Source organism: Hydrogenophaga sp. FG152, assembly GCF_057809615.1.
The window spans coordinates 164232-221209 of the sequence record NZ_JBMDKH010000003.1 but is presented as its reverse complement, the minus strand read 5'-3'; the positions used below and the strand labels follow the sequence as shown (position 1 = coordinate 221209).

Here is a 56978-nt window from a genome sequence, read left to right as displayed (position 1 = left end):
GGTGCTGTCTGCCGGCGGCGCACTCTGCTCATCCGCGCCATAGTCACCGCTGCCGCCATAACCGCCTTCGGATTCCGTGCCGAGGTTCTCCATCATCTGTTCGCCGACTTCCTTGAGGTCGTACTCACCCACCTTGTCCAGGCTGCCGGTCACCAGGCCGGGGAACGCGATCAGCACGCCCACCATGAACAGCTGGATGATCAGGAAGGGAATCGCCCCTTTGTAGATCTGCATGGTCGTGACCGGGGCCATGACCTTGTTCGTCACGCGGTCCACATAGGGCTTGTCGGGCGCCACCGAGCGCAGGAAGAACAGTGCGAAGCCGAATGGCGGGTGCATGAACGAGGTCTGCATGTTCACCGCCAGGAGCACACCGAACCAGATCAGGTCGATGCCCAGCTTGTCCGCCACCGGCGCCAACAGCGGCACCACGATGAACGAAAGCTCGAAGTAGTCGAGGAAGAACGCCAGGAAGAAGATCAGGATGTTGACCACGATCAGGAAGCCTACCGGGCCGCCCGGCAGGTCGGCGAGCAGGTGCTCCACCCAGATCGGTCCGTCGGCTGCCTGGAACACCAAGCCGAAGATCGTGGCGCCGATCAGGATGAACATCACGAAGCTGCCGAGCTTGGTGGTCGTGGCCAGGGCCTGTTTGAGCAGCTTCATGTCCAGCCGCTTGCGCATGAGGGCCATGATGATGGCGCCCATCGCCCCCATGGCGCCGCCCTCGGTCGGGGTGGCGATGCCCAGGAAGATGGTGCCGAGCACCAGGAAGATCAGCAGCAGCGGCGGGATCAGCACGAAAGTCACCCGCTCGGCCAGGCGCGAGAGCAGGCCCAGCTTCGCGTACTTGTTGGCCAGCGCGATCACCAGCGCCACGAAGGCGCCACCGGCCATGGCCACCACGATCTTCTCGTCGGTGGGCACGGAGCTCACCTCGTGTCCCAGCCACCAGGTGTGCACCTCGGGCATGTAGCGCGCGAGCACGATGGACACCATGAAGGAGATCACCATCAGCACCAGCAGCGACTGGTAACCCCCGCTGCCATTGGGCTCGCGGTAGATGCGCGCTTCGATGGGCAATGCGGGCACGCTGGCCGGCTTGAAGATGGCCAGACCGGCAATGTAGATCACGTAGCAGCCGACCAGCATGAAGGCAGGGATGAAGGCACCCTTGTACATGTCGCCCACGCTGCGGCCGAGCTGGTCGGCCATGATGATCAGCACCAGCGAGGGCGGAATGATCTGCGCCAGCGTGCCCGAAGCCGCGATCACGCCACTGGAAAACTGGCGGTCGTAGCCATAGCGCAGCATGATGGGCAGTGAGATGAGCCCCATCGAGATGACCGACGCCGCCACAACGCCTGTGGTGGCCGCCAGCATCGCGCCGACAAAGACCACCGCCAGAGCCAGGCCACCGCGCATCGGCCCGAAGACCTGCCCGACGGTGTCGAGCAGGTCCTCTGCCATGCCGCTGCGCTCCAGGATCAGCCCCATGAGCGTGAAGAAAGGCACCGCCAGCAAGGTGTCGTTGGCCATGATGCCGATGAGGCGCTGCGGCAGCCAGGCCAGCACCGAAGACGGGAACACGCCCATCTCGATGCCGACGATGCCGAAGGCCAGGCCACAGGCACCCAGGCTGAAGGCCACTGGAAAGCCCAGCAGCAGAAAGATGATGAGCCCCGCAAACATGATCGGGGCAAAGTTCGCCGCAATGAATTCCATCGTGATCCCCTGACCGGTTATTGAGAAACGCGCTTGTCCTTGGCGGACTCGCGCTGACTCAGAATCTCAGCCAGCTCTTCCTCGGCGGACTTCTCGCCGGCCTTGATGGTCGGGTCGGGGCCGTGGCCAGTGAGGAAGGCCACGCGCTTGATGAGTTCGGACCAACCCTGAATCATCAGCAGGATGAAGCCCACCGGTATCGCCAGCCAAACCGGCCAGCGGATCAGGCCGCCGGGGTTGCCCGACATCTCACCGGATGCGTACTTTTCCATGAACATCGGAACGCCGTAGTACAGCACCAGCAGGCACACCGGCGTGAGGAAGAACGCAAAGCCCAGGATGTCGATCCACATCTGCACCTTCTTGGGCAGACGGCTGTTGATGACATCGATGCGCACATGCTCGCGGTTGAGCAGCGTGAAGCCAGCCGCGATCAGGAACGACCACGCAAAGAGATACCACTGGATCTCGAGAAATGCGTTGGAGCTGTTGTTGAACGTGTAGCGCACGAGCGCGTTGGCGGCGCTGATGACCGTGGAACCCATGATGAGCCAGATCGCATAACGACCGACCCATGCATTGAGCCGGTCAACGCCTCGAGAAAAACTGAGCAATGCACCCATCCTGGTTACCTCTTCTTGTGAAAGTTGGTCCGATACCGTGTCTCCGCCGGATAAAGAAACACGCAGCGTGCGGTGCGCAGCTGCGTGTGGGTGGTATGGACCAAAACATTGTATGTGATGCCTTGCCGCATCAACAGTCACGCGTCGCAGGCCCCGATCGAAAACCCTGCGGGCGTCGGTGTTGCAGAACTCAACCGACCGCCTTGACCACGGGGGCCAGCAGCGCGCCGAAGCGCGCGCGGATGGCGCGCTCAATGCCAGGCTCATCCAGACCCAGGTCAGCGAGCAACCGGGCCGGATCGCCATGGTCGGTGTAGACATCCGGAAGGCCCAGATGCAAGACAGGCAATGTGAAACCCTCCGCCTGGAGGGCCTCCACCACGGCGCTGCCGGCGCCCCCCATCAAGCAACCTTCCTCGACCGTGACCAGGGCATCGTGCGACGAGGCCAGCTCGCGCAGCAGCTCGACATCGAGGGGCTTGGCCCAACGCATGTTCGCCACGCTGGCGCCCAGTTTCTCGCCGGCCGCCAGCGCGGGCTGCAGCAAGGTCCCGAACGCCAGGATGGCCACGCGCCGGCCCTTGCGGCGCAGCTCGCCACGGCCAAAGGGCAGGCCTTCGAGCCCGGCGGGCTGCGCCACGCCGGCACCGGCACCGCGCGGGTAGCGCACCGCCACGGGCTGGTTCTGTGCGAACGCGGTGCTCAGCAACTGGCGGCACTCGGCCTCGTCGGCCGGGCAGGCCACGGCCATGTTGGGGATGCAGCGCAGGTAGGCGATGTCGTAGGCGCCCGCGTGCGTGGCGCCGTCGGCACCGACCAGGCCGGCGCGGTCCAGCGCGAACACCACGGGCAGGTTCTGCAGCGCCACGTCGTGGATGAGCTGGTCGTAGGCGCGCTGCAGGAAGGTGGAGTAGATCGCCACCACCGGCTTGAGCCCTTCGCAGGCCAGGCCGGCGGCGAAGGTCACGGCGTGCTGCTCGGCGATGCCGACGTCGAAGTAACGCGCGGGGAAGCGGCGCTCGAACTCGACCATGCCCGAGCCTTCGCGCATGGCCGGCGTGATGCCGACCAGGCGCGGATCGGCCTCGGCCATGTCGCACAGCCACTGGCCGAAGACCTGCGTGAAGGTGGTCTTGGACGGCGTGGCGGGCTTGGTGATGCCCACCGCGGGATCGAACTTGCCCGGGCCGTGGTAGGCCACGGGGTCTGCTTCGGCGAGCTTGTAGCCCTGGCCCTTCTTGGTGACCACGTGCAGGAACTGCGGGCCGCTGTCGGTGTCGAGCAGGTGGCGGATGTTCTCCAGCGTGGGGATCAGCGATTCGAGGTCGTGGCCATCGATCGGCCCGATGTAGTTGAAGCCGAATTTCTCGAACAGCGTGGCCGGCACCACCATGCCCTTGGCGTGCTCCTCGAAGCGCTTGGCCAGTTCGAACAGAGGCGGCGCCCCCTTGAGCACCTGCTTGCCCACGTTCTTCGCGGCGGCGTAGAACTGCCCGCTCATGAGCTGGGCCAGGTAGCGGTTGAGCGCGCCCACGGGCGGGGAGATCGACATGTCGTTGTCGTTGAGCACCACCAGCAGGCGGCCCTCGGCCACGCCGGCGTTGTTCAGCGCCTCGAAGGCCATGCCGGCGGTCATGGCGCCATCACCAATGATGGCGATGGACTTGCGCGGCTCGCCCTTGATCCTGGAGGCCAGCGCCATGCCCAGCGCGGCCGAGATGCTGGTGGACGAGTGCGCGGTGCCGAAGGTGTCGTACTCGCTCTCGTCGCGGCGCGGAAAGCCGCTGATGCCGCCGAACTGGCGCAGCGTGCCCATGCGGTCGCGTCGGCCGGTCAGGATCTTGTGCGGGTAGGTCTGGTGGCCCACGTCCCAGACGAGGCGGTCGTCGGGCGTGTTGAAGACGTGGTGCAGCGCCACCGTGAGCTCCACCGTGCCCAGGTTGGAACTGAGGTGGCCGCCCGTGCGCGCCACGCTCTCCAGCAGGAAGGTGCGCAGTTCATCGGCCAGTTGCGGGAGTTGCGCGCGCGAGAGGCGGCGCAGGTCGGCCGGTGAATCGATGGTCGACAACAGGGTGCTCATGGGCGGGGGCGCTTGGGTCATGGTGGATCGGCCTTGTTTCGGGCCTCAGGACGCACGCCGCCCCACCCAGTCGGCCAGGGCGTGCAAGGTGGCGGTGTGGTCGAGGCCGGAGCGGCGCAAGGTGTCGTGGGCCTGGGCCAGCACGCGGTCGGCATAGGCCTGTGCCTGGTCCAGCCCCATCAGGGAGACGAACGTGGGTTTGTCGGCCGCGGCGTCCTTGCCGGCGGTCTTGCCCAGCGTGGCCGAGTCGGCGGTGACGTCGAGGATGTCGTCCACCACCTGGAAGGCCAGGCCCACGCAGGCGCCGTACTCGGCGAGCAGGGCCAGGGCCTGGGGCGAGGGCGTGCCAGTGGCCGCGCCCATGGTCACGCTGGCCTGCAGCAGGGCGCCGGTCTTGCGGCGGTGCATGGCTTCGAGCGCGGGTTGGTCGAGCGCCACGCCCACGCTGGCGAGGTCCACGGCCTGCCCGCCGGCCATGCCGTCGGCACCGGCCGCGAGCGCCAGCAGGCGGCACAGGCGGGCGCTCATGCCATCGCTCAGGCTGCCGTCGCCCGGCACCAGCAGTTCGAAGGCCAGGGCCTGCAGCGCGTCACCCGCCAGCAGGGCCTGGGCCTCGCCGAACTGCACGTGCACCGTGGGTTTGCCTCGCCGCAGCACGTCGTTGTCCATGCAAGGCATGTCGTCGTGCACCAGCGAGTAGGCGTGGATGAGTTCGACCGCGCAGGCCGCGCGCATCGCCGCCGCCGCGTGGCCGCCCACCGCTTCGCAAGTGGCCAGCACGAGCAGCGGGCGCAGGCGCTTGCCGCCATCGAGCACGGCGTAGCGCATGGCGTCGCCCAGCCCGGCGGGCGCGTCGGCGGACACCCAGCGCTCCAGCGCGCGTTCCACTGCGTCCTGCTGCATCTGGCGCCAGGCCACGAAATCGTGGGCATCGCAGAGCACGGCGTTCACGGCGCGTCCCAGGGCTTGAGCGTGCCGCTTTCGAGCACCTTGATCTGGTTTTCCACGTCATCCAGCCGCGAGCGACAGAACGCGAGCAGCTCGGCGCCCCGCTGGTAACGGGTCAGCAGCTGATCCAGCGGCAGTTGTCCGGCATCGAGCTGGGCCACCAGTTGCTCCAGTTCTTCCAGCGCCGCCTCGTAGCTGGCGGGCGCATTGGGAGAAGGGGCCGCACGGGGGGCGCGGGAGGGAGAGGGTGTGGGCATGAATTCTGTGGGCTGAGGCCCTTCGCAAACCGCGGTACTTGCTTCGCCGCGCGGTGGGGCGGGCTGCATGGGCCCGGCCTTGAGGTGCTGAAGATGGCCTGGTGAAACCGGCATTTTATGCCCGGCAGGGATATTCCCCCCCGGGGTACAATCCGCTCTCTTTTTTTCTCCACATATCTTCACTACGGACAGCCCCTGTCCGGAGGGACGCACCACCCCACCCATCCCGCGCGAATTCGTCTGACGAGCACAGCGCTTACCCTGCCCCTTCATAGGGGGAGTCTCTAGGTCAGGACCACCATGTCTGATTTAAGTCTTCAACTGCAGCAGGCCGCAAGCCAACTTCCGGTTTCCAGCTACTTCAGCGAGGCGCTGTTCCAGCGCGAAAAGGAAACGCTCTTCCAGCGCGGGCCCCGGTATGTGGGGCACCAACTCGCGGTTCCCAACGTGGGGGACTATCACACCCTGCCGCAAGAGGCCGGTGGCCGCGCCCTGGTGCGCACCGAAAATGGGGTGGAGCTGGTCTCCAACGTGTGCCGCCACCGCCAGGCCGTCATGCTCAAGGGCCGGGGCAACCTGGGCGAGAACCGCAGCGGCAGCGCTGGCGGCAACATCGTCTGCCCTCTGCACCGCTGGACCTACAGCGGCACGCACGGTGAACAGGCCGGGCGCCTGCTCGGCGCGCCGCACTTCGAGCACGACCCCTGCCTGAACCTCAACAACTACCCGCTGCGCGAGTGGAACGGCCTGCTGTTCGAGGACAACGGCCGCGACGTGCAGGCCGACCTGGCAAAGATGGGGCCGCGCGCCGCCCTCGACTTCGAGGGCATGGTGCTCGACCACGTGGAGCTGCACGAGTGCAACTACAACTGGAAGACCTTCATCGAGGTCTATCTGGAGGACTACCACGTCGCCCCCTTCCACCCGGGCCTGGGTGGTTTCGTCACCTGCGAAGACCTGCGCTGGGAGTTCAAGCCGGACTACTCGGTTCAGACCGTGGGCCCGGCCAATCTGCTGGGCAAGGCGGGCAGCCCGGTCTACCAGCGCTGGCACGAGCAGCTGATGCAGTACCGCCAGGGGAAGATGCCCGAACACGGCGCGATCTGGCTCACCTACTACCCGCACATCATGGTGGAGTGGTACCCGCACGTGCTCACGGTCTCGACCCTGCATCCGGTCAGCGTGGACAAGACCATCAACATGGTCGAGTTCTACTACCCCGAGGAAATCGCGGCCTTCGAGCGCGAGTTCGTCGAGGCGCAGCGCGCGGCGTACATGGAGACCTGCATCGAGGACGACGAGATCGCCGAGCGCATGGACGCGGGGCGCAAGGCCCTGCTTGCGCGTGGCGACAACGAGGTCGGCCCCTATCAGAGCCCGATGGAAGACGGCATGCAGCATTTCCACGAGTGGTATAGAGCCCGGATGAGCCCCCCCGCGCCGCCTTCGGCGTCACCCCCCCAGGGGGGCGTCACCAGCGGTCCGGCAAAGCCGGTCCCGCGGTGACTCTGAAACGAGACACGTCTCACGTGCCACACCGTCTGAATTTCAAGCCCTCGGAGGGTGGAGCGCCTTCATCCAAGGCCACCGCGGAACCGGCTTTGCCGGGCCGCCAGTGGCGCCCCCCTGGGGGGGTGACGCCGCAGGCGGCGCGGGGGGGGTGAATGCAGGCCCTGTGGATGCTGCTCGCCTCGGTGTTCTTCGCCTCCATGGGCGTGTGCATCAAGTTCGCGTCCGCCCACTTCAACAGCTTCGAGATCGTGTTCTACCGCGGCGTGGTGGGTGCGATCTTCCTGATCGCGATGACGCGCGTGAACGGCGTGTCGCTGCGCACCAGCATGCCCATGATGCATGTCTGGCGCAGCATCGTCGGCACGATCTCGCTCACCGCCTGGTTCTTCGCCATCGCCGCCCTGCCCCTGGCCACGGCCATGACGCTGAACTACATGAGCAGCGTGTGGATCGCCACCTTCCTGCTCGGCGGCGCCCTGCTCATGCAGGGGCGCAACGCCCCCATCCGCGAGCAGGGCCCCTTGTTCCTCACCGTGCTCATGGGCTTTGGCGGCGTGGCCATGATGCTGCGCCCCACGCTGGCCGACCACCAGGTCGTGGGCGCGCTGGTGGGCCTGCTCTCGGGCATCTTCGCGGCATTCGCCTACCTGCAGGTGGCCGCGCTCGCGCGCGCGGGGGAGCCCGAGAGCCGCACCGTCTTCTACTTCTCGATCGGTGCCGTGCTCGCTGGCGGGGTCGGCATGCTGTTCTCGGGCGTGAGCCCCTGGCATTGGCCCGGCGCCCTGTGGCTGCTGCCCATCGGCCTGCTGGCGCTGTTCGGCCAGCTCTGCATGACGCGCGCCTACTCGCGCGGCGCGACCATGGTGGTGGCCAACCTGCAGTACTCGGGCATCGTGATCGCTGGCATCTACGGCATCGTCTTCTTCGGCGACCAGCTGCCGCTGATGGGCTGGCTGGGCATGGCACTGATCATCGTCAGCGGCATCACCGCCACCGTGCTGCGCACCCGCACCGTGCCGAATGCACCCGCGGAAGAACACTGAGGGGCATCTGCCCCACAATGCGCGCATGCACACGACCCTGATCTCCGCACCCGAACTCCAGCAACTCATCGCCCGTGGCGCCCCGCTGCGCATCTTTGACTGCAGTTACGAGCTGATGAAGCCCGAGGCAGGCTTGGCCCAGTTCGAGGCCGAGCACCTCCCGGGCTCGGTGCACGTGCACCTGGAGCACCACCTGAGCGACAAGTCCGGCCCCGACCGCGCCAGCGGCGGACGCCACCCACTGCCCTCGCGCGCCACCTTCGCCGCCCGCCTGGGCCAGCTGGGCCTGGACAACAGCCAGCAGGTGGTGGTGCTGGACCGCCAGGCCATCACCACCAGCGGCCGCCTGTGGTGGATGCTCAAGTGGTGCGGCCACGAGGCCGTGGCCGTGCTGGACGGCGGGCTGGCGGCCTGGAAGGCGGCCGGTGGTGCGGTGGAAAGCGGTCCCGTGAATCCTCCGAAGCCAGCGGTCTTCGAACTGCGCGAGCCGCTGGTGCAGACCGTGAGCACGGCGGACGTCGCCGGCGCGCTCGGGCGCCCCGCCATGACCCTGGTTGACGCCCGCGCCGGTGCGCGCTTCCGCGGCGAGACCGAGCCGCTGGATCCGGTGGCCGGCCACATCCCCGGCGCACTCAACCGCCCTTTCGGTGACAACGCAACACCGGACGGACGCTTCAAGCCCGCGGCCCAACTGCGCGCCGAGTTCGACCGCCTGCTCGCGGGCCGCGACCCCGCCACCGTGGTGCACCACTGCGGCAGCGGCGTGAGCGCCGTGCCCAACCTGCTGGCCATGGAAATCGCCGGCCTGGGCCGCGCGAAACTCTACCCGGGCAGCTGGAGCGAGTGGTGCAACACGCCGGGCCTGCCCACGGCGCAAGGCTGACAGCGGGCACCTGTCGACCGACCACCCATGCCTCCGACCTCCTCCCGCCTTCTGGAACCGACGGACCAGGCCCCCGCGCCGGACGGTCAGCGCAAGCGGGTGCTGGAGCTGCTGGCGCTGCTGACCGGCATCGCCGCGCTGCTCGTGCTGGTGATCGACCTGATCTTCGCCAGCCCGGGGCAGCGCGAAGCCTGGATCGCGGCCTGCCTGGTCCTGGTGTCGGGTGTGGCCTATGCCCTGGTGCGCTGGGACCGCATTCACTACGTGGCCCCCCTGATCGTGATGGGCACACTGGCCACGGCCGTGCTCTCGGTGGTCACCTACGGCTCTGTGCGCACCGCGGTGGGCTTCCTGTTCGTCGCGGCGGTGGCCGGCGCGGGCACCTTCCTCGGACGCACCGCGCTCATTGCCACGGTCGCGGCGAGCGTGGGCGCGCTCGGTGTGCTGACGCTGGCCGAGGTCAATGGCTGGTTCAACGCGACGCCCTATTTCGAAGTCGGCCTGCGCGTGTGGATCACGCACTCGGCCACCGTGATCGTGGTGGGCGTGATGGTCTATCACAGCGGGCGCCAGTTGCGTGAGGCGTTCGACCGGCAGAAGGCCGAGCTGGAGCTGCGCAAGAAAACCGAGCACCAGCGCGACCTCAACCTGGAGCGTTTCGCCCGCATCTTCCGCACCAGTCCCAGCCCCATGATCGCGCAGTCGGCCCGTTCCGGGATGATCCTGGACGTCAACCCCGCTTTCGAGCGCTGCTACGGCTACACCCGCGACCAGGCCCTGGGCCGACCCGACAGCTTCCTGTGGGCAGACCCCGAACAGCGGGAGACGTACCTGGCCGCGCTGTTCGCCGCGCGGCGCGCCGAACAGTACCCCGCACGCGGCCAGCGCGCGGATGGCAGCACCTTCGAAGGCCTGGTCTCCAGCGAGATGGGCGACGACCGCGAAGACAAGCTGGTCATCACCACCATCAGCGATGTGAGCGCCCAGAACGAGGTCATGGAGCGGCTGCGCCGTTCCGAGGAACGCTTCGCCAAGGCCTTCCATTTCAGCCCGCTGAACATGACGATCTCGCGCCTCTCGGACGGCGCCATCATCGAGGTCAACCGCGCGCAGGACCGCGCGCAGGGCCTGCTGCCGGAAGAAATCAAGGGCAAGACCTCGGTGGAGATCGGCGCCTGGCTGACCCCCAGGGACCGGGAAGCCTTCGTGGAACAGCTGCTGTGCGAAGGCCACATCGACGGCTACGAAACCCGCATGCGCCACAAGGACGGCTCGCTGGTGGACACCCGGATCTGGGCCGAGCTGCTGGACATCGACGGCGAGCCCTGCATCCTGGCCTGCACCGTCAGCATCACCGCCGAGAAGGAGCGCGAGGCGCTGCTGCTCAACGTGGCGCGCGGCGTGGCCGCCGAGACCGGCGAAGCCTTCTTCAGCGCGCTCACGCGCCACCTCTGCGAGGCCATCGGCTCGGACATGGTGGTGGTGGGCGAATGCCGCGACGACGGCCGCGTGCGCAGCCTGGCGATCCGCCAGGACGGGCAGGCACGGCCCAACTTCACCTTCTCCATCGAAGGCACGCCCTGCGCGCGCTCCCTGCTCCAGCAGGACATGCTCATCTGCACCAGCGGCCTGGCCGCGCAATTTCCGCAAGCCACCAGTCTGATCGAGTCCGGTTGCCAGGCCTACCTGGGCAAAGCCTTGCGCGACGCCGACGGCACCGCGATCGGCGTGCTCTTCGCGCTCTGGCGCCAACCGGTGGAGTTGCGCCCGGACACGCAGGCTCTGATCGCCATCTTCGCCGGCCGGGCCAACTCGGAGTTGGTGCGCCTGCGCCGCGACCGCGAGATCCAGCGCCTCAACGAGACGCTGGAGCACCGCGTGCGCGAGCGCACCGCCGACCTGCAGCAGCTCAACGCCGAGCTCGATTCGTTCGCGTACTCCGTGTCGCACGACCTCAAGTCACCGCTGCGCGCGATCGACGGTTTCACCCGCCTGCTGGAGGAGGAGGTGGGGCCGCGCCTGAGCGCCGACGAGCGCCAGCTGCTCGACCGGGTGCTCAGTTCCACCCAGCGCATGGGCTCGTTGATCGACGACCTGCTGGCCCTGGCGCGCGTGAGCCAGGGCGTGCTGGCGCAGCAGACCGTGGACCTCAGCGCCATGGTGCAAGGCATCCTGGCTCAGGAGCAACTCAAGCAACCCGGGCGTGTGATCGAGCAGCGCATCACGCCCGATCTGCGCGCGCATTGCGACCCGCGCCTGGCGCGCATCGTGCTGGAAAACCTGCTGGCCAACGCGCTCAAGTACAGCCGCACGAAAGACCGCTCGGTGATCGAGTGGGGCCTGCTGCCGCCGGTGGGCGGCGAACCCCGGATGTTCTATGTGCGGGACAACGGCGTGGGCTTCGACATGGCCTATGCCGACAAGCTGTTCAAGCCTTTCCAGCGCCTGCACATGCCCAGCGAGTTCGAGGGCACGGGCATTGGCCTGGCCACCGTGCGCCGCATCATCGAGCGCCATGGCGGCCACATCACCGGCGAAGGGCAACCGGGGGTGGGCGCGCGTTTCTGCTTCTCTTTCGGCGAGCCCCAGACAAGCTGACCCCGCGCCGCGACGATCCGGCGCCGGGCCGCCCCAAGCCGGATCAGCCCCCTCGGGGGGCAGCGACCCGCGCAGCGGCGGAGCGTGGGGGCAATCAGTGCGCCAGGCCGCTCACCACGGTCACCAGCGCGATGCCCACCAGCAGCCAGGCGATCTGCGCCACCGTGGCCGGCAGGCTCAGCCGCTTCTGCAGTTGCGGAATCAGGTCGGCCAGGGCCACGTAGACGAAGCTGCTGGACGCGGCGACCAGGAAGTACGGCAGGTAGTCCTGCAGCTGCGTGAGCAGGAAATAACCCAGCAGGCCACCCAGCGCGGTGACCGTGCCCGCCAGCGAGACCTTGACCAGCGCGGCGCGCGAGTTGCGCGAAGTGTGGCGCAGCACCACCAGATCGCCCATGTGGTGAGGCACCTCGTGGGCCAGCACCGCCAGCGCGGCCACCACGCCCAGGCGCATGTCGGCCATGAAGGCCGAGGCGATCAGGATGCCGTCGCCGAAGGCGTGCACGCTGTCGCCGGCCAGCACCGTCCACCCGCCCGAGCGGGGCCCGTGGTCGTGACCGTGGTGGTGATGGCTGTGGCCAGGGTGGTGCGCGTGGTGGTCCTGAGGTTCGTGGTCGAGCAGCGCTTCCTCTTCCTGGCTGTGCTCGTGCCCGTGGTGCCACAGCTCGGCCTTGTCGAGCAGGAAGAAGAACACCAGACCGCCCAGCAGCATCGCGAACAGCTCGTGCGCGCCGGCCTCGCTCTCGAAGGCCTCGGGCAGCAGGTGCATGAAGGCTGTGGCCATCAGCGCCCCCGCGGCCAGGCTGAGCATGTGCTGGGTGTAGCGCGCCAGCATGGCCATGCTCAGCAGGGCCGCCAGCCAGACGCTGCCCACGCCCGCTGCCACGGTGCCGATGAGGATTGCCAACAGGGTCATTTGCTTGTCACCACGAAAAAAGGCCGCCCCAGGGCGGCCTTCGTTGAACGGAGGGTGGCCCGATCAGGCCACGCCGTGCTGCTTGAACCAGGCCAGCGCCCGCTTCCACCCGTCTTCCGCCGCTTCCTTGCGGAAACTCGGCCGGTAGTCGGCGTGAAAGGCGTGCGGTGCGTCCGGATACACCACGAAGGTCGATGCCTTGGCCGCCGCGTTGCCGGCCGCCAGGGCGGTTTTCATCTTATCAACCGTGTCAAGGGGGATGCCGGTGTCCGCGCCGCCGTACAGGCCCAGCACAGGGCCATTGAGCTTGGCCGCCACGTCCACGGGCTGCTTCGGGTTGAGCGGGGTCGCATCGCCCACCAGGCGGCCATACCAGGCCACGCCGGCCTTCACGGCCGGGTTGTGCGCGGTGTACAGCCAGACCTGGCGCCCACCCCAGCAGAAACCGGTGATGCCCACCTTGCCCGCGTCTCCGCCGTTGGCGGCGGCCCACTTCACGGTGGCATCCAGGTCGCCCAGCACCTGCGCATCGGGCACCTTGGAGATCACTTCCGAGATGAGCTTGGCCATTTCGCCATAGCCCTGGGCATCGCCCTGGCGCACGAACAGCTCGGGCGCGATGGCCAGGTAACCGGCCCGGGCGAAGCGATTGGCGGTGTCGGCGATGTACTCGTGCACGCCAAAGATCTCGGACAGCACCAGCACCACAGGCAGGCCGGTCTTGCCAGCCGGCGCAGCGCGGTAGGCGGGCATCTTGAAGCCGTTGACGTCGATCGTCACCTCGCCCACGGTCAGGCCGTCGGTGGGCGTCTTGATCGCCGTCTGCGCCATCAGGGGCAGCGCGGAGGCCGCATAGCCCACGCCGAGCGCGGCCTTGAGGGCGGTCCGGCGGGTGGCACCGTGTTCGGTGGACTGGCCAGGCAGCAAGGCATCCAGGTCCTGCACGTGTTGTTCTTCGAGCATCGTCGCGTCTCCTTCTTGGTGGGTTGAAAAACTACCTGACTCCCCTGGCCGTCCGAAGTTCACCAACCGGCGCGCAAGGAGAGCCTTCCAGAGATGCCGCGGAACCGGCTTTGCCGGGCCGCAGGCATCGCCCCCTGGGGGGGTGACGCGCCGCAGGCGCGGCGCGGGGGGTCAATGGGCTTGATCCCAGTTGGGACCGACGCCGACCTCGGCCAGGAGGGGCACCTTGAGCGCGGCCACGCCGGCCATCAGGTGCGGGATCTCGGTCTTCAACCAATCCACCTCGCCCTCGGGCACCTCGAACACCAGTTCGTCGTGCACCTGCATGATCATCTTCGTGCCCCGGCGCTGCTCGTCCAGCGCGGCCTGCACCGCCACCATGCTGAGCTTGATCAGGTCGGCCGCCGTGCCCTGCATCGGGGCGTTGATGGCCTGACGCTCCAGCGCCGACAGCTTCGCGCCCTTGGCGTTCCTGATGTCGGGCAGCACCAGGCGCCGGCCGAACACCGTCTCGATGTAACCCACGTCCTTGGCCCGCTGGCGCGTTTCGTCCATGTAGCGCTTCACGCCCTCGAAGCGCTCGAAGTAGCGCGTGATGTAGTTCTTGGCCGCCGTGTTGTCGATGCCCAAGGCCTTGGCCAGCCCGAACGAGCCCATGCCATAGATCAGGCCGAAGTTGATCACCTTGGCGTAGCGGCGCTGCTCGCTGCTGACCTGCGCCGTCTCCACGCCGAACACCTCGGCGGCGGTCGCGCGGTGCACGTCCAGCCCTTCGTGGAAGGCGCGCAGCAGGGCTTCGTCGCCGCTGATGTGGGCCATGATGCGCAGCTCGATCTGCGAGTAGTCGGCGCTGGCGATCACGCTGCCCGCGGGCGCCACGAAGGCCTCGCGCACGCGCCGGCCTTCGGGCGTGCGGATCGGGATGTTCTGCAGGTTGGGGTCGTTGCTGGAGAGCCGCCCGGTCACCGCCACGGCCTGGGCATAGTGCGTGTGCACGCGCCCAGTGCGCGGCAGCGCCATCTGGGCCAGCTTGTCGGTGTAGGTGCCCTTGAGCTTGGAGAGGCTGCGGTGCTCCAGGATCTTGGCCGGCAGCGGGTAGTCCTCGGCGAGTTTCTCCAGCACCTCCTCGTCGGTGCTGCGCGCGCCGGTTGCGGTCTTCTTGATGACGGGCAGGCCAAGCTTGTCGAAGAAGATCTCGCCGAGCTGCTTGGGGCTGCCCAGGTTGAAGGGCTGGCCGGCAATGGCATAGGCCTCCTGCTCCAGCGCCACGATGCGCTGGCCCAGCTCGTTGCTTTGCGCGGCGAGCGTGGGGGCATCGATCAGCACGCCGTTGCGCTCGATGCGGTACAGCGCCTCGCTGCTGGCGATCTCAAGTTCGTAGATGAACCGGAGCTTTTCGTCCGCCTGCAGCTGCGGCCACAGCACCCGGTGCACGTCCAGCGTCTGGTCGCTGTCCTCGCACGAGTACTCGGCGGCCTTGGCCACGTCCACCTGCGCGAACGGGATCTGGTGCGCGCCCTTGCCGCACAGGTCTTCGTAGTTGATGCCCTGGCGGCCCAGGTGGCGCTCGGCCAGGCTGGCCAGGCCGTGCGGCTTGTGCACCTCCAGCACGTAGCTCTGCAGCATGGTGTCGTGCACATAGCCCCGCACCTCGATGCCGTGGTTGGCGAACACGTGGCGGTCGTACTTCACGTGCTGGCCGAGCTTGTGCTTCGCAGGATCTTCCAGCCAGGGTTTGAGCCTGGCCAGGACCTCGTCGAACGGCAGCTGCTCGGGCGCGTCGGGCCCGGCGTGGCGCAGCGGGATGTAGGCGGCCTCGCCCGGTGTCACGCTGAAGCTGATGCCCACGATCTCGGCGCGCATCTCGTCGAGCGAGGTGGTCTCGGTGTCCAGCGCCACGAGCTCGGCCGCCAGCACGCGCTGCAGCCAGCTGTCGAACAGCGCCCAGGTGAGGATGGTGTCGTAGCGCAGGTTGGTGGTGCGCTCGGCGCTTCCGCTCAGGTCGGGTTCGTCGAACAGGCCGGGCGAGCCCTCGTCCGCCGGGCCTTTGGCCTTGGCCTTGGCATGGCTCTTTTCGATCAGTTCCGGCGGCACCTCGTGCTGCGACAGCGACTTGACCAGACCCTTGAAGCCGTAGGTCTCGCCGAATGCCTTGAGTGCCTCGCTGTCCTGCCCATTGATCGTGATGGCCTCCAGCGAGGGCAGGCCCTCGATGTGGTCCTTCAGATCGCAATCGGTCTTGATGGTGAGCAGTTCCCGCCCCTTGGGCAGCCACTCGAGCGCGTTGCGCAGGTTCTCGCCCGCCGCGCCCTTGATCTCGCCCGCGCGCGCCACCAGCGCCTCCAGCGAGCCGTATTCCTGCAGCCATTTCACGGCCGTCTTGGGGCCGACCTTGGGCACGCCCGGCACGTTGTCCACCTGGTCGCCCACCAGCGTCTGGTAGTCCAGCATCAGGCTCGGCGGCACGCCGAACTCGGCGGTCACGCCGGCCACGTCGCGCCGGCGGTCGTTCATGGTGTCGATCACGGTGATGTGCTCGTTGACCAGCTGGCTCAGGTCCTTGTCGCCGCTGGAGATGATGCAGTCGATGCCCTGCTGCGCGGCCACGTGGGCCAGCGTGCCGATCACGTCGTCGGCCTCCACGCCCGGCACGTCCAGCACTTTCCAGCCCAGCAGCTTCACCACCTCGTGGATCGGGGCGATCTGCGCGCGCAGGTCGTCGGGCATGGGCGAGCGGTTGGCCTTGTACTCGGGGTACAGCGCGTCGCGGAAGGTCGGGCCCTTGGCGTCGAAAACGCAGGCGGCGTAGTCGGCGCGCACGTCCTTGCGCAGCTTCTGCATCATGTTGATCATGATGCGGATGGCGCCGGTTTTCAGGACCGTGCCATCGGGCAAGGTGGTGCTCATGGCCTCACCGCCGGCGAAGAACGCGCGGTACAGGTAGCTGGAGCCGTCGACCAGCAGCAGGGTCTTCTGGCCGGTGGGGGTGTCGGGGGTTTGGGCGTCAGGCATGGGGCGATTGTGGCGGAGATCGCGCCCTGCCCCGCTGGTCCGCGGCCCATGTCCGGCGGTAACCGGCTTCCCCCTGCCGGCAGCGCACCCGGCCCGGCTTGCCTACAATGCCGCATGAACCCGATCCGCCGCCATCCCCTTGCCGCCCTCGTGGCCGGCCTGTGCATTGCCCTGCCTGCCCTGGCCCAGGTGGCCCCGGCGGAAACCCCGCGCGAGCCCGCTTCGCCGCGCGACAACATCGAGCGCATCACGCACGAGGACAAACTCACCCGCATCGACGAGCTGCGCGTGGGCGGCCAGACGCAGAGCATCGAGGTGCAGCCCAAGAACGGCGCCCCGGCCTACCAGATCCAGCCTGACAACGGCCAGACCGGCGCGGGCGACAGCGGCAAGCGCACCGGCAGCGCCGGGCGCAGCAGCTGGCGCATCCTGAATTTCTGAGCGCTCCCGCCACATGGCCGTTTACACCGAAGTCGCGTTCGACGAAGCCGCTGCCCTCCTGCACACCCTCCAACTGGGCGACCTCACGGACCTCAAGGGCATCCAGGGCGGCATTGAAAACACCAACTACTTCGTGACCAGCGAGCGCGACGGCGCCACGCTGGAGCATGTGCTCACCGTGTTCGAGCGCCTGGGCTTCGAGCAGTTGCCCTTCTACCTGCACCTCATGAAGTTCCTCGCCGAGCGCGGCATTCCGGTGCCCGCGCCGGCGGCCAACGCCCAGGGCGAGATCCTGCTCAAGGTACAGGGCAAGCCGGCCGCCGTGGTGGCCAGGCTGCGCGGCAAGAGCGATCTGGCCCCCGGCGTGGCGCAATGCGAGGCGGTGGGCGCCATGCTCGCGCGTATGCACCTGGCCGGGCGCGAGTTCTCCATGAGCCAGCCCAACCTGCGTGGCCTGCCCTGGTGGAACGAGACGGCGCCGGTGGTGCTGCCCTTCCTCACCCCCGGCCAGGCCGATCTGCTGCGTTCGGAACTGGCCTACCAGAACCACGTGGCCCAGGGCCCCGCCTACGCGGCCCTGCCGCGCGGCCCGGTGCACGCCGACCTGTTCCGCGACAACGCCCTGTTCGAGGACGGTGTGCTCACCGGCATCTTCGACTTCTATTTCGCCGGCTGCGACACCTTCCTGTTCGACATCGCCGTCTGCCTCAACGACTGGTGCGTGCTGCACGACGAGGACCACGACGGCTCGCTGGACACACCGCGCTCGCTCGCCCTGCTCGCGGCCTACCAGGCGGTGCGTCCCCTCACGGCGGCCGAGCGCAGCCTGCTGCCCGCGCTGTTGCGCGCGGGCGCCCTGCGCTTCTGGATCTCCCGCCTGTGGGACCTGCACCTGCCGCGCGAAGCGGCGCTGCTGCAGCCCCACGATCCCGGCCACTTCGAGCGCGTGCTGCGCGCCCGGGTGCGCGACACCCCTGCCCTGGCGGCCCTGGTGCGCGACGACGCGCTGCAGTCCGCCTGAGCCTGCCCCCTGCATGAAACTCCACATCGTTCCCGCCCGCACCGGCTTCCAATGGGTCAAGCTCGGGGCGCAGACCTTCTTCCGCCAGCCGCTGGCGATGGCGGGCCTGTTCTTCATGTTCATGGCCACGGTCTCGGTGCTGTCGCTGGTGCCGGTCATCGGCACCCTGCTCTCGCTCGCGCTGGTGCCGGCGGCCACGCTGGGCCTCATGGCCGCCAGCCGCGAGGCCCAGCAGGGCCGCTTCCCGATGCCGACCACCATGGTGACGGCCTTTCGCGCCGGGCCGGCGAACACCCGCTCCATGCTCATCCTGGGCGCGATGTACGCCGCCGCGCTGATGCTGGTGTTCGGCGTGGGCGCGCTGTTCGCGCCCGAGGTGGCACCGGTGGTGGACATGCCCGATGGCGAGGTCACGCCCGAGCGGGTGCGCGCCATGTTCAACAACCCGGGCCTGTGGGCCGCGCTGGTGCTGTACGTGCCCGTGGTCATGGCCTTCTGGCACGCGCCCGCGCTGGTGCACTGGCACAAGGTGACGCCACTCAAGAGCCTGTTCTTCAGCCTGATGGCCTGCTGGGCCAACAAGGGCGCCATGCTGCTCTACGGCCTGGGCTGGATGGCCGTGATCATGATGGCCGGCGTGGTGATGAACCTGCTGGCCGTGCTGCTGGGCGGCACCGCCCTGCTCAACCTGGTGATCTACCCCATGGTGCTGCTGCTGGCGGCCATGTTCCACACCTCGATCTGGTTCACCGTGCGCGACAGCTTCGTCACCGAGGAAGGGCCTGCGGCCTGAGGGCGCGCAGACTCAGCAGGCCCTCGCAGGCCAGCAGCCCGATCGCGGCCCAGATGCTGCCGTAGGTGAGCCACTGGCTCTGCGCGATGCGCTCGCCCAGCAGCAGCGACACCACCACCAGCAGCGCCGGCTCCACATAGCTCAGCAGGCCGAACAGGCCCAGCTTGAGGCGCTGGTTGGCCGTGATCATGAAGGCCAGCGCCACCGCGCTGAGCACGCCCAGCACGAGGATGCCCAGCACCGGGTGCTGCAGCGCGCCGGCGCCCTCGGGCAGCGGCGCGGCGATGAACCACAGCCCCACCGGCAGGCTCAGCACCATGTCGAACCACATGCCGCCCAGGTGGTTGGTGCGCAGCACGCGCCGCAGCGCGAAATAGCAGGGGTAGCCCAGCGCCACCACGAAGGCCGGCCAGGACACCCGGGGCGCGTACAGCAGCTCGTTCACCACCCCCAGCGCGGCCAGCGCGCAGGCCACCAGCTGCCAGCGCGTGATGCGCTCGCCGAAACACATGCGTCCGGTGAGCACCAGGGTCAGCGGCAGCAGGAAATAGCCCAGCGACACGTCCAGCCCATGGCCGTTGATGGGCGCCCACATGAACAGCCACAGCTGCACGCCCAGCAGCGCGGACGACAGCAGCATCGCCAGCCAGAGCACCGGGCGCTCGCGCAGGCGTTGCCAGAGCCCGGTGATCTCCGCGCCTCGCCGCGACAGCAGGATGAACGCGCCCAGGAAAGGCGCGGTCAGCAGGATGCGCCAACCGTAGATGCCGGCACCACCCAGTGGCGCGAGCAGCGTGGCGTGGAAGTACATCAGCGCGAACAGGACCGAGGCGGCGAGGGAGTAGGCGACGCCGGATTTCGTGTCGGCGGGGCTGAAGGAGGGCGTCATCGAGGAAAAGGGCGGTGTGGGCAGGAGCACGAAATGCTATTTCCATCCAGCGCATTCAGATTCGATAATTCGCCGCTTCAACGCAACGTTATTGCAATCTGGACGCGCCGCCAATGACCGCCCCCGCCCCGCTGGACGCCTTCGACCGCCAACTCATCGCCCTGCTGCAGGAAGACTGCCGGATGCCGCAGGCCGAGCTGGGCGCGCGCGTGCACCTGTCCGCCGCCGCGGTGAACCGCCGCATCAAGCGCCTGACCGAGCAGGGCGTGATCGAACGTTTTGCCGCGCAGGTGCGTCCCGAGGCCCTGGGCTACCCGCTCACCATCGTGGTGGAGGTGCAGGTGGAGAACGAGCGCATGGACCTGCTGGACGCCATGAAGCAGGCCTTCCTGCGCTGCCCCTTCATCCAGCAGTGCTACTACGTGGCCGGCGAATGCGATTTCGTGCTGATCTTCGCGGTGCGCGACATGGGTCACTACACCGAGCTCACGCGCGAACTCTTCTTCGAGAACCACAACGTGAAGCGCTTCAAGACCCTGGTCACCATGGGCCGGCTCAAGACGGGCACGCAGATGCCGGTCGAGGGAGCGTGAACCATGGCCCCCCACAACCGCCAACGCCCTCGGCAGACGCTGCCGGACGCCCTGCGCGCCCTCGCCCTGATCTCGGTGCTGGTGGTCAATGCCATCGGCTACGCCTCCGCGCCCTGGGGGCCGACCCTGGGCTTTCGCACGCCGCCCGACAGCGCCTGGGCCTCGCTGGCCCAGGGCCTCGTGGCGGCCCTGCTGCACGGCAAGGGCTACACCACGCTGGCCTTCGTCTTCGGCATGGCGCTCTGGCTCGCTGCCCGAGGCCGCCCCAGGGCCGAAGCGCTGCAGCGCGGCCAGCGGCGCCAGGGCCGCCTGCTGCAGCTGGGCATCTTCCACGGCGCGTTCCTCTACTTCGGCGACATCCTCACGCTCTACGCCCTGGTCGGCCGGCAGTTGCTGCGCCGACTGCACCTGCCCTGGGGCGCGTTCCGCCGCCACCTCTGGCGCGCACTGGGCTGGGCGGTGCTGGCCAAGCTGGTGTTGCTGGGGTTCACCCTGGTGGCCGCTGAAAGCCCGGCCCGGGCGGACACCCCCTCGCTCTCGACCGTCCAGGGCGCCTGGGCCTTCTTCCAGCTCAACGCCGGCTTTTACGCGGCGATCCAGATCGTGGCCCTGATCGTCGGCGGGCCGGTGATGTACCTGTGCATGGTGGGCGGGGTGGCTGCGGCGCGCCTGCGGCTGCTGACCCACCGCCGATGGCGGCCGCTGTGGCGGCGCGGGCTGCGGTTGGCGGGCCCGCCCTTGCTCGTGCTGAGCATCGCCTATGGCTGGGCCTGGGCGGCGCACGGCGCGGCGACGGACATCAACCCCTGGATCGAGGCGCTCGGCGACTTGATCGCGCTGCCGGTGGCGGCCTGCTACCTCGCGGTCGTGGTCCTGGCGTCCGATGGCGGCCGGGCGCGCTGGTGCGGCTGGCTCGCCCCGCTCGGGCAGCGCACCCTCACGCTGTATGTGGGGCACAGCGCCCTTTGCCTGGTGCTGCTTTTGGGCGCGGGCTGGGCGCTGGCGCCCACCACGCTGCAGACCGTGCTGGGCTGCCTGGGCCTGTGGTTGCTGGCCCTGGTGGCGGCCCGGCTCAGCGGCCACCGGCGCTGGCCGCTGGAGGCGTGGCTGGCTCGCCGCTGACGCATAGAAAAGCCCGGCAGAGCCGGGCTTTCTGATTCAGTCGCCCGAAGGCGTCACTGGCCGATCACGCCGCCGTCGGTGCGGGTGATGACGATGGTGGCCGAACGCGGGCGGCCCAGCGGGCCGTAAGGCGCGCTGGGCGAGTTGCCCGGCCACTGGCTCTGGAAGGCGAACGGACCGGCGCCCAGCGCGGGCGTGTTCTCGCCCGGGTGCTGGATGTTCACGAAGATCGCGCGGCCATCGGCCGATTCGGTGATGCCCGTGACTTCGGCGCCCTTGGGCGAGACCATGAAGCGGCGCAGCTTGGCCTCACCCAGCGCGGCACCGATGAAGGTGTTCTGCGTGCCGTTGACACCGCCCAGGCTGTTGTTCACCGTGATCGCACCGCCATCGCCCACCGCACCCGGAATCGCGGCCAGCAGCATGCAGTTGCTCTGGTCGGTGTAGGCGCCGTCGTCGGTCTGGATCCAGCAGATGCCGGTGGCCTTGCTGAACCACAGGCCGTCGGGCGATGAGAAGTCGTTCTTCGCGGTCAGGCCCGAGAGGTTGATGTTCGCGCCCGCATCGGCCTCCGCGCCGAACAGGAAGATGTCCCACTTGAAGGCGGTGGCCGAGGACGCGCCGGCGGTTTCCTTGAAGCGCACGATGTGGCCGTTGGGGTTGCCGGTCTGCGCGCGGCCGTCGTTGTCGGCGTACGAACGCGGGTTGGCGCCGTTGGTGCCGGTCACCGGGCGGCTGGCCGCGTTGCTGTTGGTCATGGTGAAGTAGATCTCGCCATTGGCCGGGTTCACCGCGCCCCACTCCGGGCGGTCCATCTTGGTGGCGCCGACGGCGTCGGCGGCGTGGCGCGCGTTGATCAGCACATCGGCCTGGTTGGCGAAGACGTAGGTGGCGTAGCCGCTGATCAGCGGGTTGGCGATGTTGAGTTCGATCCACTCGCCGCTGCCGTTGTCGTTGAACTTCGCGACGTACAGCTTGCCTTCGTTGAGGTAGCGGTCACCGGCGGCCAGGCCGCCGCCCACGTCGGAGGCGCGCCACACGGCGGCGGAGACGAACTTGTAGATGTACTCGTTGCGCGAATCGCAGCCCATGTAGAAGGCCAGCGGCTGGCCAACCACCGGAATGCCGCAGACCGCGGCCTCGTGCGCGAAGCGGCCCAGGGCCACGCGCTTGGCGGGCGTGCCGCTGGTCAGGGGGTCGATCTCGACGATGTAGCCGAAGGTGTTGGGCTCGTTGCGGAAGTCCTGCGCGGCGGTGGCGCCGGGTGCCGACACGTCCCAGCGGCCAAAGCGGTTGTCGGTGGCGGCCGTGGCGGTGTTGGACCAGCCTTGCGAGCCGGCAGTGGCGCCGGCATTGGGCGCTCGCATCACGCCATAACGCTGGCGCGAGGCCTTGGTCTTGGCATCCACGTCCACCGAACCGCCGGGCATGAAGAAGTACGCGGCCCAGTTTTCTTCGCAGGCCAGGTAGGTGCCCCAGGGCGTCTTGCCGTGGCCGCAGTTGTTCAGCGTGCCGCGCGAGGTGGCGCCGGTGGTGTCGTAGGCCGTCACCATGAAGCTCTTGATGGCCGCCAGGTGCGCGGCCGGGCCGTCGATGCGCATCAGCGACTGGCCGGTGACGCGGCGGTTGTAGAGCGAGTCCAGCTTGTACTCCCACTGGCCGGCGCCGTTCTTGCCCACTTCCACCACCGACACGCCGTGGTGGTTGATTTCCTTGAGCACTTCCAGCTCGGGCCGCACGCCCAGGTCCCAGCTGTCGAACTGGCTGAACTTCTTGCCCGACACACCGCCGGAGGTCTGGCCGTTGGGGTGGAAGAAGTGCGCGTCGGCCGAGCTCTCGTGGTTCATCACGAGCAGCGCGCGCGTGGTCTCCGTGGCCGAGTAGCTGCCGCTGCCGTTGACGTAGAAAAGGTCCATGCCGTCGTGGTGGTCGCCCACGCGCATGGTCCATTCGTCCGCCTCGGTACCGAGGTTGCTGTAGGCCGGGATGCTGGAGACCAGGCGGTCACCGGTGGCGTGCACCACCTTGTAGGTGTAGCCGGCGGGCAGGATCACGTCGTCGAGCAGGCTCTTGTCGATGGCCGTGAAGCCCAGGCCCGGGGCAGGAGCGGGTGCGGGGGCCGGAGCGGGCGCATCGCTGCCGCCACCACAAGCGGCCAGGAAGGGAATGGACGAGACGGCGGCCAGGCCCACGCCACCCCGGATCAGGTTGCGGCGGGACAGCGTGGCGCGTTCCAGCACCTGCTGGAAGTGTTCGTTCGGGGAGTGATTGAGGTTTTCTTCGGGATCGTGGTGGGACATGGTCGCTCCGGGGTTACAAAAAAATGCATCCGCAGTGTGGGCGTCCCACATGACCCTTCCGTGACTGTCGCAATGACCGAGCAACGCACTTCGGCAAACGCGTTGTCATCAAACCTTCACACGGCGGGCAAGGTGCGGCCGCGCGCGGCGACCACCGGGCTCGCCGGCGTGCCCAGCGTCTGCAGGAACAGCGCCTCCACCTGCAGCGCGATCTGCTGCCAGTCGAGCTGCGCCACCTGGGCGCAGGCAAGCGCGCTGGCCTGCGCCAGGCGCGCGGGCTCGCGCGCCAGGCCGGCGGCCAGGGCCGGGTAGGCCTCGTCGTCGCCCAGCGGCACCAGCCAGCCGTTGGCCTCGTGCCGCACCCAGTCGGCCGCGGCCGCGGTGTCGAAGGCCAGCACGGGCAGCCCGCTGGCCAGGGCCTCGATGGTCACGTTGCCGAAGGTCTCGGTGACACTGGGGAACAGGAAGAGATCGGCCGAGGCGTAGTACGTGGCCAGCTCCTCGTGCCGCCGCATGCCCGCGAACACCGCCTGCGCACAGCGCTGGCGCAGGCTCTCGCGCAGAGGCCCATCGCCCACGAAGACCAGCTTCACATCGGGATGGGCCACCTGCATGGCCCCGAAGGCGCGCAGCACCATGTCCAGGTTCTTCTCGGCGGCCAGGCGCCCCACGACCAGCAGCACCAGGCTGTTGGCCGTGGCGCCCCATTGCGCGCGCAGCGCCTCGCTGCGGCGGTCGGGCCGGAACAGCTGCGTGTCCACGCCGCGCGCGACCACCTGCACGTGGTTGAAGCCGCCCGCCATGAGTTCGGCGCGCAGCGCCTGGGTGGGCACCATGGTGAGCCGCGTGAGGTTGTGGAACTTGCGCAGGTAGGCCACGATGGGCTTGCGCAGCCAGCCCACGCCGTAGTGCTGGCTGTAGGCATGGAAGTTGGTGCGGAAGTCGGACGTGACCGGCAGGCGCAGGCGGCGCGCGGCCTGCAGCGCCGACCAGCCCAGCGGCCCTTCGGTGGCGATGTGCACCAGGTCGGGCCGCTTGAGCGTCCAGGCCTGGATCAGCGCGCGCTTGCCCGGCAGGCCGAGCTTGAGCTCGGGGTAGCGCGGGATCGGCATGCCGCGCATCAGCACCTCCTCGAACCCGCTGTGCCGCAGCGCCTCGTCCGCACGCGTCTGGCGCGGCCGGATCAGCTGCACCTGGTGGTTGCGCGCGCACAGGCCCTGCACCAGCTTCGAGAGCGTGAGCGACACCCCGTTGATCTCGGGTGGCCAGGTCTCGGTCACCACCGACAGGCGCATCGAAGGGCTGCCGGCCGGGTATTCCTCCACCAGGATCTGATCTGAGTGCACTTCGGTCATGCGGCCATCTTCCCGGGGCATTGCAACAGTCTGATGACAGCGCGCGGCTGTCACCGGGTTTTCACACGCGCGAACCAACATGACAGGCGCTTGACGCCACCCTAGCAACCCTCTGGAGCCACCGTGAACGATTTTTTCAAGACCCTTGAAGTCCAGCGCTGGGACGACCACCGCTACTACCACCACAGCCGCATCAACCAGACGCTGCACTTCATCAGCGCCATGAGCTTCGTGGTGGCCTATGCGCTGCTGTGGACCGATCCCGTGCTGTCGGCGCTGATCGCCTGGCTGGTGTCCATGACCACGCGCCAGGCCGGCCACTTCTTCTTCGAGCCCAAGGGCTACGACCACGTGAACCAGGCCACGCACGAACACAAGGAAGAGATCAAGGTCGGCTACAACCTGCGCCGCAAGGTGGTGCTGATGGCCCTGTGGGCCGGCACACCGCTGCTGGTGTGGGCCGAGCCCGGCGTGTTCGGCCTGTTCGAGCCTCACACGGACTGGACCTCGTTCATCCGCCAGGTCGGCACGCTGTGGCTGGCGCTCGGCGTGGGCGGCCTGCTGTTCCGCACCGTGCACCTGTTCTTCATCGCCGACGTGAAGACCGGTCTGGTCTGGATGACCAAGATCCTGACCGACCCGTTCCACGACATCAAGCTGTACCACAAGGCTCCGCTGTACCTGATGCGCGGCCAGCTGATCGATCCCGGCATCGCCCAGCGCAGCTGAAGCTTCAGCGCCCCAGGTGCTGCCACATCTCGCGCAGCACCTGGCGCCGGATCGCCTTGTGCGTCAGTTCCGGCGCGCGCCACCACCAACCCTGGGTCTGCATGTCCCGCGCGGCGGCCACGAAGCGCCGCAGCACCTCCTCGAAGTCGCCGTCGTGCAGGTTCAAACCGAAGATCAGCCGCCCCGTGCCCACCCAGCTCAAGGCCAGCCCATGCCAGCGCAGGAAGTGCTGGAGCATCCAGTGGTAACGACCGGGCTCGGTGTAGGTGAGCGTCCAGATGCTCTGCAGGTTCGCCGCGCGCACCGGGAAACCCTCGGCGGCCATGGTGTCGTTGAAGCGCTTCGCGCGCGCATCCCACTTCGTGTCCTGGTCCTCGTACAAGGCCTGAATCTCCGGCGTCTGCAGCCGGCGCAGGAAGGCGTTCATGCCGCCCATCACGTAGGGGTGCGCGTTGAAGGTGCCGCGCGCGAAGCACACATCGGCCGGGCGCTCGGGCCGGAAGCGCTGCATCAGATCGGCCCGGCCGCAGACCACGCCCACGGGGTAGCCGCCGGCCAACGTCTTGCCATAGGTGACGAGGTCGGCGCGCACACCGAAGTATTCCTGCGCGCCACCGGGCGCGAGGCGAAAACCAAGGAACACCTCGTCGAAGATCAGCACGATGCCCCGCTCGGTGCAGACCTCGCGCAATTGTTTCAGCCAAGCGGTGTAGGCCACGCGGTCGTAGCCCGCGCAGCGGCTGCCGTCCACCAGGGTGGAGTCGCCGGGTGCGTTGCGGTTCGGGTGCAGGGCCTGCAGCGGGTTGACCAGCACGCAGGCGATGTCGCGCCGCGTGCGCAGCACGTGCAGGCTTTTCTCGTCCAGGTCCTTCAGGGTGTAGGTCTCGCGCGGGGGCATCGGGTTGCCGGGGCCGGGCTGCACGTCCTCCCACCAGCCGTGGTACGCGCCGCAGAAGCGCACCAGGTGCTTGCGCCGCGTGTGGTACCGGGCCAGCCGCACGGCCTGCATCACCGCCTCGGTGCCGGACATGTGGAACGACACCTGGTCCTGGCCCGAGATCGCCTTCAGGCGCGCGATGTTGTCCGCCACACAAGGGTGGTAGGCCCCCAGCACCGGGCCCAGCGACTCGCCGATGCGCGCACCCTCGGCCATGCAGGCCTTGTAGAAGTCCACACCGAACACATTCACGCCGTAGGAGCCCGTGAGGTCGATGAAGCGGTTGCCGTCCAGGTCGGTCACGTGGCTGCCCTCGGCGGACTGCACGAAGGCGCCCACCTTGAGCCGCTCGCGCACGAGGGGGCTGAACTGGAACGGCACGCGGTAGCTGCCGGTGAACTGCAGGTCGGCCAGGCCTTCGCGCGCTTCGGCGCTCAGCGCCAGGCTCTTTTCATAGCGCTGGGCGAAGCCGGTGGCGAGCGTGTCGAACGAGGCGCGGCGCAGCTTCGCGATGTCGCCCGGCGCGCCGTCGCAATCGAAGAAACGCGCCTCGTCGTAGGCGTAGCCGGGCAACCAGGTCGCCAGGCGTTTGGCCATGCGCGAATGGCCGGCCAGCGAGCGGTGTTTGGCCCGCGAAAGCTGCAGGCGCTGCCGCAGGTACGGCAAAGCCAGCACCAGCGAACCCAAGGGCAAGGCGTAAGGAAGGTAGGACATGCGGCAAGCGCTCCAGGGCGGTTGATGTGTGTCGTTTGTAGGTCGACCACATGACGCACGTATGAATCTTTCAAGACAGCTGCAGCGCCTCGCGCTCAACGAAGACATCAACTTCCTGCTCACCAACCGCGTGCCGCGCGCGGCGCTCACGCGCTTCATGGGCTGGTTCAGCCGCATCCGCCATCCCTGGGTGCGCGCGGCCTCCATGGCCGTGTGGCGCACGTTCACGGACATCGACCTGAGCGAGGCGAAGAAGACCACTTTCGACAGCCTGCACGACTGCTTCGTGCGCGAACTCAAGCCCGGCCTGCGGCCGATCGACCCGCGCCCCGAGGTGCTGGCCAGCCCCTGCGACGCCATCGTCGGCGCCTGCGGGCGCATCGGCGACGACCCGGGCGCCCAGGTGTTCCAGGCCAAGGGCTTCCCGTACCCGCTCACCGACCTGCTCGGACAAGACCTTCGCGCGCGGGCGATGGTGGACACCCTGCGCGGCGGCAGCTACGTGACGCTGCGCCTGACCTCCAGCATGTACCACCGCTTCCACGCCCCGGCCGCGCTGGCGCTGGAGCACGTGACCTACCATAGCGGCGACACCTGGAACGTGAACCCGATCGCGCTCCAGCGCATCGAGCGGCTGTTCTGCAGCAACGAGCGCGCCGCACTGCACGCGCGCCTGGCCGACGGCACGCCGCTGCTGCTGGTGCCGGTGGCCGCCATCCTGGTGGCCAGCATGCGGCTGCGCGCGGTGGACGTGGCGCTCAACGCGCAATACCGGGGGCCGCACGAGCTGCCCTGCGACGCGCGTTACGACAAGGGCGAGGAGATGGGCTGGTTCGAACACGGTTCGACCATCCTGGTGTTCACGCCAGCGGGCTTCGCCCTGTGCGAGGGCGTGGAGACGGGCCACCGCATCCGCATGGGCGAAGCCCTGCTGCGGCGCGTGGCGGCTGCGGGCTGATCAGGCCGGCGGCAGGATCTCCAGCACGGTCTCGGCCGGGCGGCACACCCGCGTGCCCAGCGGCGTGACCACGATCGGCCGGTTCAGCAGGATGGGGTGCTGCTCCATGAAGTCGAGCAGTTGCTCGTCGCTCCACTTCGGATCGGCCAGGCCAAGCTCTTCATAGGGCGCAGCCTTGCTGCGCACGATGGTGCGCACCGAACCGCCCGTGGCCGCCGCAAGCTGCTTCAGGGTTTCGCGGCTGGGCGGGGTCTTGAGGTACTCGATGACCTGCGGCTCTTCGCCGCGTTCGCGGATCAAGGCCAGCACGTTGCGCGAGGTGCCGCAGGAAGGGTTGTGGTAGACGGTGATGGTGCTCATGGCTTCAGGTTTCCAGGGGAGGGACAGGTGTCCGGCACCCCGACCACGGTGGCCAGCGCCCGCCCGGGTTCACTCCGGACACGAATGGGCAGATCCCACCTGAAAAAAAGCGCCTTTTCTTGCACACCGCGTCGAGAACTCCTCACAGACACCCCTGCGACGGTACCCTAAATTTCAACCCAGGGCACGGGTCGACATTTTCCGGTGCTCGCCCCACCAGAGATCCCATCCATGCACGCCTTCAACGCAGGTCACAACGAACAACTCCGCCAGCACCAGCCCATGGTCACGCGCATGGCCTACCACATGGTGTCCCGGCTTCCCGCCTCGGTCGACGTCGACGACTTGATCCAGGTCGGCATGATCGGTCTGAGCGACGCCATTTCGCGCTGCGAGCCGGGCGAAGGTGAACTGGAGCATTTTGCGAAGTTCAGGATTCGCGGCGCGATGATCGACGAGTTGCGCGAACTCGACTGGGTTCCGCGCCAACACCGCAAGAGCGGGCGCGAGATCGAGCTGGCTGTGCAGCGCCTGCAGAACCGGCTGTGTCGCCGCCCGACCGACACCGAACTGGCCGCCGAACTGGGCATGCCGCTTGCAGATGTGCAACACCGGATGGGCAAGGTGTACCGCGCACAACTGGTGCAGCTGGACGACATGGACCTCCTCAGTGCCGACGAGGACGACGATCGCGAAGGCTCGGAGGCCAGCGGCCCGTCACTCGGCGACTGGCATGCAGACCCTCTGTCGCTGCTGGAGGCGGGGCGGCGACAAAATGCCCTGGCCGACGCGATTCGGGCACTGCCTTCACGCGAGCGAGAGGTGATCGTCCTGCACTGCAGCGGCGACATGACGTTCCGGGAGATCGGCGGCCAGTTCGGCCTGAGCGAGTCGCGTGTGTGCCAGCTGCACAGCCACGCTGTGGAGTTGCTGCGGGCCAGCCTACACAACCACTGATACGCTTCCGGCTTTCCAAGGCAGGGACATCGCAGCGCGCGCTGAGAACTCGGAGCCCCGTCCGCGGCGACGCCCACGTCACTTCCAGCGCGCCAGGCATGCATGCGATCGAGGACCCGCATGGCGGCGTACCCAGGTCGGGTGACGCGTTCGCCCGCCATGACACGGAAACCCGTTCAAGCTGTCACCAGGTTTTCACATTGACTGCACATGATCCGCGGTGATTCACTCACCCAAGGTCATTGCCATGCCCCACGCTCACTTCAACGACGAAGACTCCAACACCAGCAGCAACCCCGCTTTCGACAGCGTGCTGCAAGCCCGCCTGAGCCGCCGCAGCCTGCTGCGCGGCGGCGTGGGCACGGCCGGCGCCACCGCCCTGGGCGGCGCGGCGGCCCTGAGCGGCTGCGCCACCACGGGCCCCGCCTCGCCGATGAACACCCTGGGCTTCACGCCCGTGGCCAAGACCATGGCCGACCAGGTGACGGTGCCCCCGGGCTACACCGCGCGCGTGATCTACGCGCTGGGCGACCCGCTCACCGCCGCCACGCCGGCTTTCAGGAACGACGGCACCGACACCGACTTCGGCCAGCGCGCCGGCGACCACCACGACGGCATCGAGTGGTTCGGCCTGGACGCGAACGGCCAGCCTTCGAACAGCTTCGCCTCGCGCGGCCTGCTGGCCATGAACCACGAAGCCACCACCGACGAGAAGCTCAGCTCCTTCTTCATCCACGCCAACGGCGGCACGTCCACCCTGCCCCGTCCGGCGGCGGAGATCGACAAGGAACTCATGATCCACGGCCTGTCCGTGGTCGAGGTGCAGACCGACGGCAAGGCCTGGGCCACGAAACAGGCTTCGGCGTTCAACCGCCGCGTGACCACCATGACGCCCGTGGCCATCCACGGCCCGGCGCGCGGCAGCGAACACCTGGTGACGCGCTTCAGCACCGACGGCACGCAGGCGCGCGGCACGCTCAACAACTGCGGCACCGGCCGCACGCCCTGGGGCACCTACATCTCGGGCGAGGAGAACTGGTTCGGCTACTTCTTCCGCGACGCCAGGGACGACGACGCGCGCAAGAAGGACAAGCAGGTCCAGGCCCTCAACCGCTACGGCCGCAAGGCCGGCGCGGCCAGCCGCCACGGCTGGGAGAGCGGCGGCGCCAGCGACACCTACACGCGCTGGAACAACGGCGCCGTGGGCGCCAGCGCGAAGGACGACTTCCGCAACGAGATGAACACCTTCGGCTACATCGTCGAACTCGACCCCTACAACCCGGCCAGCGTGCTGCGCAAGCGCACCGCGCTGGGCCGCCTGGGCCACGAGAACGCGACCTTCGCGCGCGTGAGCGCCGGCCAGCCGGTGGTGGCCTACATGGGCGACGACTCGCGCGGCGAGTACATCTACAAATTCGTCTCGGCCGCCCGTTGGGACCCGGCCGATGCCCAGCCCGCCAACCGCCTGGCCGCCGGCGACAAGTACCTCGACAAGGGCACGCTCTTCGTCGCGCGCTTCAAGGACGACGGCAGCGGCGAATGGCTGGAACTCTCGATGGACAACCCGGTGATCGCCGGCAGCTCCTACTTCGAGTTCAAGAACGAGGCCGACGTGGCCGTCTTCACCCGCCTCGCGGCCGACGCCGTGGGCGCGACCAAGATGGACCGCCCCGAGTGGGCTGGCGTGAACCCGAAGAACGGCGAGGTCTACATCACCCTCACCAACAACAGCAACCGCACGCCAGCCACCACCGACGCCGCGAACCCGCGCGCCTACACCGACCTCAAGGCCGGCAAGGAACAGAAGGGCAACGTGAACGGCCACATCGTGCGCCTGGCCGAGAAGGCCCCGGCGGACACGGCCTTCCAGTGGGACATTTACCTCTTCGCGGCCGAAGCGGATGCCGACAAGTCGAGCATCAACCTCTCCAACCTGAGCGACGAGAACGACCTCTCTTCGCCTGACGGCCTGGTGTTCAGCAAGGCCACGGGCGTGTGCTGGATCCAGACCGACGACGGTGCCTACACCGACAAGACCAACTGCATGCTGCTGGCCGCCCTGCCCGGCCAGCGCGGCGACGGCGCGCGCAAGACCCTGAGCCATGGCGACCGCCAAGTGACCACGCACGTGGGCAAGGCACAGACCCCGGCCACGCTCAAGCGCTTCCTGGTCGGCCCCAAGGGCGCGGAAATCACCGGCATCACCGAAACGCCCGATGGCCGCGCAATCTTCGTGAACATCCAGCACGCGGGCGAAAACACCAGGATGGCCGACGTGAACGATCCCACGAAGTACGAGAGCCAGTGGCCGTCGAGCGCGGGCTACGGCGCGGGCAAGCGCCCGCGCTCCGCTACCATCGTGATCACGAAGAACGATGGCGGGGTCATTGGGAGCTGACCCCCTGCGTCGCCTTCGGCGCCTCCCCCTTGAAAGGGGGGCGACACCTGGGGCCGGCAGAGCCGGACCCTCGGCGTCCCTGGATGTGATCACCTCAAGCGATCGGCGTCAACTTCGCCACGCTCAGGGCCAGCCACTTCGTGCCGTGGCGCGTGAAGTTCACCTGCGCGCGCGCGTCGTCGCCCGCGCCCTCCACCGCCAGCACCTTGCCTTCACCGAACTTGTTGTGGAACACGGCGAGGCCGGCGCGGATCTCGGTGCCCCGGTCGGGCTCGGGCGCGGTCTGGCCCAGGCCCTTGGGGTCGCCGCGCTCCTTGAAGCCCGGTGACCACGAGGGCTGCAGCGCGGCGGGCGCGCCGCCGAAGCCGCGCCGCCCGTTCTGCCACTGCCCACTGCCGCCGCCCATGGGCGCGGACCAGGCCGGCTGCGGCGGCGTGAGCCACTTCAGGCATTCCTCGGGCAGCTCGTCGAAGAAGCGGCTCTTGAGGTTGTAGCGCGTCTGGCCGTGCAGCATGCGCGTCTGCGAATGGCTGAGGTACAGGCGCTTGCGTGCGCGCGTGATTGCCACGTACATCAGGCGGCGCTCTTCCTCCAGGCCGTCGCGGTCGCTCATCGAGTTCTCGTGCGGGAACAGGCCCTCTTCCATGCCGGTGATGAACACGCAGTCGAACTCCAGGCCCTTGGCCGCGTGCACCGTCATGAGCTGCACCGCGTCCTGCCCGGCCTGGGCCTGGTTGTCGCCGGACTCCAGCGCGGCGTGTGTGAGGAAGGCCGCCAGCGGGCTGAGCGTCTCGCCGGTCTCGGCGTCGGGCGCCAGGAATTCGTCCACCACCGGCAGGTTCGGGTCCAGCCCCTGGCTCACCGGGCTCTGCGTGAGCGGCTTGCCCAGCTCATCCACCGGCAGGGCCACGGCATCGCGGCCGAAGCCTTCGATGCTCACGAAGCTCTCGGCCGCGTTCACCAGTTCCTCCAGGTTTTCCACCCGGTCCTGCCCTTCGCGCTCGCCCCGGTAGTGTTCGATCAGGCCGCTGTGCGCCAGCACGAGCTCGATGATCTCGCGCAGCGTGCGGCCTTCGGTCTGCTCGCGCATCACGTCCAGCTTGGCCACGAAGGCGCCCACGGCCACACCGGCACGGCCGGTCACGGCGCTCACCGCGTCGTGCAGGGAGCAGCCCGAGGTGCGCGCCACGTCCTGCAGCTGCTCGATGCTGCGCGCCCCGATGCCGCGCGGCGGGAAGTTGACCACGCGCAGGAAGCTGGTGTCGTCGTGAGCGTTCTCCAGCAGCCGCAGGTAGGCCAGCGCGTGCTTGATTTCGGCGCGCTCGAAGAAGCGCAGGCCGCCGTACACGCGGTACGGCACGGCAGCGTTGAACAAGGCGGTCTCCACCACGCGGCTTTGCGCGTTGCTGCGGTAGAGCACCGCCATCTCGCTGCGCGGCATGCCTTCGCGCGCGAGCTGCTTCATCTCGTCCACCATCCATTGCGCCTCGGCGAAATCGCTGGTGGCCTCGAACACGCGCACCGGCTCGCCCGCGCCCGCGTCGGTGCGCAGGTTCTTGCCCAGGCGGTGCGTGTTGTGGCTGATCAACTGGTTGGCCGAGTCCAGGATGTTGCTCACGCTGCGGTAGTTCTGCTCCAGCTTGATCTGGTGGCGCACCCCGAACTCGCGCACGAAGTCGGCCATGTTGCCCACGCGCGCGCCGCGAAAGGCGTAGATGCTCTGGTCGTCGTCGCCCACGGCGAACACCGCATTGCCGGAGGGCGACAGGCCTTCGAGCGGCGGCGCGCTGAACATCTTGATCCAGGCGTACTGCAGGCGGTTGGTGTCCTGGAACTCGTCGATGAGGATGTGGCGGAAGCGCCGCTGGTAGTGCTCGCGCACCGGGTCGTTGTCGCGCAGCACCTCGTAACTGCGCAGCATGAGCTCGCCGAAGTCCACCACGCCCTCGCGCTGGCACTGCTCTTCATAGAGCGCGTACAGCTCGATCTTCTTGCGCGTCTCCTCGTCGCGCGCGGGCACGTCGCGCGGGCGTTGGCCGTCTTCCTTGCAGCCGCTGATGAAGTACTGGATCTGCTTCGGGGGGTAGCGCTCGTCGTCCACGTTGAACTGCTTGCACAGGCGCTTGATGGCCGAGAGCTGGTCCTGCGTGTCCAGGATCTGGAAGGTGGCCGGCAGGTTGGCCAGCTTGTGGTGGGCGCGCAGGAAGCGGTTGCACAGGCCGTGGAAGGTGCCGATCCACATGCCGCGCACATTGATGGGCAGCATGGCCGAGAGGCGCGTCATCATTTCCTTGGCGGCCTTGTTGGTGAAGGTCACCGCCAGGATGCCGCCGGGCGAGACCTGACCGCTCTGCAGCAGCCAGGCGATGCGGGTGGTGAGCACCCGCGTCTTGCCCGACCCCGCCCCGGCCAGGATGAGCGCGTGCTCGGCTGGCAGCAGCACGGCGGCCGACTGCTCGGCATTGAGGCCCGCGAGCAGCGGGGAGGCGGAGGGGGCGACGGGGTCTTCAAACAGCATGTGTCGATTGTAGGAAGCGGCCCGCCCTTCGGTGGGCCATACCGGCATCCGTATACACCTCATAACAAAAGGGCTTCACCGACAGGCCGACCCCGGTTCTTCTTGGCGTCTACAATCGGGCACCGGGCCCAAGCTTCTTGCGCCCGGTTTTTTTTGGCTTCCTGCCAGAGAAACCGGCCAGACCAAGCGCTCACCTGTTCAACAACAGCTTTCTGGAGCTTGGTTTCAAAATGGAAATTTTCGACTACGACAACGTCCTGCTTCTGCCGCGCAAGTGCCGCGTGGAGAGCCGTTCGGAATGCGACGCCGGCGTGGAGCTCGGCGGGCGCAAGTTCCGCCTGCCGGTGGTGCCGGCCAACATGAAGACCGTGGTGGATGTGCCGATCTGCACCTGGCTGGCGAAGAACGGCTATTTCTACGTGATGCACCGTTTCGACCTGGACAACGTGCAGTTCGTGCGCGACATGCGCGCCGAGGGTGTGTTTGCCTCAATCTCGCTGGGCGTGAAGGCGCCCGACTACGCGACGGTGGACCGGCTGGTGGCCGAGGGTCTGGTGCCCGAGTACATCACGATCGATATCGCGCACGGCCATGCGGACAGCGTGAAGAACATGATCCGTTACCTGAAGGAGAAGCTGCCGGCGTCTTTCGTGATCGCGGGCAACGTGGCGACGCCGGAGGCGGTGATCGACCTGGAGAACTGGGGTGCGGACGCGACCAAGGTGGGCGTGGGCCCGGGCAAGGTGTGCATCACCAAGCTGAAGACGGGTTTCGGCACGGGTGGCTGGCAGTTGTCGGCGCTGAAGTGGTGCGCACGCGTGGCCACCAAACCCATCATTGCCGACGGCGGTATCCGCAGCCACGGCGACATTGCCAAGAGCATCCGTTTTGGCGCCTCGATGGTGATGATTGGTTCGCTGTTCGCGGGCCATGAGGAGTCACCGGGCCAGACGGTGGAAGAGAACGGCGTGCGCTACAAGGAGTACTACGGCTCGGCCAGCGATTTCAACAAGGGTGAGTACAAGCACGTGGAGGGCAAGCGCATCCTGGAGCCGATCAAGGGCTCGCTGGCGGACACGCTGGTGGAGATGGAGCAGGACGTGCAGAGCTCGATCAGCTACGCCGGCGGCACCAAGCTGATGGATGTGCGCAAGGTCAACTATGTGATCCTGGGTGGGGACAACGCGGGTGAGCATCTCTTGATGTGATCTCTTTCGGGGCGTTTCGCGCCCTTGCTTTCGCGGGCCCGTGATCGCCCGGCGCTCTGCTCCGCGGGTGTCCCCCGACCCGGCTTCGCCGGGTCTCCTCCTTTACCCCGCTGCGCAGAACGCCGAACGCTCCCGAGCCACAGTGATGTTGGCGCGCCCACGGACCGGGTACCACGAGGTCCTCGGTGACCGGGGTGGCCGGCGCAGCGAAGTGAAGGGGGAGAACCGGCGAAGCCGGTTCGGAGGACATGAGCGGAGCCGGCCACCCCGGTCGCCGAGGACCGCTGCAGCCGAAGAAAAAAATCAAACGGAAAGAAGCGACCGCACCGCCTGATGCAACTGCTGCCGAGGGTCGGCCAGTGCATCCACGATGCTGAAGTGATTGAGACCGGGCAGCGCTTCACAGACAGGCACCACCCGCTCACCCCAGGCAGACTGGATCAACCGGTTGTGGCGCAGGAACTCGCTGCTCTCCAGCGCCCCCACCATGGCCGTCAACTGCCCACGCCCCTCGCGCACCAACGGCGCAGGCAGGCGCGCCGGACTGGCCTTGGCCACCTGCTCCGCCGACAACCGCAAAGACGCCTGCACCGACGGCGTGTGCATCACCGGCTCCAGGTCGTACAGACCCGACATGCCCAGCGCGTTCTTCACCAAAGCCAGCGGCAGGTCGTCCCCCACCAGCGACCAGTCGCACGCCAGCATCATCGCCGCCAGATGAGCACCGGCCGAATGCCCCACCACCGTGATGCGGTGCGGGTCTCCGCCATGCGCGCCAATGTGGCGGTGCACCCAGGCCAGCGCACGCACCATCTGCAAGGTGATCTCGGGAATGGTCACCGCCGGACACAGCGCATAGTTCGGCACCACCACACAGGCCCCGCGCTCCACGAACGGCGGTGCGATGAAAGAGTGATCGGACTTGTCCAGGCTGCGCCACCAGCCTCCGTGGATGAACACCAGCACCGGCGCCGGCGGCTTGCCCGCCTGGCGCGGCGCGGGGAAGATGTCCAGCGTCTCGCCCGCCCCATGGCCGTAGCTCACGTCGATCAGGGCGCGGCCCTCATGGCGCGCCGCCGCCGAATCACGCGCCCAGCGCTCGAAATGCACCGGGTGTTCGGGCACGCGGGCCCGGTTGTTGTACTCGCGCTCGAGCCATTCGGCGTCGTAGGAGGCTGTGGTCTTCATCGCGCGCATTGTGTCATGGGGGTTTTGCGGCATGCTGTGACCCATTGCCATCACCTACCATCAACCTCATCGTGAACACCACCACCCCACCCCTGCCCACCCGCATCGCCGTGCTCGGCATCGGCATGATGGGTTTCCCCATGGCCCGCCGCCTCTGCGAGGCCGGTTGCGACGTCAGCGTGTGGAACCGCTCGCGCGCCAAGGCCGAGCGGCTTCAGCCCTTCGGCGCCAACGTGGCCGACACGCCCGCCGAGACCGTGGCGCGGGCCGACGTGGTGATCACCCTGCTCGAACACGGTGGCGTGGTGGAGGACGTGCTGTTCCAGCAAGGCACCACCGCCGGCCTGCGGCCCGGCACCCTGGTGGTGGACATGTCGTCCATCCAGCCGCGCCAGGCGCGCGAGCACGCGGCGCGGCTTGCCAGCCAGGGCGTGCGCCACCTCGACGCGCCGGTGTCAGGGGGCACGGTCGGCGCCGAGCAGGGCACGCTGGCCATCATGGCCGGCGGCGAGGTGGCCGACTTCGAACGCGCGCTGCCGGTGTTCGAGCTGCTGGGCAAGGCCGTGCACGTGGGGCCGCACGGCGCGGGCCAGCTCGCCAAACTGGCCAATCAGATGATCGTGGGCATCACCATCGGCGCGGTGGCCGAGGCCCTGCTGCTGTGCGAGAAGGGCGGCGCCGACATGGGCAAGGTCAAGCAGGCCATCAGCGGCGGCTTCGCCGACAGCCGCATCCTGCAGGTGCACGGCCAGCGCATGGTGGAGCGCGACTTCACCAAGCGCGCCGCGATCGCGGTGCAGTTGAAGGACATGCGCAACGCACTCGCCACGGCCGGCGAGATCGGTTTCGAGGCGCCGATCACCGGCCTGTTCGAGCAGCTGTACGCCCAGGCCGGGGACCACGGCCTGGCCGACCTGGACCACTCGGCCCTGTTCGTCGAACTGGCTCACCGCAATGGCATGAACTGAGCGTTCTTGCTACCATTTCGGCCACTGGGGACGTAGCTCAGCTGGGAGAGCGTCGCGTTCGCAATGCGAAGGTCGGGAGTTCGATCCTCCTCGTCTCCACCACCCTGCGGGCAGCTCCACCGCACCCTTGACCACTTCGCCTGGCGCAAGGCGGCAGTGGTGGCAGCGGCGGCTGACCCTGCCACCGCCACCGCCACCAAAGAAGAACGGCACATCTAGCGCGTCTGTTCCGCCTGGTCCGGGTACATGAACCGATTGCACGCCGCGATGAAGGCGTGCGCCGTGTCGCGCTGGCCGAAGCCGTACACGGGCACGCCCCTGGCCTGGATGCGCGCGGCCAGGCCCGCGAAACCGCTGTTGGACGACACGATGCAGAAGGCGTCCGCGCGGCGCAGGCACAACAGCTCCATCGCGTCCATGATCAGCGCGGCGTCGGACGCGTTCTTGCAGCGCCGGTAGCGAAAGTGCTGGTGCGGCCAGATCGCCAGCGGATGGAGATGCTGCTTCCACAGATCAAGCCGCGAGGTCGTCCAGTCGCCGTACGCGCGGCGGATGATGGGCCGGCCGAGTTGCCGGGCCAGCTTCATCAGCTGCGGCGCGTGCGCACCGCTCAGGGTCTCGGCATCAATGAGTACGGCCAGACGAAGGCTGGGCACGGGTGGCGATGGGTGAATGGGCATGTGAGCGCTTTCCTTGGTGTGTAAAAGCCAACCAGCCACCACCCTGGGTAAGGGTGGCGGTGGCCCGAACGGGTGTGGCATGCCGGGGTTGATTCCAACTTCGGCGAGCCTTCCGGCTCCCCGTCCGGGCCACCATAAAACGGGGGTACGGACAAGCGAGAAGCCACGGCGCGAACGCGGCAGCCCCTCACTGGAGTCAACCCTCGGAATGCCACTTCCGATCGTACTTTGGTTGTACGACGGTCGAAGTATAGGCGAAAAAAGAATTCTTTAGAACTCTTTAAAGAACTGACTCGGTGTCTGCCCGAAGTGTTTTCGGAACATGGCCGCGAAGGCGCTCGGGCTCTCGTAGCCAAGCGCGAGCGCCACGTCGATGACCTTCTCGCCGACGGCCAATCGCTCCAGCGCACGCAGCAGCCGCGCCTGCTGCCGCCACTGGGCGAAGGTCATGCCAGTGTCCTTGATGAAGAGCCGCTGGATGGTCTTCACGTCGATGGCCAGGCGCCGGGCCCAGTCGGCCATGGTGGACGGGTCGTCCGGCCGGCGTTGCAACACCGTGGCGATCTGAAGCAGCCGGGGGTCGGTGGGCATCTGCAGGTACAGGGGCAGCACCGGCAGGGCCCGCAGCTCGTCGAGGATGAGGCGCATCAGGCGGCCGTCGCGCGTGCCCGGCACACAGGGTTGCGGCACGTCCATGGCGGCACGGATCAGCTCGCGCAGCAGCGGCGAGATGGCGACGGCCTGCGTCTTGTCCATCAGCCGGGGCGCGGCCTTCGGCGCCACCATGAGGCTGCGCATGTGCACCTCGCCGACGCAGCGGATCTCGTGCGTCATGCCCCTCTGCATCCAGATCGCGCGCGTGGGCGGCACCACCCAGCGGCCGGCCTCCGCCTGCACGACCATGACGCCGCGCACGGCATAGATCAGCTGGTGCTTGGCGTGCGCGTGCGGCTCGATATGCCAGCCCGCGGGGTAGTCGGTCGAGCGCGCGAAGATGGGTGAGCTCTGCGAGTCGATCGCGTCCAGCACGTCGGAAAGGGCCGGGGGCCGGAGTGGGATGGCCATGTCGCTTTCGAGATGGTTGCTGGTCATTTGGCGCGAGACAGGCGTTGCCGCCTCCACCACAATTCTGACAGGCCCTTCCCCGCCGGATCTTCTGCCGGATCATCATTCCATTCACGCATGCCAACGCACCCTGCCCTCGCCTCCAGCCCTTCCCGAAATTCCATGGCCACGCAGTGGCTGCTGAACATCGGTCACGCGATCGACCACATGTTCCTGCTGATTTTCGCCACCGCCGTGACGGCGATCGCGCGCGAGTTCGGCGTGGCGCGCTGGGAGGACCTGATGCCGTACAGCGTGGCGGCCTTCTTTTTCTTCGGCGTGGGCTCGCTGCCCTCGGGCAAGCTGGGCGACCAGTGGGGCCGCCGCCGCATGATGCTGGTGTTCTTCTTCGGCATGGGTGGCGCGGCCCTGCTGGCGAGCGCGACGCAGACGCCGCTGCAGATGGCGCTGGCGCTGGCGCTGCTGGGCTGTTTCGCGTCGATCTACCACCCGGTGGGCATTCCCATGCTGGTGCAGGGCGCACCGCGGCCGGGCTGGACCATCGGCGTCAACGGCCTGGTGGGCAACCTGGGCGTGGCGGTGGCGGCGGTCGCCACCGGCTTCCTGGTGAAGTACTTCGGCTGGCGCATGGCGTTCGCGGTGCCGGGCGCCCTGTGCCTGCTGTTCGGCGTGGCCTTCGCGCTGCTCGCCACGCGCGAACAGGCCGCGCCCGCGAAGAAGAAGTCCGCCACCACGGTGGCGCCGGCCAATGTGTCCATGGCCAGGCTCTTCCTGGTGATGACCATCGCCGCCACCAGCGGCAGCCTGTTGTTCAACTTCTCGACCAACAGCAACCACGAGCTGCTGAGCGATCGCCTGCAGGCCCTTCTTCAGGACCCTGCGCAGATCGGCCTGCTGCTCGCCGCGATCTACGCGGTGGCCTCGTTCACGCAGTTGCTCGTGGGGCACCTGATCGACCGGGTGGCGCTCAAGTCGCTGTATGTGAGCATCATCGCGGCGCAGGCCGTGCTGCTGGGCTTGTCGATGGCGCTGGACGGCTGGGCCTTCTACGCCGTGCAGTTCCTCTTCATGGCGACGATCTTCGGCGCCATCCCGTTCACCGACGCGATGATCGTGCGCTTCGTCGACGACAGCCTGCGCTCGCGCGTCTCGGGCATGCGCCTGGCGGTGTCGCTGGGCGCGAGTTCGCTGGCGGTGTGGCTCATCGGCCCGGTGGTCAAGCAGGCCGGGTTCACCGCCCTGCTCGGTGTGATGGCGGCCACCTCGGTGATCACGCTGCTGATCGTGAGCCAGCTGCCGTCCACGCCCGCTCCCAGGAGCGCGGGCCACGCGCCTTGATCGAGAGAGTGCCTCAGCCCTGCTGCACGTCCAGCGCGCCCTCGATGCCCTGCTTGCGCAGCACCGCGCGCTGCACCTTGCCGGTGGCAGTCTTGGGCAGGGCCTCCACGAACTTGACGAAACGCGGCTTGGCAAAGCGCGGCAGCTGCCCGCTTGCGATGCGCAGGATCTCCGCTCCGTCCAGCGTGGTGCCAGCCTTGGGCACGAGCGCGAGCATGACCTCGTCTTCGCCACCCGGCACGTCCGAGGGCACGGCGTAGGCGGCCACTTCCTCGACGCCCGGTAGCGCGGCCACGACCTCTTCCACTTCGGTGGCCGAGATGTTCTCGCCGCGCCTGCGGATGCAGTCCTTGATGCGGTCCACGAAGGTGACCAGGCCGTCTTCCCGCATGGTGCCGGCGTCGCCGGTGTGGAACCAGAGGTTGCGCCAGGCCTCCACGGTCTTGGCCGGGGCGTTGAAGTAGCCGGCCATGAAGCCGAAGGGCACCTTGGGGCGCACGAGGATCTCGCCCATCTGGCCTGGCGGCAGGGCCTCGTCGGTCTCGGGGTCGGCGATGCGCACCTCGAAGTGCTGTTCATGCGTCCACCCCGCCGCGCCAGGCACGGAGCGGCCGATGCGGCCCCAGATGGGGATGTTGACCTCGGTCATGCCGAAGCCCGAGACGATGTCTTTCACGCCGAAGCGCTCGCGGAAGGCGGCCTCGTGCTGGGCCAGGTTCGGGGCGGTGAGCACAGCGCGCAGCCGGTGCTCGCGGTCCTGCGCCGTGGGCGGCTGGTGGATGATGAAGCCGGCGGTGGCGCCCAGCAGGTTGGTCACGGTGGCGCCGTGTTCGCGCACGTCGGCCAGCCAGGCGCTGGCGCTGAAGCGGCGGCGCACGAAGGCGGGGATGCCGGCCAGCAGCGTGGCGCCCAGCTGCATGAGCAGGCCGTTGGCGTGGAACAGCGGCAGGCTGACGTAGTAGCGGTCCTGCGCCGTGAGTTCCACGCACTGGATCGTGCCGATGCCGTAGAGCGCGCAATGCGCGTGGGGCATGAGCACGCCCTTGCTCGGTCCGCTGGTGCCCGAGGTGTACATGATGCAGGCGATGTCTTCGGGCGCGGGGCCGGGGCCGTCCCAGTCGGGCTGCCGGGCCCAGTCCGGCCAGGCGAGCACCTGCCAGCGCTCGGGCAGCCTGGCGCTGGACGGCCCGCCCACCACGATGACGGTGCGCAGTTCGGGCACCTCGTCGGCGATGTCGGCGAGCGCGCCGAGCAGCTCGGCATCGACCACCACGCAGCCCAGCGCGGAGTCGACGAGCTGGTGCCGCAGGAACGTCGCACGCAGCTCGGTGTTGAGGAACACGGTGGTGGCGGCCAGGTGGGCCAGCCCCATCCAGGCGGTGGCGAAGTCGCAGCCATTGAACATGAACACGCCAACGCGGTCGGCGCGCCGCACGCCCAGGCGCTCGAAGAAGCCGGCCGCGCGCAGGCTGTGGGTGTGCGCCTGCCCGAAGCTGAGGCTCGCGCCCTCGCTGTCGGCAAGCCAGGGGGCGTCGGGCGACCGGGTGGCCAGCTCCTTGAGCGCGGCGCTCAGCAGCCAGCGGCGGGGGTTGTGGATCTCGCTGTACATGTTGGGTGGTGTCGGGGTGGATCAGGGTGGTGTCGGGAGGTCGAAGGGATGCGTGGTGACCCAGGCCATGTCTTCCGGCCGCACCATGACGGAGAGGCCTTTCCACATGCCTTCGATCTCCGCCTTGGAGAGCCGCGCCTGCGCCTGCCCGATCAGCGCGATCTGCCGTTGCGTGAGCAGACCGAGCAAGGCCTGCCCTTCGGCGGTGAGGTAGTTCTGGCGCACGCGGCGGTCTTCGGTGCTGTAGCGCTGTTCCAGCAGCCCCATGGTGGTGAGCTGGTTGGTGGTGCGCGAGAGGGCCTGGTTGCTGATGCGCAGCAGCGACATCAGCGAGCCCACGGTGATGCCGGGCGTGCGCCCCGCGAAGTGGAGCACGCGGTGGTGGGGACGGCCCAGGCCATGGTCCATCAGCACCTGGTCGGCGATGTCGGCCATCTGCAGGTGCACGAAGAACACCAGTTCCAGCGTGCGCATCGCAGCACGCTCGGCGTCCAGCCCCGGCGCCTGGGCCTGCGTGTCGGGGGCCGCTTTGGGTGGGCGGGTCCGGCGGGTCTTGGAGGCGGTATCGGCCAGGCTCACGGGTGGGTTTCCTTCCACAGTTGTTGCAACCAGCCTACATGATGCAGCGCCTGGGCGGGCTCGGGTTCGAGGGTGGTCCGCATCAGGCTGTTCCAGCGGTTGAACCAGCCGAACAGGGCCACGATGGAGACGATCTCGATCAGCTCCTCCTCGGAGAAGTGCCGGCGCGCCTCGTCGAACGCCTGGCTGGCATCGCCCACGGGCAGCGTGGCGCCCGCGCTGGCGATGCGCAGGGCCGCGCGTTCGCGTTCGCTGAAATGCGCGCTGTCGGCGTACACGGGCAAGGCGGCCAGGAGCGCCCAATCCACGCCCGCGTGCCATGCCGCATGGACCGCGTGGACCGTGCTGTAGGCGCAGCGCGCGCCCCGGCAGGTTTCGGCCGCCAGCAGAAAACGCAGGCGGGGCTCGATCAACCCATCGCCGCGCAGCGTGGTCTGCACCAGGCCCAGCACCGCCGGCAGCACGCCGGGCTTGCGCGCCATGGTGAGCAGGGCGTGGGGCCGGTAGCCGACGAAGTTCACCAGGTCTTCGAGCTGCGGGTTCTGCGAGCGGGGATCGTCGGCGGCCAGGGGGGCGGCACGCGCGGTGTTCGGTGGGTTCATGCGGGGATTTCGTGTTGCAGGCCGGAGAGCATGGCCTCCAGCCGGTCGTCGATCTGGTCGCGGCCACCGCTCCACAGCACGCGCCCGCTGTCGAGCAGGCAGAAGCGCTGCGCGACGCGCCGGGGCACGCGGAAGTTCTGCTCCACCAGCAGCACCGACACACCGGCGCGGCTCACGAATTCGATGGCCGCCACGATCTGCTCGATGATGACGGGTGCAAGCCCTTCGGTGGGTTCATCCAGCAGCAGGTAACGCGGGTTGGTGAGCAGCGCGCGGCCGATGGCCAGCATCTGCTGCTCACCGCCGGACAGCGAAGTGCCTTGCGCCAGTCGCCGTTCGCGCAGGCGCGGAAACAGGCCGTACACGCGCTCGATGGTCCAATGCCCGGGCGGATGGCTCAGGCTGGCGAGCACGAGGTTTTCCTCGGCGCTCAAGCCGCTGATGATGTCCCGGCTGTCGGGCACGAGCGCGATGCCGCACCGGCTCGAATCGGGCAGCGACAAGCCCGTGATGTCCTTGCCATCGAGCCCACGCTGCCCCTGCCGCAAAGGAATCTGCCCCATCATCGCGCGCAGCGTGGTGGACTTGCCCGCGCCATTGCGGCCCACCAGCGCGAGCACTTCGTTGGGCGCGCAGGCGATGGAGACGCCGTGCAAGGCCTGCGCCTTGCCGTAGAACACGTCGGCGTTCTTCAACTCAAGCATGGGCCACCTCCTGGCGGTTGTCGTCGCCCAGGTAGGCGCGCTTCACGCGCGGGTCCGCGCGCACTTCGGCGGGCGTGCCTCGCATGAGCACCTCGCCACCCATCATCACGACGATCTCGTCGGACAGCTTCATGACCACGTCCATGTTGTGCTCCACCAGCAGCACGGTGCGGTGCTCGCGCACGCGTTCGATCAGCTCCAGCGTGGCCGCGATCTCGTGGTGCCCCACACCGGCCAGCGGCTCGTCCAGCAGCAGCACGCGCGGATCGGCCATGAGCGCCAGGCCGAGTTCCACCGCGCGCTGGCGGCCGTGGCTGAGCGTGGCCACGGGCCGGTCCAGCACATCGGACAGGCCGACGACGGACGCGACCTCGCGTGCCCGATCGCCCAGCTCACCCCACCGGTCCACCGGCCGCCAGAAGGGCTGCAGACGAAAACGCGGCGGCTGCGCGGCCACGCGCAGGTTCTCGAAGGTGGTCATCTCCTGGAAGATGTTGATGATCTGGAAGCTGCGCCCCAGGCCCCGGCGCGTGCGTCCGGCGACCGAGAGGCGCGTGATGTCATCGCCCCAGAGTTCGATGCGGCCGGACTTGAGCGGCGCACGGCCACTGAGGGCGTTGAGCAGCGTGGTCTTGCCCGCACCGTTGGGGCCGATCAGGCCCACGGTCTTGCCCGTGGGCACGTCCAGCGCCACGTTGTTGAGTGCGACGAAGCCGTCGAATTCGACCGTGACGCCCGAACACGCGATGGCTTGTGCCTGGGTGGGGGTGTTCATCGTTGGCTCCACCAGTGCAATGCGGTACCGGCCAGGCCCTTGCGCAGAAAGAGCGTGCACAGGATGAACACCAGACCCACCAGACCGTACCAGTAGTCGGAATAGGCCGCGAGCACTTCGCGCAGCACCTCGAAGAACGCCACACCGACGATGGGGCCGAGCAGCGTGCCGCTGCCACCGAGCAGCGTCATGATGAGAACGTCGCCCGAGGTTTTCCAGTTCAGCATCTGCGGGCCGGTGTACATCATCAACGAGGCCAGCAGGCCACCGGCGACGCCCGAGAGCGCACCAGAGACGGCCATGGCGGACTGGCGCAGCGGCCGCACGCCGAAACCGAGCTGCTCGGCGCGCACCGGGTTCTGCCGCACCGCCTGCCAGGCCTGCCCCAGCGGCGAACGGCGCAGCACCCAGCAAGCCAGCACCACGGCCACGAACACCACGTACACGACCCAGAAGAAGTTGGCGTTGTGGAAGAAGTCGATCCCGCCCCAGGCCGGCCGCGCCACGCCGGGCAGGCCGTCCACCCCGCCGGAGAGGCCACGCAGGCGCGTGAGCATGAGGATGGACATGAGCTCGGCCAGCATCAGCGTGAGCAGCGAGAAGAACAGGCCGGTGATGCGGCTGCCGATCAGGCTCACGGCCCAGGCGCAGGCCGCGCCCAGCAGCGCGGCGGCCACCAGCCCCAGGCTGAATGGCAGCCCGCCGTGCATCTGCGCCCAGGCCATGCCATAGGCGCCCATGCCGAAGTAGGCGGCGTGGCCGAAGGAGAGGATGCCCGTGGTGCCGAACACCAGGTCGTAAGCCAGCGCGAAGACGGACCACACCATGACCAGGCAGGCGACGAAAAGAATGCCCTCGTCGCGCGTGCCGATGCGCAGTGCCACGAGGATGGCCATGGCCAGCAGGCACAGCCGGATGTCCAGGCGTTCGATACGGCTCATGCGAGTCGCTCCTTCTTGCTGAAAAGACCCTGCGGCCGCAGCAGCAGCGTGGCGATGAGCACGGCGTAGGTCAGCGTGTCGATCCAGTCGGGCAGGTATTGCTGGCCAAAGGCACGGGTCATGCCGATCAGCAGAGCGCCCACCATGGCGCCGCGGATGTTGCCCAGGCCACCGATGATGACCACGATGAAACAGTCCAGGATGATGGTGCCGCCCATCTGCAGCTGGATCGGCAGCATCGGCCCGGCCATGGCGCCGCCCAGGCCGGCGAGCGCCGCGCCCACCGCGAACACCGCCGTTCGCACGCGGTCCACGCGCACCCCCAGGGTGGCGGCCATCAAGGGGTGCGTGCTGCACGAACGGATCACCAGCCCGATGCGCGAGCGCTCGATGCCCAGCAGCAGCACGGCCATGGTGGCCGCGCCGACGGCGATGACGAACAGGCGGTAGCGCGAGACATCCGTGTCGAACAGCGCGACGCTGCCCGACAACCACGGCGGCACCGCGATGCTCTTGCCGCTCAGCCCCCAGGTGGCGCGCACCACTTCTTCCAGCACCAGAATGAGCCCGAAGGTGATGAGCAGCTGGAACTCGTGCGGCGCCGAGTAGATGGGCCGCAGGGTGAGCCGCTCGATCAGCACACCCACCAGCGCCAGCAGCACCGGCACCAGGGCGATCGCCCACCAGAAACCGGCCCACCACGCGATCTGGAACGCCAGGTAGGCACCCAGCATGTAGAGCGCGCCGTGCGCGAAGTTGATGATGCGCAGCATGCCGAAGATCAGCGTCAGCCCCGCGGCCAGCAGGAACAGCAGCATGCCGATGCTCAGACCGATGACGAAGGTGGACATGGAGGTTGCTCGCTTGCCGGTGCGGGCGCACTCATTGGCAGGGCTTGAAGAGGTCCTGCGCGGTGAAGGTTTCGGTGACCTTCATCGTGACGGGCGGCTGGCCCGCACCACCGGCGACGGCGGTACCGAACAGGCCCACCTGCTCGGCCTGGTTGTCGCAGGCGCGCATGCGCTTGGCACCCTCCACGGAGTCGTTGCGCACGCTGTTCCTGAACGCGTCGACCCACTTTTCCTTGTCCCACACGCCGGTGCTCTCGACCACGTCGAGCCACCAGCTCATGCCGTCATAGGCCTCGCCCGCGTACTGGCTGGGCAGCTCGCCGTATTTCGCGCGGTAGGCGGCCACGAAACGCTTGTTGCGCGGCGTGTCCTGGGTGAAGTGGTAACGCAGCGTGGAGTGCACACCGAGCGCGCCGCCGGCGCCGACCGACTGGCCCTGTGTTTCGTCCATCAGCATGGTGCCCATCACCTTCATCTTGCCGGCCAGGCCCACGTCGCCGCCCTGCTTGAGCGAGGTCACGGTGTCGCCGCCCACCACGATGAGCGCCAACCCGTCGGCGCCGGACTTCATCGCCTTGTCCAGCAGGATCGCGTAGTCCTTGGTGCCGATCGGCGTGAAGTCGATGCCCGCGATCGCGATGCCCTTGCTCTCCATGTCGGCCTTGAGCGAGGCCCACATGTCGCGGCCCACCTGGTAGTCCGACACGATGCCGTAGACCTTCTTCACGCCCTGGCGCCTGGCGAACTCGCCGATCATGCGGTTCTCCATGGCCACGGTGTTGGAGGTGCGGAAGGCGTAGCGCGTCTTGTCGGCACCGGTGATGCGGTCGTCCGCCGAGAGCGTGATGATCTGCGGCACCTTGCGCTGCTCGGTGAGCTTCATGATCGCCAGCGTGGAGCCCGAACTCACCTCGCCGAACAGGGTGTGCGTGTCGCGCGCCAGGACCCGAGTGGTCTTCTGCACCGCCACCTGGGTGGACGTCTCGGTGTCCTCCCACACCGCCTCGATGGGCTTGCCCAGCACGCGGTTGTTGCGCTCCTCGAAGGCGATGGTGGCGCCTCGGCGCATGTTCTCTCCCACGATGCCCCAGGCGCCGCTGAGCGGCACGATGCCTGCGATGCGGAAGGCGTCCTGCGCCAGAGCGGACGCGCCGCCCAGCAGGCAGCCCACCGCCAGCGTGGCCAGGCGCACACGCGATGCGAGTGTTCGATTCATGACTTGTCTCCTGTTTGTGATGCCGTGTTCCGGTTCGACGCGTGTCGATACACCCGATATCAAGATATACCAACATTGTTGTTATATATCCGTTGATTGGCATAAGCACCGGGGTTTTCCCGGAGCCTGGGTGATGGAGCGCCCGGAGCGCCCATTAACATGGCCCTCGCCCCTTCCACCTCCACTCCCAAGGATTCGCATGGCTTCAGAGACAACTTCCAAGATCGCCCTGGTCACCGGCGCGGGCAGCGGCATCGGCCGTGCCGTGGCGCTCGGCTTGTTGAAGGACGGGTACCACGTCGTGCTTACCGGGCGCCGCCCCGAGCCGCTGGCGGCGGTGGCGCAGGCGGGTGGGCCCAACGCGGTCGTCATCCCCGCCGACGTGCGGGACGAGCACAGCGTGCAGGCGCTGTTCGATCAGATCGAACAGCGCTTTGGGCGGCTCGACGTGCTGTTCAACAACGCGGGCGTGAACGCCCCGGCCGTGCCCATGGACGAGCTGCCGGTCGAGCGCTGGAAGGACGTGATCGACACCAACGTGACCGGCGTCTACCTCTGCGCGCGCGCCGCCTTCGGCCTGATGCGGCGGCAGAACCCGCAGGGCGGGCGCATCATCAACAATGGCTCGATCTCGGCCCACGCGCCCCGCCCGTTCAGCTGCCCCTACACCGCGAGCAAGCACGCGGTGCTGGGCCTGACCAAGACCATCGCGCTGGACGGCCGGCCCTACAACATCGTGTGCAGCCAGATCGACATCGGCAACGCGCTGACCGATCTCTCGGCCCGCATGACGCAGGGTGTGCGCCAGGCCAACGGCACCATGGCCAGCGAACCCATGATGGACGTGGCGCACGTGGCCGAGGCGGTGCGCTACATGGCGGGCCTGCCGCTGTCCACCAACGTGCTCAACATGACGGTGATGGCCAGCCAGATGCCTTTCGTGGGCCGGGGCTGACGGCCCCTTCCTACACACCCTACGGACGGCGCTGACACGCGCCGCGCGCGGAGCGCGGACACTGGCGGCATGCCCGCCCCACTCACCTACGCGCAGGACGACACCCCCGGCTGGACCCGCGTGCGCCGGGGCAAGGGCTTTGCCTATGTGAGCGCCACCGGGCGCGCGATCCGCGACGCCGCGCAGCTGGACCGCATCAAGCGCCTGGCGATTCCGCCCGCCTACACCGAGGTGTGGATCTGCCCCAGCGCGCGCGGCCACCTGCAGGCCACGGGGCGCGATGCGCGGGGCCGCAAGCAATACCGCTACCACGCCGAATGGCAGGCAAGGCGCGAGCAGCAGAAGTTCGACCGCCTGCGCGAGTTCGGCCGCGCCCTGCCGCGCATCCGCCGCGCGGTGACGCGCGCCCTGCGCAGCCGCGAACTGACGCTGGACACCGTGGTGGCCGCCATCGTGCGCTTGCTGGACCGCACCGCGCTGCGCGTGGGCAATGAGGCCTACGCGACGGAGAACGGTTCGTTCGGCCTGACCACGCTGCGCAACCGGCATGTGCGCACGCGCGCGGCCAGCCTGGAGATCCGCTTCCGGGGCAAGAGCGGCGTGGAGCAGACCGCGCGGCTCACCGACCCGGCCACCGCCCGCATCGTGCAGCGTTGCCAGGAATTGCCCGGGCAGCACCTGTTCCAGTACATCGACGACGCCGGGCGGCGCCGGCCGGTGCGTTCACAGCACGTCAACGACTATCTGCGCCGCGTCAGCGGCCAGGACTTCACGGCCAAGGATTTCCGCACCTGGCACGCCAGCGTGCTCGCCCTGGAACTGACCGCCGGCGTGGCGCCATCGGCGCCCGGGGACGCGGTGGCACCCACGCGCGCTACCGTGGTCGAGGTGGTGCGCCAGGTGGCCCGGCAGATCGGCAACACACAGGCGGTGTGCCGCCGCTTCTACATCCACCCGGCGGTGCTGGAGGCCGTGCTCGACGGCCCGGCCAGGAAAGCAGAGAAGGCCGGTGGCACCACCGAAAGCGCGCTGCTGCGCCTGCTGTCGCGCCGCAAGAAGAAGGCCGCTCAGCCTTCGTCGCCGTCGGCCAGCAGAGCGCGCCAGACCAGCGCCCCGATGGCCGCACCGACCAGGGGCGCCAACCAGAACAGCCAGAGTTGATCCAGCGCGATGGACGGGCCGAACAGCGCCGGGCCGGTGCTGCGCGCCGGGTTGACCGAGGTGTTGGTGACCGGGATCGAGATCAGGTGGATCAGGGTCAGGCACAGGCCGATGGCCAGGCCGCCGAAGCCAGCCGCCGCGCGTTTCTCGGTGGCGCCGAGAATGACGAGCAGGAACACCGCGGTGAGCACCACTTCGGTCAGCAGCGCGGCCGTCATGTCGTAACCGCCGGGCGAGTGTTCGCCAAAGCCATTGGTCGCGAAACCACCCACTTCAAAGCCCGGCTTGCCCGTGGCGATGAGGTACAGCACGCCGGCCGCGGCCACAGCGCCCAGCACCTGCGAGATCACATAGCCTGGCAGCTCGGCCGCGCGGAAGCGGCCCCCCAGTGCGAGGCCCAGCGAGACCGCCGGATTGAAGTGGCCGCCGGAGATCGGCCCGAAGGCGTAGGCGCCGGTCAGCACCGTCAGGCCGAAAGCCAGGGAGACGCCGGTGAAGCCGATGCCGAGCTGGGGAAAGGCCGCCGCCAGCACCGCGCTGCCGCAGCCGCCGAACGTGAGCCAGAACGTGCCGAGGAACTCGGCGGACCATTTTTTCAGGGTGCTGTTTTTCATGCTGCTTGGAGGCGAGTCGAGAGGCAGCGAAGATAAGCAGGCGAGAGAGCCGGCGCAAGCCCATTAACAATGATTTGACACACACCCGCGCCCGGCGCCTCATCTGCCCACTTTGGGCCGCCGGGCGGAACCCAGCACTGGCGCGGGCCTCAGGACGCCGGCGTCAGGTTGCCGCCCAGCACCTTCCACAGCGCCACGCGGTTGGCCTGTTCGGACTGCCGCAGGGCGATCAGGGCCTGTTGCGCGGCGTACAGGCTGCGCTGCGCGTCGAGCACGGTGAGGTAGTTGTCCACGCCCGAGGTGAAGCGCGCTTCGGACAGCTCGAACGCGCGCGCGTTGGCATCCACCACGGCCTGCTGCGCCGCCAGACGGGCTTCCCACTGCGCGCGCTCGGCCAGCGCATCGGAGGCCTCGCGGAACGCGGTCTGGATCGCTTTCTCGTACTGCGCCACGGCGATGTCGCGGTTGGCCTGCGCCACGTCGACCGAGGCGCGCGCCGCACCGCCGTCGAAGATGGGCCAGCGGATCTGCGGCACGAAGCTCCAGGTGTTGTTGCCGCTGCCGAACAGGTTGTCGAGCTCGCGGCTGCCAGTGCCGATGCTGGTGCTCAGGCTGATGGTGGGGAAGAGCGCCGCGCGCGCCGCCGCCACGTTGGCCGACAAGGCCTGCAGGTTGTATTCGGAGGCGCGCACGTCGGGGCGTTCGAGCAGCAAGGACGACGGCAATTCGGCCGGCAGTGCCATCAACGCGGCGGGCGCGGCCGCCGGCTCGGCGCGCAGGGTCTCGGCGGTGGGCAGCCATTCGCGGCGCAGGCCGCTGCCCACCAGGGCTTCGAGGGCGTTGCGGTCTTTCGCGACCTGGGCCGTGAAGGCGGCCACGTCGCCGCGCGCAGTTTCCACGGTGATGCGGTTCTGTGCCAGCACGAGGCCGTTGGTGCCCCCCAGCTGGTGGATGCGCTCGGTGAGCTGGTAGGCCTTTTCGCGGCCGGCCAGGGTGTCGCGCGCCAGGGTCAGGCGGGCTTCGTTGGCGGCCAGGTTGAGCCAGGCGTTGGTGACGTCGGCCACCAGCGTGATGCGCACGTTGCGCTGGTTTTCCTCGGACTGCAGGAACTGCTGCAGCGCGGCTTCATTGAGGTTGCGCACGCGGCCCCAGAAGTCGAGCTCGAAGCTGGTGATGGCGAGCTGCGCGGTGTACTGCGTGCTGGTGGTCGACACGCCGCTGCTCGAGAGGTCGGCGGCCGTGCGGCTGCGGCTGCCCTGCGCGGTGGCGGCCACGGTGGGCAGCTGGGCCGCGCTGGTGATGCCGTACTGCGCACGGGCGCGTTCGATGTTGGACAGGGCCACGCGCAGGTCGCGGTTGTGGGTGAGCGCCTGCGCGATCGACTGGCGCAGGCCCGGGTGCTGCACCCAGGCCAGGCGCTGCGAGGTCTGCACGGCGGCGGCGCTGGCGTCCGCCACGGCCAGCGGCTGGCCCAGCGTCGGGGCGACAACGCCTTGCACGTCGGGCTTGGCCGGGGGTTGCACGGCACATCCGGCCAGCAGGAGAAGCAGCGCGCCGACGGTGGCGGCCCGCTGGAAGGGGGGGGTCGTCATGAGGTGCATCACGCTTCTCCTCCTTGGTGCGACAGCGCGGGCGTGGCCAGGGGCGGCACGGCGGCGGCGGCTTTCGCGCGCCTGCGCTGCACCCAGCTGCGCACCAGCAGGAAGAACACGGGCACGAAGAACAGGCCCAGCGAGGTCGACAGCACGGTGCCGCCGAGCACGGCGGTGCCGATGGCCTGGCGGCTGGCCGCGCCCGGCCCGGTGCCCAGCGCGAGCGGCAGCACGCCGAAGCCGAAGGCCAGCGAAGTCATCAGGATCGGGCGCAGGCGGCGCCGCACCGCCTCCAGCGTGGCGTCGAAGATGCTGCGGCCCTGGTCCTGCAGCTGCACCGCGAACTCCACGATCAGGATGGCGTTCTTGGACGCCAGCCCCACGGTGGTCAACAGGCCCACCTGGAAATACACGTCGTTGGACATGCCCCGGAAGTACGTGGCCAGCAAGGCACCGACGATGCCCAGCGGCACCGCGAGGATGACCGAGAACGGCACGCTCCAGCTTTCATAGAGCGCGGCCAGGCACAGGAACACGAACAGGATGGAGATGGCGTACAGCAGCGGCGCCTGCGCGCCCGACTGGCGCTCCTGCAGGGACGCACCCGTCCATTCGTAGCCTATGCCCACCGGCATCTGGGCCATGATGGATTCGACCGCTCGCATGGCATCGCCCGAACTCACGCCAGGCGCCGTGTTGGCGATCATCTCCATGGCCGGCGAGCCGTTGTAGCGCAGCAATTGCGGCGCGCTGCTGGTCCAGGTGGTGGAGGTGAAGGCCGCCAGCGGCACCATCTCGCCGCTGCGGTTGCGCACCGTCCACTTGCCGATGTCCTGCGGCAGCATGCGGTAGGGCGCGTCGCCCTGCACATAGACGCGCTTGACACGGCCGTTGTGCACGAAGTCGTTGACGTAGGAGCCGCCGACGGCGCTGGAGAGCACGTTGTTGATGTCGCTGGTGGACAGGCCCAGCGCGGCGGCCTTGCGGTCGTCGATCACCACCTTGAGTTCGGAGGTCACGTCGAAGTCGGTGGTGCGCATGTTGGTCAGCGAGGGGTGCTGGGCGGCCAGCTCGACCACGCGGTCCTTGGCCGCCCGCAGCGCCTCGTTGCCCAGGCCGTTGATGTCCTTGAGCATGAAGTTCACCCCGGCGTCCGAGCCCAGGCCGCGCACGGCCGGCGGCATGGAGACGAAGATGCGCGCGGCTCGGATGCGCGAAAGGTCGCGCGTGGCCTTGCGCGAGATGGCTTCGGCGCTCTGCTCGGGGTTGGGGCGCTCGTCCCAGGGCTTGAGGCGCACGAAGATGTTGCCCGAGCTCTGGTTGCCGCTGTTGCCCGCGATGGAGTTGACGCGCAGCACGTCGGGCTGGGCGTTGAAGTAGCGGGTGATGTCCTGCAGCACGGTTTCGAGCTGCGCGTCCGACGAGCCGGCCGGCAGCGTCACGCTGGCGGTGATGAAGCCCTGGTCTTCCACCGGCAGGAAGGAGGTGGGCAGCTTCTGGAACAGGAACACCACGCCGCAGACGAGCAGCGCGAAGAGCAGCATCACGCGCTTGCTGCGCAGCAGCAGCTGGCGCACCGCGCCCTGGTAGCGGGTGGAGTTGCGGTCGAAGCCGGCGTTGAACCAGCGGAAGAAGCGGTCCACCCAGCCCAGCAGGCCTTGGCGAGCGGGCGCGCCCTCGTGCAGGTGCTCGGTGGGCTTGAGGATGGTGGCGCACAGGGCCGGCGTGAGCGAGAGCGCCACCAGCACCGAGAACGCCATGGCCGAGACGATGGCGACCGAGAACTGCCGGTAGATCACGCCCACGGAGCCCGAGAAGAAGGCCATGGGGATGAACACCGCCGAGAGCGTGAGGCCGATGCCCACCAGCGCGGGTGTGATCTCGGCCATGGACTTGATGGTGGCCTCCTTCGCGGGCAGGCCTTCCTGGTGCATCACGCGCTCGACGTTTTCCACCACCACGATCGCATCGTCCACCAGCAGGCCGATGGCCAGCACCATGGCGAACATGGTGAGCATGTTGATGGAGTACCCGAGCACCGAGAGCACGCCGAAGGTGCCCAGCAGCACCACCGGCACGGCGATGGCGGGGATCAGCGTGGCGCGCAGGTTCTGCAGGAAGATGAACATCACGATCACCACCAGCACCATGGCCTCGGCCAGGGTGACGGCCACTTCCTTGATGGAGGCGCGCACATAGGGCGTGGTGTCGGAGCTGATGACGCCGGTGATGCCGTCGGGGAAGAAGGGCGCGAGTTCGGCCATCTTGGCGTTGACCGCCGTGGCCACGGCCATGGCGTTGGCGCCGTCGGCCAGCACGATGCCCAGGCCGGCGCCGGGCTGGTTGTTCAGGCGGGACTTCACCGTCAGGTTGTCGGCGTCCAGCTCGACCCGGGCTACGTCGCCCACGGTGACGAGCGAACCGTCGGCGGCGGCCTTGAGCACGATGCCGCGGAACTCGTCCACCGTCTTGAGCTTGGTGCGCGCCGTGATGGTGGCGTTGAGCATCTGGTCCTTCACCGCGGGCAGCGCGCCGAGCTGCCCGGCGGAGACCTGGGCGTTCTGCGAGTTCAGCGCCGAGACGATGTCCGAGGGCATCAGCGCGAACTGCTCCAGCTTGCCCGGGTCCATCCAGATGCGCATGGCGTAGCTGGTGCCGAACACGCTCACGTCGCCCACGCCGTCGATGCGCGAGATCACGTCGACCACGTTGCTGGTGATGTAGTCGCCGATCGCCACCTGCGTGACCGTGGGGTCGGGCGAGGTGAAGACGTAGGTCATCAGGTTGTCCTGACCGCCCTTGTTCACGAACACGCCCCGGCTCTTCACCGCCTCGGGCAGCCGGTTCATGGCCGTCTGCAGCTTGTTCTGCACCTGCACCTGGGCCACATCGATGTCGGTGCCGGGGGCGAAGGTCAGCTGCGTGCGCGAGCGGCCGGCGGAGTCGCTGGTCGAGCTCATGTAGAGCACGTTGTCGATGCCCTTGAGCTGCTGCTCGATCACCTGGGTGACGGAGTCGGCCACGGTCTCGGCCGAGGCGCCGGTGTAGATGGTGTTGATCGAGACGCGCGGGGGCGCGATGTCGGGGTACTGCTCCAGCGGCAGGGTGAAGATGGACATGAACCCCGCGAGCATGACCACGATGGACAGCACCCAGGCGAAAACGGGACGGTGAATGAAGAAGTGGGCCATGGTGCTGCGTGTGGAGTCCGGTTTGCTCGAAGGGGGCAGGGGTCACCCGGTCGGGGATGGCCCGTGGGTCGCGCTCAGGGCTTGGGTGGGGCGGAAGCTGCCGGGATCTGGCCCGCCTGGCCGCCCTGCCCGGCGGGTCCGCCCTGCCCGGTGGACGCGGCGGGCTTGTCCTCCACCACGCGGTTGCCTTCCATGCGCATCGCCAGCGGCGTCACGGTCTGGCCGACGCGGGCTTTCTGGAAGCCCTCGACCATCACGCGGTCGCCCGCCTTCAGGCCTTCGAGCACCAGCCACTGGGCGCCCAGGGCCTGGCCCAGCCGGATCGGCCGCTTCTCGATCTTGTTGTCGGCGTTGAGCAGCTGCACGCTGGGCTTGCCCGCCGGGTCGCGCTGCACCGCCTGCTGCGGCAGCACGATGGCGTCGCTGGCTTCGCCGGTGGACAGGCGCGCGCGCACGTACATGCCGGGCATCAGCAGGCGGTCGGGGTTGGGGAACACCGCGCGCAGGGTGATGGCGCCGGTGGTCTGGCTCACGGTGGCGCCAGTGAACTGCAGTTTGCCCGCGTGCGGGTAGCGGCTGCCGTCTTCCAGCGCCAGGCGCACCGGGGCGCCGCCGGCCTCGACCTTGCCGAAGGTGCCGGCCTGCCACTGGCGCCGCAGCTCGAGCAGCTCCGAGCTGGACTGCGTGATGTCCACATGAATGGGGTCGAGCTGGCTGATGGTGGTCAGCGCCTGCGCCTGGTTGGCGGTGACCAGCGAACCGGGCAGCACCGCGGAGAGGTCGATCTGGCCGCCAATGGGGGCCACGATGCGGCTGTACTGCAGGTTGATGCGGGCGTTTTCCAGCGCCGCCTGTGCCACGGCCACGTCGGCGGCCGACTGGGCCACCTGGGCCTGGCTTTCGTCGAACACCTGGCGGCTGATGGCGTCGATCTTCACCAGCTCGGCGTTGCGCTCGGCGTTGGTGCGCGCGGTCTGCGCGGAAGCGCGCGACTTGGCCAGGGCCGCCTCGGCGCTCTTGACGGTGGCTTCCAGCGTGCGCGCGTCGATCTGGTACAGCGGCTGCCCAGCCTTGACCACCGAGCCCTCGGTGAACA

47 protein-coding genes and 1 tRNA gene (2 of these 48 cut by a window edge) are annotated in these 56978 nt (G+C 68.4%); 19 read left to right on the top strand and 29 right to left on the bottom strand.

Annotation, left to right across the window (positions count from 1 at the left end):
* The 5 genes from ACODTB_RS05910 to xseB all read right to left on the bottom strand — a co-directional run.
* Positions 1–1725 carry the 5' portion of a TRAP transporter large permease gene (locus ACODTB_RS05910; protein ID WP_291111821.1) on the bottom strand. The gene continues 111 nt to the left of window position 1, outside the view, so the window shows 1725 of its 1836 coding nt (coding positions 1–1725); the start codon lies at positions 1723–1725; its stop codon lies off the left edge, out of view.
* Between the two features lie 17 nt (positions 1726–1742).
* Positions 1743–2348 carry a TRAP transporter small permease subunit gene (locus tag ACODTB_RS05905; RefSeq protein ID WP_291111824.1) on the bottom strand — a complete coding sequence of 202 codons (606 nt, stop codon included), beginning with the start codon at positions 2346–2348 and terminating at the stop codon, positions 1743–1745.
* 190 nt (positions 2349–2538) lie between these two features.
* Positions 2539–4428 (bottom strand): 1-deoxy-D-xylulose-5-phosphate synthase, encoded by a 1890-nt coding sequence (gene dxs / locus ACODTB_RS05900; RefSeq protein WP_488929174.1) that lies wholly within the window; start codon positions 4426–4428, stop codon positions 2539–2541.
* A 45-nt stretch (positions 4429–4473) separates the two neighbouring features.
* Positions 4474–5331, bottom strand: coding sequence for a polyprenyl synthetase family protein (locus ACODTB_RS05895; RefSeq protein WP_488929173.1), 858 nt, complete (start codon positions 5329–5331; stop codon positions 4474–4476).
* Between the two features lie 44 nt (positions 5332–5375).
* Complete coding sequence (xseB, locus tag ACODTB_RS05890) at positions 5376–5633, bottom strand: exodeoxyribonuclease VII small subunit (RefSeq protein ID WP_291111826.1); 258 nt, start codon at positions 5631–5633, stop codon at positions 5376–5378.
* 300 nt (positions 5634–5933) lie between these two features.
* On the opposite strand from xseB, the gene ACODTB_RS05885 reads away from it, so the two are divergent.
* The 4 genes from ACODTB_RS05885 to ACODTB_RS05870 all read left to right on the top strand — a co-directional run bounded on the left by ACODTB_RS05885 (position 5934) and on the right by ACODTB_RS05870 (position 11669).
* Complete coding sequence (locus ACODTB_RS05885; protein ID WP_488929155.1) at positions 5934–7139, top strand: aromatic ring-hydroxylating oxygenase subunit alpha; 1206 nt, start codon at positions 5934–5936, stop codon at positions 7137–7139.
* A gap of 158 nt (positions 7140–7297) precedes the next feature.
* Positions 7298–8188 (top strand): DMT family transporter, encoded by an 891-nt coding sequence (locus ACODTB_RS05880; RefSeq protein WP_291117645.1) that lies wholly within the window; start codon positions 7298–7300, stop codon positions 8186–8188.
* 25 nt (positions 8189–8213) lie between these two features.
* Positions 8214–9071 carry a sulfurtransferase gene (locus ACODTB_RS05875; protein WP_291117642.1) on the top strand — a complete coding sequence of 286 codons (858 nt, stop codon included), beginning with the start codon at positions 8214–8216 and terminating at the stop codon, positions 9069–9071.
* Between the two features lie 27 nt (positions 9072–9098).
* Positions 9099–11669, top strand: coding sequence for a PAS domain-containing sensor histidine kinase (locus ACODTB_RS05870; RefSeq protein WP_291117639.1), 2571 nt, complete (start codon positions 9099–9101; stop codon positions 11667–11669).
* Between the two features lie 94 nt (positions 11670–11763).
* Here the strand turns inward: ACODTB_RS05870 and ACODTB_RS05865 are convergent, their stop codons facing one another.
* From ACODTB_RS05865 to polA, 3 genes are all read right to left on the bottom strand, one after another.
* Positions 11764–12585 carry a ZIP family metal transporter gene (locus tag ACODTB_RS05865; RefSeq protein WP_291117636.1) on the bottom strand — a complete coding sequence of 274 codons (822 nt, stop codon included), beginning with the start codon at positions 12583–12585 and terminating at the stop codon, positions 11764–11766.
* A 63-nt stretch (positions 12586–12648) separates the two neighbouring features.
* Complete coding sequence (locus ACODTB_RS05860) at positions 12649–13548, bottom strand: dienelactone hydrolase family protein (RefSeq protein WP_291117634.1); 900 nt, start codon at positions 13546–13548, stop codon at positions 12649–12651.
* A 171-nt stretch (positions 13549–13719) separates the two neighbouring features.
* Entirely contained in the window at positions 13720–16560 is a 2841-nt protein-coding gene (gene polA / locus ACODTB_RS05855; RefSeq protein WP_291117631.1) for a DNA polymerase I, read from the bottom strand.
* 114 nt (positions 16561–16674) lie between these two features.
* Between polA and ACODTB_RS05850 the strand changes: the two genes are divergently transcribed.
* The 3 genes from ACODTB_RS05850 to ACODTB_RS05840 are packed head-to-tail and all read left to right on the top strand — an operon-like array spanning position 16675 to position 18815.
* Entirely contained in the window at positions 16675–17001 is a 327-nt protein-coding gene (locus ACODTB_RS05850) for a hypothetical protein (RefSeq protein WP_291117628.1), read from the top strand.
* 13 nt (positions 17002–17014) lie between these two features.
* On the top strand, positions 17015–18022 hold the full coding sequence (locus tag ACODTB_RS05845) for a homoserine kinase (RefSeq protein WP_291117625.1): 1008 nt from the start codon (positions 17015–17017) through the stop codon (positions 18020–18022).
* Positions 18023–18035: 13 nt separating this feature from the next.
* Positions 18036–18815, top strand: a complete 780-nt coding sequence (locus tag ACODTB_RS05840; RefSeq protein WP_291117622.1) for a BPSS1780 family membrane protein — start codon at positions 18036–18038, stop codon at positions 18813–18815.
* Here the strand turns inward: ACODTB_RS05840 and rarD are convergent.
* On the bottom strand, positions 18790–19704 hold the full coding sequence (gene rarD / locus ACODTB_RS05835) for an EamA family transporter RarD (protein WP_291117621.1): 915 nt from the start codon (positions 19702–19704) through the stop codon (positions 18790–18792). The genes ACODTB_RS05840 and rarD overlap by 26 nt on opposite strands.
* Positions 19705–19817: 113 nt before the next feature.
* Between rarD and ACODTB_RS05830 the strand changes: the two genes are divergently transcribed.
* Positions 19818–20297: an Lrp/AsnC family transcriptional regulator gene (locus ACODTB_RS05830; RefSeq protein ID WP_291117618.1), complete on the top strand. Its 480-nt coding sequence runs from the start codon at positions 19818–19820 to the stop codon at positions 20295–20297.
* A 3-nt stretch (positions 20298–20300) separates the two neighbouring features.
* Positions 20301–21419, top strand: a complete 1119-nt coding sequence (locus ACODTB_RS05825; RefSeq protein ID WP_488929154.1) for a DUF418 domain-containing protein — start codon at positions 20301–20303, stop codon at positions 21417–21419.
* Between the two features lie 53 nt (positions 21420–21472).
* Here the strand turns inward: ACODTB_RS05825 and ACODTB_RS05820 are convergent, their stop codons facing one another.
* Positions 21473–23719, bottom strand: coding sequence for a PhoX family protein (locus ACODTB_RS05820; RefSeq protein ID WP_291117613.1), 2247 nt, complete (start codon positions 23717–23719; stop codon positions 21473–21475).
* Positions 23720–23835: 116 nt separating this feature from the next.
* Entirely contained in the window at positions 23836–25074 is a 1239-nt protein-coding gene (locus ACODTB_RS05815) for a glycosyltransferase family 4 protein (protein ID WP_291117609.1), read from the bottom strand.
* Positions 25075–25197: 123 nt separating this feature from the next.
* On the opposite strand from ACODTB_RS05815, the gene ACODTB_RS05810 reads away from it, so the two are divergent.
* A complete protein-coding gene (locus ACODTB_RS05810) occupies positions 25198–25803 on the top strand; it encodes a DUF962 domain-containing protein (protein ID WP_291117606.1) in 606 nt (201 codons plus the stop codon).
* Positions 25804–25807: 4 nt separating this feature from the next.
* Here the strand turns inward: ACODTB_RS05810 and ACODTB_RS05805 are convergent, their stop codons facing one another.
* On the bottom strand, positions 25808–27454 hold the full coding sequence (locus ACODTB_RS05805) for an aminotransferase class III-fold pyridoxal phosphate-dependent enzyme (RefSeq protein WP_291117603.1): 1647 nt from the start codon (positions 27452–27454) through the stop codon (positions 25808–25810).
* Between the two features lie 61 nt (positions 27455–27515).
* Here ACODTB_RS05805 and asd point away from each other — a divergent pair, with 61 nt between their 5' ends.
* On the top strand, positions 27516–28412 hold the full coding sequence (gene asd, locus ACODTB_RS05800; RefSeq protein ID WP_291117600.1) for an archaetidylserine decarboxylase: 897 nt from the start codon (positions 27516–27518) through the stop codon (positions 28410–28412).
* On the opposite strand, the gene arsC is transcribed toward asd, so the two are convergent.
* Entirely contained in the window at positions 28413–28772 is a 360-nt protein-coding gene (arsC, locus tag ACODTB_RS05795; protein ID WP_291117597.1) for an arsenate reductase (glutaredoxin), read from the bottom strand.
* 231 nt (positions 28773–29003) lie between these two features.
* Here arsC and ACODTB_RS05790 point away from each other — a divergent pair, with 231 nt between their 5' ends.
* Positions 29004–29729, top strand: a complete 726-nt coding sequence (locus ACODTB_RS05790; RefSeq protein WP_291117595.1) for a FliA/WhiG family RNA polymerase sigma factor — start codon at positions 29004–29006, stop codon at positions 29727–29729.
* 247 nt (positions 29730–29976) lie between these two features.
* Positions 29977–32127 carry a PhoX family protein gene (locus ACODTB_RS05785; protein WP_291117592.1) on the top strand — a complete coding sequence of 717 codons (2151 nt, stop codon included), beginning with the start codon at positions 29977–29979 and terminating at the stop codon, positions 32125–32127.
* Between the two features lie 94 nt (positions 32128–32221).
* Here ACODTB_RS05785 and ACODTB_RS05780 read toward each other — a convergent pair whose 3' ends face one another.
* Positions 32222–34645, bottom strand: a complete 2424-nt coding sequence (locus ACODTB_RS05780; protein WP_291117589.1) for a UvrD-helicase domain-containing protein — start codon at positions 34643–34645, stop codon at positions 32222–32224.
* Positions 34646–34875: 230 nt separating this feature from the next.
* On the opposite strand from ACODTB_RS05780, the gene ACODTB_RS05775 reads away from it, so the two are divergent.
* Positions 34876–35853: a GMP reductase gene (locus tag ACODTB_RS05775; RefSeq protein WP_291117586.1), complete on the top strand. Its 978-nt coding sequence runs from the start codon at positions 34876–34878 to the stop codon at positions 35851–35853.
* Positions 35854–36156: 303 nt separating this feature from the next.
* Here ACODTB_RS05775 and ACODTB_RS05770 read toward each other — a convergent pair whose 3' ends face one another.
* A complete protein-coding gene (locus ACODTB_RS05770; RefSeq protein WP_291117583.1) occupies positions 36157–37041 on the bottom strand; it encodes an alpha/beta hydrolase in 885 nt (294 codons plus the stop codon).
* 68 nt (positions 37042–37109) lie between these two features.
* On the opposite strand from ACODTB_RS05770, the gene ACODTB_RS05765 reads away from it, so the two are divergent.
* Complete coding sequence (locus ACODTB_RS05765; RefSeq protein ID WP_291117703.1) at positions 37110–38009, top strand: NAD(P)-dependent oxidoreductase; 900 nt, start codon at positions 37110–37112, stop codon at positions 38007–38009.
* A gap of 26 nt (positions 38010–38035) precedes the next feature.
* Positions 38036–38111: transfer RNA gene (locus ACODTB_RS05760), tRNA-Ala, on the top strand.
* A gap of 113 nt (positions 38112–38224) precedes the next feature.
* On the opposite strand, the gene ACODTB_RS05755 is transcribed toward ACODTB_RS05760, so the two are convergent.
* Positions 38225–38689 carry an NYN domain-containing protein gene (locus ACODTB_RS05755; RefSeq protein WP_291117580.1) on the bottom strand — a complete coding sequence of 155 codons (465 nt, stop codon included), beginning with the start codon at positions 38687–38689 and terminating at the stop codon, positions 38225–38227.
* A 270-nt stretch (positions 38690–38959) separates the two neighbouring features.
* Positions 38960–39754, bottom strand: a complete 795-nt coding sequence (locus ACODTB_RS05750) for an AraC family transcriptional regulator (RefSeq protein ID WP_291117578.1) — start codon at positions 39752–39754, stop codon at positions 38960–38962.
* A 162-nt stretch (positions 39755–39916) separates the two neighbouring features.
* On the opposite strand from ACODTB_RS05750, the gene ACODTB_RS05745 reads away from it, so the two are divergent.
* Positions 39917–41092: an MFS transporter gene (locus ACODTB_RS05745; protein WP_291117574.1), complete on the top strand. Its 1176-nt coding sequence runs from the start codon at positions 39917–39919 to the stop codon at positions 41090–41092.
* A 13-nt stretch (positions 41093–41105) separates the two neighbouring features.
* On the opposite strand, the gene ACODTB_RS05740 is transcribed toward ACODTB_RS05745, so the two are convergent.
* The 8 genes from ACODTB_RS05740 to ACODTB_RS05705 are packed head-to-tail and all read right to left on the bottom strand — an operon-like array spanning position 41106 to position 48369.
* Positions 41106–42701: an AMP-binding protein gene (locus tag ACODTB_RS05740; RefSeq protein ID WP_488929153.1), complete on the bottom strand. Its 1596-nt coding sequence runs from the start codon at positions 42699–42701 to the stop codon at positions 41106–41108.
* Between the two features lie 21 nt (positions 42702–42722).
* Positions 42723–43280: a MarR family winged helix-turn-helix transcriptional regulator gene (locus ACODTB_RS05735; RefSeq protein ID WP_291120557.1), complete on the bottom strand. Its 558-nt coding sequence runs from the start codon at positions 43278–43280 to the stop codon at positions 42723–42725.
* Positions 43277–43882, bottom strand: a complete 606-nt coding sequence (locus ACODTB_RS05730; RefSeq protein ID WP_291120559.1) for a carboxymuconolactone decarboxylase family protein — start codon at positions 43880–43882, stop codon at positions 43277–43279. Before ACODTB_RS05730 ends, ACODTB_RS05735 begins: the two co-directional genes overlap by 4 nt.
* The gene (locus ACODTB_RS05725; protein WP_291120560.1) at positions 43879–44586 is read right to left on the bottom strand and encodes an ABC transporter ATP-binding protein; all 708 of its coding nucleotides are present in this window, start codon (positions 44584–44586) and stop codon (positions 43879–43881) included. The genes ACODTB_RS05730 and ACODTB_RS05725 overlap by 4 nt, the downstream gene beginning before the upstream one ends.
* Positions 44579–45361 carry an ABC transporter ATP-binding protein gene (locus tag ACODTB_RS05720; protein WP_291120562.1) on the bottom strand — a complete coding sequence of 261 codons (783 nt, stop codon included), beginning with the start codon at positions 45359–45361 and terminating at the stop codon, positions 44579–44581. Before ACODTB_RS05720 ends, ACODTB_RS05725 begins: the two co-directional genes overlap by 8 nt.
* Entirely contained in the window at positions 45358–46302 is a 945-nt protein-coding gene (locus tag ACODTB_RS05715) for a branched-chain amino acid ABC transporter permease (RefSeq protein WP_291120564.1), read from the bottom strand. The genes ACODTB_RS05720 and ACODTB_RS05715 overlap by 4 nt, the downstream gene beginning before the upstream one ends.
* Positions 46299–47153, bottom strand: a complete 855-nt coding sequence (locus ACODTB_RS05710) for a branched-chain amino acid ABC transporter permease (RefSeq protein ID WP_291120566.1) — start codon at positions 47151–47153, stop codon at positions 46299–46301. The genes ACODTB_RS05715 and ACODTB_RS05710 overlap by 4 nt, the downstream gene beginning before the upstream one ends.
* A gap of 31 nt (positions 47154–47184) precedes the next feature.
* The gene (locus ACODTB_RS05705; protein WP_291120568.1) at positions 47185–48369 is read right to left on the bottom strand and encodes an ABC transporter substrate-binding protein; all 1185 of its coding nucleotides are present in this window, start codon (positions 48367–48369) and stop codon (positions 47185–47187) included.
* Between the two features lie 199 nt (positions 48370–48568).
* Between ACODTB_RS05705 and ACODTB_RS05700 the strand changes: the two genes are divergently transcribed.
* Positions 48569–49324 carry an SDR family oxidoreductase gene (locus tag ACODTB_RS05700; protein WP_291120569.1) on the top strand — a complete coding sequence of 252 codons (756 nt, stop codon included), beginning with the start codon at positions 48569–48571 and terminating at the stop codon, positions 49322–49324.
* A gap of 69 nt (positions 49325–49393) precedes the next feature.
* A complete protein-coding gene (locus ACODTB_RS05695) occupies positions 49394–50485 on the top strand; it encodes a DNA topoisomerase IB (protein WP_291120571.1) in 1092 nt (363 codons plus the stop codon).
* Here the strand turns inward: ACODTB_RS05695 and aqpZ are convergent.
* The 4 genes from aqpZ to ACODTB_RS05675 all read right to left on the bottom strand — a co-directional run.
* The gene (gene aqpZ / locus ACODTB_RS05690) at positions 50392–51099 is read right to left on the bottom strand and encodes an aquaporin Z (protein ID WP_488929152.1); all 708 of its coding nucleotides are present in this window, start codon (positions 51097–51099) and stop codon (positions 50392–50394) included. The genes ACODTB_RS05695 and aqpZ overlap by 94 nt on opposite strands.
* A 149-nt stretch (positions 51100–51248) precedes the next feature.
* Positions 51249–52691, bottom strand: a complete 1443-nt coding sequence (locus ACODTB_RS05685; protein ID WP_488929151.1) for an efflux transporter outer membrane subunit — start codon at positions 52689–52691, stop codon at positions 51249–51251.
* 8 nt (positions 52692–52699) lie between these two features.
* Positions 52700–55882 (bottom strand): efflux RND transporter permease subunit, encoded by a 3183-nt coding sequence (locus ACODTB_RS05680; protein ID WP_291120577.1) that lies wholly within the window; start codon positions 55880–55882, stop codon positions 52700–52702.
* Between the two features lie 74 nt (positions 55883–55956).
* A protein-coding gene (locus ACODTB_RS05675; protein WP_291120579.1) for an efflux RND transporter periplasmic adaptor subunit crosses the window boundary here: on the bottom strand, positions 55957–56978 show its 3' portion. It continues 316 nt past the right edge of the window; only the last 1022 of its 1338 coding nucleotides appear in the window; its start codon lies off the right edge, out of view — the gene reads right to left on this strand; it ends in the stop codon at positions 55957–55959.

Excerpts from the sequence above, each read along its gene's own strand:
- ACODTB_RS05905 (WP_291111824.1), bottom strand. The coding sequence starts at position 2,348 with ATGGGTGCATTGCTCAGTTTTTCTCGAGGCGTTGACCGGCTCAATGCA.
- dxs (WP_488929174.1), bottom strand. The coding sequence starts at position 4,428 with ATGAGCACCCTGTTGTCGACCATCGATTCACCGGCCGACCTGCGCCGC.
- ACODTB_RS05895 (WP_488929173.1), bottom strand. The coding sequence starts at position 5,331 with ATGCAGCAGGACGCAGTGGAACGCGCGCTGGAGCGCTGGGTGTCCGCC.
- xseB (WP_291111826.1), bottom strand. The coding sequence starts at position 5,633 with ATGCCCACACCCTCTCCCTCCCGCGCCCCCCGTGCGGCCCCTTCTCCC.
- ACODTB_RS05885 (WP_488929155.1), top strand. The coding sequence starts at position 5,934 with ATGTCTGATTTAAGTCTTCAACTGCAGCAGGCCGCAAGCCAACTTCCG.
- ACODTB_RS05880 (WP_291117645.1), top strand. The coding sequence starts at position 7,298 with ATGCAGGCCCTGTGGATGCTGCTCGCCTCGGTGTTCTTCGCCTCCATG.
- ACODTB_RS05875 (WP_291117642.1), top strand. The coding sequence starts at position 8,214 with ATGCACACGACCCTGATCTCCGCACCCGAACTCCAGCAACTCATCGCC.
- ACODTB_RS05870 (WP_291117639.1), top strand. The coding sequence starts at position 9,099 with ATGCCTCCGACCTCCTCCCGCCTTCTGGAACCGACGGACCAGGCCCCC.
- ACODTB_RS05865 (WP_291117636.1), bottom strand. The coding sequence starts at position 12,585 with ATGACCCTGTTGGCAATCCTCATCGGCACCGTGGCAGCGGGCGTGGGC.
- ACODTB_RS05860 (WP_291117634.1), bottom strand. The coding sequence starts at position 13,548 with ATGCTCGAAGAACAACACGTGCAGGACCTGGATGCCTTGCTGCCTGGC.
- polA (WP_291117631.1), bottom strand. The coding sequence starts at position 16,560 with ATGCCTGACGCCCAAACCCCCGACACCCCCACCGGCCAGAAGACCCTG.
- ACODTB_RS05850 (WP_291117628.1), top strand. The coding sequence starts at position 16,675 with ATGAACCCGATCCGCCGCCATCCCCTTGCCGCCCTCGTGGCCGGCCTG.
- ACODTB_RS05845 (WP_291117625.1), top strand. The coding sequence starts at position 17,015 with ATGGCCGTTTACACCGAAGTCGCGTTCGACGAAGCCGCTGCCCTCCTG.
- ACODTB_RS05840 (WP_291117622.1), top strand. The coding sequence starts at position 18,036 with ATGAAACTCCACATCGTTCCCGCCCGCACCGGCTTCCAATGGGTCAAG.
- rarD (WP_291117621.1), bottom strand. The coding sequence starts at position 19,704 with ATGACGCCCTCCTTCAGCCCCGCCGACACGAAATCCGGCGTCGCCTAC.
- ACODTB_RS05830 (WP_291117618.1), top strand. The coding sequence starts at position 19,818 with ATGACCGCCCCCGCCCCGCTGGACGCCTTCGACCGCCAACTCATCGCC.
- ACODTB_RS05825 (WP_488929154.1), top strand. The coding sequence starts at position 20,301 with ATGGCCCCCCACAACCGCCAACGCCCTCGGCAGACGCTGCCGGACGCC.
- ACODTB_RS05820 (WP_291117613.1), bottom strand. The coding sequence starts at position 23,719 with ATGTCCCACCACGATCCCGAAGAAAACCTCAATCACTCCCCGAACGAA.
- ACODTB_RS05815 (WP_291117609.1), bottom strand. The coding sequence starts at position 25,074 with ATGACCGAAGTGCACTCAGATCAGATCCTGGTGGAGGAATACCCGGCC.
- ACODTB_RS05805 (WP_291117603.1), bottom strand. The coding sequence starts at position 27,454 with ATGTCCTACCTTCCTTACGCCTTGCCCTTGGGTTCGCTGGTGCTGGCT.
- asd (WP_291117600.1), top strand. The coding sequence starts at position 27,516 with ATGAATCTTTCAAGACAGCTGCAGCGCCTCGCGCTCAACGAAGACATC.
- arsC (WP_291117597.1), bottom strand. The coding sequence starts at position 28,772 with ATGAGCACCATCACCGTCTACCACAACCCTTCCTGCGGCACCTCGCGC.
- ACODTB_RS05790 (WP_291117595.1), top strand. The coding sequence starts at position 29,004 with ATGCACGCCTTCAACGCAGGTCACAACGAACAACTCCGCCAGCACCAG.
- ACODTB_RS05785 (WP_291117592.1), top strand. The coding sequence starts at position 29,977 with ATGCCCCACGCTCACTTCAACGACGAAGACTCCAACACCAGCAGCAAC.
- ACODTB_RS05780 (WP_291117589.1), bottom strand. The coding sequence starts at position 34,645 with ATGCTGTTTGAAGACCCCGTCGCCCCCTCCGCCTCCCCGCTGCTCGCG.
- ACODTB_RS05775 (WP_291117586.1), top strand. The coding sequence starts at position 34,876 with ATGGAAATTTTCGACTACGACAACGTCCTGCTTCTGCCGCGCAAGTGC.
- ACODTB_RS05770 (WP_291117583.1), bottom strand. The coding sequence starts at position 37,041 with ATGAAGACCACAGCCTCCTACGACGCCGAATGGCTCGAGCGCGAGTAC.
- ACODTB_RS05755 (WP_291117580.1), bottom strand. The coding sequence starts at position 38,689 with ATGCCCATTCACCCATCGCCACCCGTGCCCAGCCTTCGTCTGGCCGTA.
- ACODTB_RS05750 (WP_291117578.1), bottom strand. The coding sequence starts at position 39,754 with ATGGCCATCCCACTCCGGCCCCCGGCCCTTTCCGACGTGCTGGACGCG.
- ACODTB_RS05745 (WP_291117574.1), top strand. The coding sequence starts at position 39,917 with ATGGCCACGCAGTGGCTGCTGAACATCGGTCACGCGATCGACCACATG.
- ACODTB_RS05740 (WP_488929153.1), bottom strand. The coding sequence starts at position 42,701 with ATGTACAGCGAGATCCACAACCCCCGCCGCTGGCTGCTGAGCGCCGCG.
- ACODTB_RS05730 (WP_291120559.1), bottom strand. The coding sequence starts at position 43,882 with ATGAACCCACCGAACACCGCGCGTGCCGCCCCCCTGGCCGCCGACGAT.
- ACODTB_RS05725 (WP_291120560.1), bottom strand. The coding sequence starts at position 44,586 with ATGCTTGAGTTGAAGAACGCCGACGTGTTCTACGGCAAGGCGCAGGCC.
- ACODTB_RS05720 (WP_291120562.1), bottom strand. The coding sequence starts at position 45,361 with ATGAACACCCCCACCCAGGCACAAGCCATCGCGTGTTCGGGCGTCACG.
- ACODTB_RS05715 (WP_291120564.1), bottom strand. The coding sequence starts at position 46,302 with ATGAGCCGTATCGAACGCCTGGACATCCGGCTGTGCCTGCTGGCCATG.
- ACODTB_RS05710 (WP_291120566.1), bottom strand. The coding sequence starts at position 47,153 with ATGTCCACCTTCGTCATCGGTCTGAGCATCGGCATGCTGCTGTTCCTG.
- ACODTB_RS05705 (WP_291120568.1), bottom strand. The coding sequence starts at position 48,369 with ATGAATCGAACACTCGCATCGCGTGTGCGCCTGGCCACGCTGGCGGTG.
- ACODTB_RS05700 (WP_291120569.1), top strand. The coding sequence starts at position 48,569 with ATGGCTTCAGAGACAACTTCCAAGATCGCCCTGGTCACCGGCGCGGGC.
- ACODTB_RS05695 (WP_291120571.1), top strand. The coding sequence starts at position 49,394 with ATGCCCGCCCCACTCACCTACGCGCAGGACGACACCCCCGGCTGGACC.
- aqpZ (WP_488929152.1), bottom strand. The coding sequence starts at position 51,099 with ATGAAAAACAGCACCCTGAAAAAATGGTCCGCCGAGTTCCTCGGCACG.
- ACODTB_RS05685 (WP_488929151.1), bottom strand. The coding sequence starts at position 52,691 with ATGACGACCCCCCCCTTCCAGCGGGCCGCCACCGTCGGCGCGCTGCTT.
- ACODTB_RS05680 (WP_291120577.1), bottom strand. The coding sequence starts at position 55,882 with ATGGCCCACTTCTTCATTCACCGTCCCGTTTTCGCCTGGGTGCTGTCC.